Origin of the sequence: Aeromonas sp. QDB62 (assembly GCF_027705695.1) — a bacterium.
Classification (GTDB): domain Bacteria; phylum Pseudomonadota; class Gammaproteobacteria; order Enterobacterales; family Aeromonadaceae; genus Aeromonas; species Aeromonas allosaccharophila.
Genome location: NZ_JAPDCD010000032.1, coordinates 1 through 56,942, shown reverse-complemented (window position 1 = coordinate 56,942; position 56,942 = coordinate 1). Strand labels below are relative to the sequence as shown.

General features: G+C 54.2%; 59 protein-coding genes, 2 tRNA genes and 2 pseudogenes (1 of these 63 running past the window's edge). 40 read left to right on the top strand and 23 right to left on the bottom strand.

Annotated elements, in window-relative coordinates; genetic code table 11:
• On the top strand, positions 1–582 hold the final stretch of the coding sequence (locus tag OKC27_RS16000) for a tyrosine-type recombinase/integrase (RefSeq protein WP_103859016.1). 627 nt of this gene lie to the left of the window's left edge; the window shows 582 of its 1,209 coding nt (coding positions 628–1,209); its start codon lies beyond the left edge, outside the window; it ends in the stop codon at positions 580–582.
• A 45-nt stretch (positions 583–627) separates the two neighbouring features.
• Here OKC27_RS16000 and OKC27_RS15995 read toward each other — a convergent pair.
• The 5 genes and pseudogenes from OKC27_RS15995 to OKC27_RS15975 all read right to left on the bottom strand — a co-directional run.
• Positions 628–1,131: pseudogene (locus OKC27_RS15995) on the bottom strand (tetratricopeptide repeat protein); the annotation flags it as partial.
• 756 nt (positions 1,132–1,887) lie between these two features.
• A complete protein-coding gene (locus tag OKC27_RS15990) occupies positions 1,888–2,289 on the bottom strand; it encodes an H-NS family histone-like protein (RefSeq protein ID WP_180911148.1) in 402 nt (133 codons plus the stop codon).
• Positions 2,290–2,360: 71 nt separating this feature from the next.
• Positions 2,361–3,032 (bottom strand): inovirus Gp2 family protein, encoded by a 672-nt coding sequence (locus OKC27_RS15985; protein ID WP_270806453.1) that lies wholly within the window; start codon positions 3,030–3,032, stop codon positions 2,361–2,363.
• Positions 3,033–3,485: 453 nt separating this feature from the next.
• Entirely contained in the window at positions 3,486–5,066 is a 1,581-nt protein-coding gene (locus OKC27_RS15980) for a YfjI family protein (RefSeq protein ID WP_270806452.1), read from the bottom strand.
• Positions 5,044–5,280, bottom strand: a complete 237-nt coding sequence (locus tag OKC27_RS15975; protein ID WP_265177311.1) for a helix-turn-helix transcriptional regulator — start codon at positions 5,278–5,280, stop codon at positions 5,044–5,046. Before OKC27_RS15975 ends, OKC27_RS15980 begins: the two co-directional genes overlap by 23 nt.
• 112 nt (positions 5,281–5,392) lie before the next feature.
• Here OKC27_RS15975 and OKC27_RS15970 point away from each other — a divergent pair, with 112 nt between their 5' ends.
• Positions 5,393–7,459 (top strand): hypothetical protein, encoded by a 2,067-nt coding sequence (locus tag OKC27_RS15970; protein WP_201972955.1) that lies wholly within the window; start codon positions 5,393–5,395, stop codon positions 7,457–7,459.
• 1,152 nt (positions 7,460–8,611) lie between these two features.
• Here the strand turns inward: OKC27_RS15970 and OKC27_RS15965 are convergent.
• Positions 8,612–8,956 (bottom strand): helix-turn-helix domain-containing protein, encoded by a 345-nt coding sequence (locus tag OKC27_RS15965; RefSeq protein WP_201972956.1) that lies wholly within the window; start codon positions 8,954–8,956, stop codon positions 8,612–8,614.
• Between the two features lie 276 nt (positions 8,957–9,232).
• On the opposite strand from OKC27_RS15965, the gene OKC27_RS15960 reads away from it, so the two are divergent.
• The 28 genes from OKC27_RS15960 to OKC27_RS15825 all read left to right on the top strand — a co-directional run bounded on the left by OKC27_RS15960 (position 9,233) and on the right by OKC27_RS15825 (position 32,499).
• Complete coding sequence (locus tag OKC27_RS15960; RefSeq protein WP_125596590.1) at positions 9,233–9,598, top strand: hypothetical protein; 366 nt, start codon at positions 9,233–9,235, stop codon at positions 9,596–9,598.
• Positions 9,599–9,615: 17 nt separating this feature from the next.
• Entirely contained in the window at positions 9,616–10,302 is a 687-nt protein-coding gene (locus OKC27_RS15955; protein ID WP_234923612.1) for a hypothetical protein, read from the top strand.
• A gap of 84 nt (positions 10,303–10,386) precedes the next feature.
• The gene (locus tag OKC27_RS15950) at positions 10,387–10,950 is read left to right on the top strand and encodes a lecithin retinol acyltransferase family protein (RefSeq protein WP_201972957.1); all 564 of its coding nucleotides are present in this window, start codon (positions 10,387–10,389) and stop codon (positions 10,948–10,950) included.
• Between the two features lie 33 nt (positions 10,951–10,983).
• Entirely contained in the window at positions 10,984–11,412 is a 429-nt protein-coding gene (locus tag OKC27_RS15945) for a DUF2787 family protein (RefSeq protein WP_201972958.1), read from the top strand.
• Between the two features lie 10 nt (positions 11,413–11,422).
• Positions 11,423–11,851, top strand: coding sequence for a hypothetical protein (locus OKC27_RS15940; RefSeq protein WP_270806450.1), 429 nt, complete (start codon positions 11,423–11,425; stop codon positions 11,849–11,851).
• Positions 11,826–12,134, top strand: coding sequence for a hypothetical protein (locus OKC27_RS15935; RefSeq protein ID WP_021137990.1), 309 nt, complete (start codon positions 11,826–11,828; stop codon positions 12,132–12,134). Before OKC27_RS15940 ends, OKC27_RS15935 begins: the two co-directional genes overlap by 26 nt.
• A 90-nt stretch (positions 12,135–12,224) precedes the next feature.
• Positions 12,225–12,722 (top strand): RadC family protein, encoded by a 498-nt coding sequence (radC, locus tag OKC27_RS15930; protein WP_021137991.1) that lies wholly within the window; start codon positions 12,225–12,227, stop codon positions 12,720–12,722.
• Complete coding sequence (locus OKC27_RS15925; protein ID WP_199416589.1) at positions 12,719–12,910, top strand: hypothetical protein; 192 nt, start codon at positions 12,719–12,721, stop codon at positions 12,908–12,910. The genes radC and OKC27_RS15925 overlap by 4 nt, the downstream gene beginning before the upstream one ends.
• Before the next feature lie 24 nt (positions 12,911–12,934).
• Positions 12,935–13,273, top strand: a complete 339-nt coding sequence (locus OKC27_RS15920) for a hypothetical protein (protein WP_234915472.1) — start codon at positions 12,935–12,937, stop codon at positions 13,271–13,273.
• Between the two features lie 167 nt (positions 13,274–13,440).
• Positions 13,441–13,950 carry a hypothetical protein gene (locus tag OKC27_RS15915; protein ID WP_021137994.1) on the top strand — a complete coding sequence of 170 codons (510 nt, stop codon included), beginning with the start codon at positions 13,441–13,443 and terminating at the stop codon, positions 13,948–13,950.
• The gene (locus tag OKC27_RS15910; protein ID WP_021137995.1) at positions 13,947–14,162 is read left to right on the top strand and encodes a hypothetical protein; all 216 of its coding nucleotides are present in this window, start codon (positions 13,947–13,949) and stop codon (positions 14,160–14,162) included. Before OKC27_RS15915 ends, OKC27_RS15910 begins: the two co-directional genes overlap by 4 nt.
• Complete coding sequence (locus tag OKC27_RS15905; protein WP_021137996.1) at positions 14,159–14,521, top strand: hypothetical protein; 363 nt, start codon at positions 14,159–14,161, stop codon at positions 14,519–14,521. The genes OKC27_RS15910 and OKC27_RS15905 overlap by 4 nt, the downstream gene beginning before the upstream one ends.
• Before the next feature lie 78 nt (positions 14,522–14,599).
• Positions 14,600–15,142 (top strand): hypothetical protein, encoded by a 543-nt coding sequence (locus OKC27_RS15900; protein ID WP_270806449.1) that lies wholly within the window; start codon positions 14,600–14,602, stop codon positions 15,140–15,142.
• Position 15,143: 1 nt separating this feature from the next.
• On the top strand, positions 15,144–15,500 hold the full coding sequence (locus tag OKC27_RS15895) for a hypothetical protein (protein WP_043850493.1): 357 nt from the start codon (positions 15,144–15,146) through the stop codon (positions 15,498–15,500).
• Between the two features lie 83 nt (positions 15,501–15,583).
• Positions 15,584–15,898 (top strand): hypothetical protein, encoded by a 315-nt coding sequence (locus OKC27_RS15890; RefSeq protein ID WP_043850492.1) that lies wholly within the window; start codon positions 15,584–15,586, stop codon positions 15,896–15,898.
• Between the two features lie 2 nt (positions 15,899–15,900).
• Positions 15,901–16,305, top strand: a complete 405-nt coding sequence (locus OKC27_RS15885) for a type IV toxin-antitoxin system YeeU family antitoxin (protein WP_082044083.1) — start codon at positions 15,901–15,903, stop codon at positions 16,303–16,305.
• Positions 16,306–16,740: 435 nt separating this feature from the next.
• The gene (locus OKC27_RS15880) at positions 16,741–18,591 is read left to right on the top strand and encodes a class I SAM-dependent DNA methyltransferase (RefSeq protein WP_270806448.1); all 1,851 of its coding nucleotides are present in this window, start codon (positions 16,741–16,743) and stop codon (positions 18,589–18,591) included.
• Entirely contained in the window at positions 18,581–19,903 is a 1,323-nt protein-coding gene (locus OKC27_RS15875; protein ID WP_199416592.1) for a restriction endonuclease subunit S, read from the top strand. Before OKC27_RS15880 ends, OKC27_RS15875 begins: the two co-directional genes overlap by 11 nt.
• A 1-nt stretch (position 19,904) precedes the next feature.
• Positions 19,905–20,948, top strand: a complete 1,044-nt coding sequence (locus OKC27_RS15870) for a DUF4917 family protein (RefSeq protein WP_166541702.1) — start codon at positions 19,905–19,907, stop codon at positions 20,946–20,948.
• Between the two features lie 15 nt (positions 20,949–20,963).
• On the top strand, positions 20,964–22,040 hold the full coding sequence (locus OKC27_RS15865; protein WP_077097230.1) for a Fic family protein: 1,077 nt from the start codon (positions 20,964–20,966) through the stop codon (positions 22,038–22,040).
• A gap of 206 nt (positions 22,041–22,246) precedes the next feature.
• On the top strand, positions 22,247–25,345 hold the full coding sequence (locus tag OKC27_RS15860; protein WP_149153466.1) for a type I restriction endonuclease subunit R: 3,099 nt from the start codon (positions 22,247–22,249) through the stop codon (positions 25,343–25,345).
• A 140-nt stretch (positions 25,346–25,485) separates the two neighbouring features.
• Positions 25,486–27,207: a sulfite exporter TauE/SafE family protein gene (locus tag OKC27_RS15855; RefSeq protein ID WP_099994247.1), complete on the top strand. Its 1,722-nt coding sequence runs from the start codon at positions 25,486–25,488 to the stop codon at positions 27,205–27,207.
• A gap of 3 nt (positions 27,208–27,210) precedes the next feature.
• Complete coding sequence (locus tag OKC27_RS15850; protein ID WP_099994246.1) at positions 27,211–27,918, top strand: OmpA family protein; 708 nt, start codon at positions 27,211–27,213, stop codon at positions 27,916–27,918.
• Positions 27,915–29,027: an HNH endonuclease signature motif containing protein gene (locus OKC27_RS15845; RefSeq protein ID WP_199416594.1), complete on the top strand. Its 1,113-nt coding sequence runs from the start codon at positions 27,915–27,917 to the stop codon at positions 29,025–29,027. The genes OKC27_RS15850 and OKC27_RS15845 overlap by 4 nt, the downstream gene beginning before the upstream one ends.
• Positions 29,028–29,568: 541 nt before the next feature.
• Entirely contained in the window at positions 29,569–30,927 is a 1,359-nt protein-coding gene (locus OKC27_RS15840) for a type I restriction enzyme subunit R domain-containing protein (protein ID WP_270806446.1), read from the top strand.
• A 24-nt stretch (positions 30,928–30,951) separates the two neighbouring features.
• Positions 30,952–31,488: a Mu transposase domain-containing protein gene (locus tag OKC27_RS15835; protein ID WP_407705665.1), complete on the top strand. Its 537-nt coding sequence runs from the start codon at positions 30,952–30,954 to the stop codon at positions 31,486–31,488.
• On the top strand, positions 31,475–32,215 hold the full coding sequence (istB, locus tag OKC27_RS15830; RefSeq protein WP_134696677.1) for an IS21-like element helper ATPase IstB: 741 nt from the start codon (positions 31,475–31,477) through the stop codon (positions 32,213–32,215). Before OKC27_RS15835 ends, istB begins: the two co-directional genes overlap by 14 nt.
• 47 nt (positions 32,216–32,262) lie before the next feature.
• Entirely contained in the window at positions 32,263–32,499 is a 237-nt protein-coding gene (locus OKC27_RS15825) for a DndE family protein (protein ID WP_265177115.1), read from the top strand.
• A 122-nt stretch (positions 32,500–32,621) separates the two neighbouring features.
• Here the strand turns inward: OKC27_RS15825 and OKC27_RS15820 are convergent, their stop codons facing one another.
• Genes OKC27_RS15820 through OKC27_RS15770 form a run of 11 tightly spaced genes read right to left on the bottom strand, consistent with a single transcriptional unit; the run spans position 32,622 to position 44,330 of the window.
• Positions 32,622–32,897 carry a hypothetical protein gene (locus OKC27_RS15820; protein ID WP_199415342.1) on the bottom strand — a complete coding sequence of 92 codons (276 nt, stop codon included), beginning with the start codon at positions 32,895–32,897 and terminating at the stop codon, positions 32,622–32,624.
• Positions 32,898–32,915: 18 nt separating this feature from the next.
• Positions 32,916–33,545 carry an RDD family protein gene (locus tag OKC27_RS15815; protein ID WP_134696673.1) on the bottom strand — a complete coding sequence of 210 codons (630 nt, stop codon included), beginning with the start codon at positions 33,543–33,545 and terminating at the stop codon, positions 32,916–32,918.
• 24 nt (positions 33,546–33,569) lie between these two features.
• Positions 33,570–34,223 (bottom strand): hypothetical protein, encoded by a 654-nt coding sequence (locus tag OKC27_RS15810; RefSeq protein WP_042047766.1) that lies wholly within the window; start codon positions 34,221–34,223, stop codon positions 33,570–33,572.
• On the bottom strand, positions 34,223–35,272 hold the full coding sequence (locus tag OKC27_RS15805; RefSeq protein WP_134696671.1) for a hypothetical protein: 1,050 nt from the start codon (positions 35,270–35,272) through the stop codon (positions 34,223–34,225). The genes OKC27_RS15810 and OKC27_RS15805 overlap by 1 nt, the downstream gene beginning before the upstream one ends.
• A gap of 17 nt (positions 35,273–35,289) precedes the next feature.
• The gene (locus OKC27_RS15800; protein ID WP_134696670.1) at positions 35,290–35,778 is read right to left on the bottom strand and encodes a hypothetical protein; all 489 of its coding nucleotides are present in this window, start codon (positions 35,776–35,778) and stop codon (positions 35,290–35,292) included.
• Positions 35,779–35,787: 9 nt separating this feature from the next.
• A complete protein-coding gene (locus OKC27_RS15795) occupies positions 35,788–36,432 on the bottom strand; it encodes a hypothetical protein (RefSeq protein WP_134696668.1) in 645 nt (214 codons plus the stop codon).
• Between the two features lie 31 nt (positions 36,433–36,463).
• On the bottom strand, positions 36,464–38,488 hold the full coding sequence (locus OKC27_RS15790; RefSeq protein WP_199415344.1) for a hypothetical protein: 2,025 nt from the start codon (positions 38,486–38,488) through the stop codon (positions 36,464–36,466).
• 15 nt (positions 38,489–38,503) lie between these two features.
• Positions 38,504–40,018 (bottom strand): peptidoglycan-binding domain-containing protein, encoded by a 1,515-nt coding sequence (locus tag OKC27_RS15785; RefSeq protein WP_199415345.1) that lies wholly within the window; start codon positions 40,016–40,018, stop codon positions 38,504–38,506.
• Positions 40,019–40,029: 11 nt separating this feature from the next.
• On the bottom strand, positions 40,030–41,466 hold the full coding sequence (locus OKC27_RS15780) for an ATP-binding protein (protein ID WP_134696666.1): 1,437 nt from the start codon (positions 41,464–41,466) through the stop codon (positions 40,030–40,032).
• A gap of 3 nt (positions 41,467–41,469) precedes the next feature.
• Positions 41,470–43,962, bottom strand: coding sequence for an Hsp70 family protein (locus tag OKC27_RS15775; RefSeq protein ID WP_134696664.1), 2,493 nt, complete (start codon positions 43,960–43,962; stop codon positions 41,470–41,472).
• Positions 43,959–44,330 (bottom strand): hypothetical protein, encoded by a 372-nt coding sequence (locus OKC27_RS15770; protein ID WP_042047760.1) that lies wholly within the window; start codon positions 44,328–44,330, stop codon positions 43,959–43,961. The genes OKC27_RS15775 and OKC27_RS15770 overlap by 4 nt, the downstream gene beginning before the upstream one ends.
• A gap of 566 nt (positions 44,331–44,896) precedes the next feature.
• Here OKC27_RS15770 and OKC27_RS15765 point away from each other — a divergent pair.
• The 4 genes and pseudogenes from OKC27_RS15765 to OKC27_RS15750 all read left to right on the top strand — a co-directional run.
• Positions 44,897–45,176, top strand: a pseudogene (locus OKC27_RS15765) (ATP-binding protein); the annotation flags it as partial.
• A 125-nt stretch (positions 45,177–45,301) separates the two neighbouring features.
• Positions 45,302–45,559: a hypothetical protein gene (locus OKC27_RS15760; protein ID WP_234915405.1), complete on the top strand. Its 258-nt coding sequence runs from the start codon at positions 45,302–45,304 to the stop codon at positions 45,557–45,559.
• 90 nt (positions 45,560–45,649) lie between these two features.
• Entirely contained in the window at positions 45,650–46,084 is a 435-nt protein-coding gene (locus OKC27_RS15755) for a hypothetical protein (RefSeq protein WP_234915406.1), read from the top strand.
• Positions 46,084–46,752, top strand: a complete 669-nt coding sequence (locus tag OKC27_RS15750; RefSeq protein ID WP_021140873.1) for a UPF0149 family protein — start codon at positions 46,084–46,086, stop codon at positions 46,750–46,752. The genes OKC27_RS15755 and OKC27_RS15750 overlap by 1 nt, the downstream gene beginning before the upstream one ends.
• Positions 46,753–46,949: 197 nt before the next feature.
• Here OKC27_RS15750 and OKC27_RS15745 read toward each other — a convergent pair.
• Positions 46,950–47,037: transfer RNA gene (locus tag OKC27_RS15745), tRNA-Ser, on the bottom strand.
• 197 nt (positions 47,038–47,234) lie between these two features.
• Here OKC27_RS15745 and OKC27_RS15740 point away from each other — a divergent pair.
• Together OKC27_RS15740 and OKC27_RS15735 are read left to right on the top strand one after the other, a co-directional pair.
• A complete protein-coding gene (locus OKC27_RS15740) occupies positions 47,235–47,984 on the top strand; it encodes a DsbA family protein (protein ID WP_270806445.1) in 750 nt (249 codons plus the stop codon).
• 295 nt (positions 47,985–48,279) lie between these two features.
• Positions 48,280–49,182 (top strand): sulfite exporter TauE/SafE family protein, encoded by a 903-nt coding sequence (locus tag OKC27_RS15735; protein ID WP_182938708.1) that lies wholly within the window; start codon positions 48,280–48,282, stop codon positions 49,180–49,182.
• Here the strand turns inward: OKC27_RS15735 and OKC27_RS15730 are convergent.
• Both OKC27_RS15730 and hemL read right to left on the bottom strand, forming a co-directional pair.
• A complete protein-coding gene (locus OKC27_RS15730) occupies positions 49,097–49,912 on the bottom strand; it encodes a hypothetical protein (protein ID WP_182938709.1) in 816 nt (271 codons plus the stop codon). The genes OKC27_RS15735 and OKC27_RS15730 overlap by 86 nt on opposite strands.
• Before the next feature lie 216 nt (positions 49,913–50,128).
• Entirely contained in the window at positions 50,129–51,415 is a 1,287-nt protein-coding gene (hemL, locus tag OKC27_RS15725; protein ID WP_182933411.1) for a glutamate-1-semialdehyde 2,1-aminomutase, read from the bottom strand.
• A 244-nt stretch (positions 51,416–51,659) separates the two neighbouring features.
• On the opposite strand from hemL, the gene clcA reads away from it, so the two are divergent.
• The 3 genes from clcA to erpA all read left to right on the top strand — a co-directional run bounded on the left by clcA (position 51,660) and on the right by erpA (position 54,273).
• Positions 51,660–53,048 (top strand): H(+)/Cl(-) exchange transporter ClcA, encoded by a 1,389-nt coding sequence (clcA, locus tag OKC27_RS15720; RefSeq protein ID WP_182938710.1) that lies wholly within the window; start codon positions 51,660–51,662, stop codon positions 53,046–53,048.
• Positions 53,049–53,139: 91 nt separating this feature from the next.
• Complete coding sequence (locus OKC27_RS15715; protein WP_005340216.1) at positions 53,140–53,835, top strand: DUF6776 family protein; 696 nt, start codon at positions 53,140–53,142, stop codon at positions 53,833–53,835.
• An 87-nt stretch (positions 53,836–53,922) separates the two neighbouring features.
• Positions 53,923–54,273 (top strand): iron-sulfur cluster insertion protein ErpA, encoded by a 351-nt coding sequence (gene erpA, locus OKC27_RS15710; protein WP_005340225.1) that lies wholly within the window; start codon positions 53,923–53,925, stop codon positions 54,271–54,273.
• Between the two features lie 139 nt (positions 54,274–54,412).
• Here erpA and nhaC read toward each other — a convergent pair whose 3' ends face one another.
• Entirely contained in the window at positions 54,413–55,822 is a 1,410-nt protein-coding gene (nhaC, locus tag OKC27_RS15705) for a Na+/H+ antiporter NhaC (RefSeq protein ID WP_042060692.1), read from the bottom strand.
• Positions 55,823–56,123: 301 nt separating this feature from the next.
• On the opposite strand from nhaC, the gene OKC27_RS15700 reads away from it, so the two are divergent.
• A complete protein-coding gene (locus tag OKC27_RS15700) occupies positions 56,124–56,333 on the top strand; it encodes a hypothetical protein (protein WP_139707380.1) in 210 nt (69 codons plus the stop codon).
• Here the strand turns inward: OKC27_RS15700 and OKC27_RS15695 are convergent.
• Together OKC27_RS15695 and OKC27_RS15690 are read right to left on the bottom strand one after the other, a co-directional pair.
• Positions 56,328–56,600 (bottom strand): late competence development ComFB family protein, encoded by a 273-nt coding sequence (locus OKC27_RS15695; RefSeq protein ID WP_075113841.1) that lies wholly within the window; start codon positions 56,598–56,600, stop codon positions 56,328–56,330. The genes OKC27_RS15700 and OKC27_RS15695 overlap by 6 nt on opposite strands.
• Positions 56,601–56,709: 109 nt before the next feature.
• A tRNA-Leu gene (locus OKC27_RS15690) sits at positions 56,710–56,795 on the bottom strand.
• Positions 56,796–56,942: the final 147 nt, after the last annotated feature.

Sequence of the window (56,942 nt, the reverse complement as noted above, 5' to 3'; positions counted from 1 at the left end):
CAGCCTGCAATGCCTTGGCGTGATATCCCTGCATTTGTGCAAAAACATCTGAGAACAACGCAACAGTACGATGTAACCCGCTCCATGCTGGAGTTCTTGATCCTGGCTGCTTGCCGTTCAGGTGAAGTCAGAGCCATGAAGTGGTCAGAAGTCGATTTGGAGGCAAGGGTCTGGACTTTGCCTGCCGAGCGTATGAAAGCCAAACAACAACATCGTGTTCCGTTATCTCTTCGTGCCGTCGAAATCCTGAAAGGGTTAAGGGGATTACATGACGAGTTGGTATTCCCATCCCCCAGAGACCAAGTACCGCTCTCAGACACAGTGTTGACGATGTTTCTGAGAAGAGCCAAAGCAGGGAGTTGCACACCTGGCCGAATGGCCACTGCTCATGGCTTTCGTTCTAGCTTTCGAGACTGGTGCAGCGAGCAGGGCTATGCGCGGGATCTCGCTGAACGAGCATTAGCTCACACAGTGCAGAACAAGGTAGAAGCCGCCTACCACCGCACGGACTTGCTGGATCAGCGGCGTCCAATGATGGATGCGTGGGCTGAGTTTGTATCCGGTAATTCACCAACTGAATAAGAAGGAAGCGGCCCACCAAGGCCGCTTCCTTCTATGTTCTTTTTTTTAGCTTTTCTTAGCCGTTGATGACATCTTGCCAAACCAGTGCTCAGAGAGTTTCTGCGCTTGTTTGACTTCCGGCTTGGTCATCGCGGCCTCGAGTTCATCACGGGCCCGTACAGCCTCAGGCATTCCTTCTGTCGCCGCCAGTGACAGCCAAGCATAAGCATGCACCCGGTTACGAGGAGCCCCCAAGCCTTCCTCACGCAATGTCCCCATTCGGTATTGGGCTTGGCGGTCGCCCTGCTGGGCCGCTAGGCGATACTGCTTGAGAGCAAGCGCGTAATCCTCTTTTCCCCCTTGTCCCAGACGCAGCATTTCACCGTAGGTGTACTGGGCGAGAATGTGTCCTTGTTGGGCGGCCTTGGCATAACTGGCTCTGGCCTGCGCCAGTTCACCTTATTTATGCTGTAAATCCACCAGCTCGAACAACGCCTTGGGTACGCCACCGTCAGCAGCCTTCCCTAACCAATAGATCTGCTGTTTCCGGTCTACCTGCAGCACCCGCAGTAGATACTGCTGCCCACCCTTGCTGGGTACTCGTTGCTCATCGAACACAACGATCCCGGACAACGCTCGAACCCTGGCAAAATCTCGCTCTATGGACCAAGGCGAGACGCCAAACACGTCTGCGGCTTCACGGGCGCTGATTGCTCGCGGCTGTTCGTGCAGCCAATGTGCTTACTTGCAAGTAACGCGGCAAAGGTGGATTCGGATTGATAGACATGTAATTCCGTCATTACGCTGGGTGATGGGTAGGCACATTGGACTACCCATGGAGCAATTTGTTCAGGTAATCACAATAAACTTCCTGGCTAACTACTTGTCAGCAAGGCTTGGGCTTCGTCGCGTATCGCACAATATCGCTGTGTGAGGAGTGATCGTTTTTCAACTCGCCAACCGCCATATTTAGCTAGCCAGCGCCTGGGGCAACGTGGATCCCAACTATCAATGGCTTCGCGTAATCGCGCATCCAAATCGGTACGCTCTGCGTCTAAGTCTTTTATGGCTGGCATCAGGATCGGCTATGAGGAACTCGGTGGTTATCGTAGTGCTGACGAGAGGAATTGAACTGGTGACCTACTGAGCTAAGCCAGCATCATGCGCATGCTAAAGGATGTTTTGAATAATGTCATTAGAGCTGGCCTCTGTCATGCGACAGATCATTACCGAATATTCCTGGTTCGTCACAACGAGAGCTGGCACTAATTAGCCACGAAGCACGTAAAAAGAAAGGCCACACCGTGAGGGCATGGCCTTGTCTATTTAGATGAGGAAGTCATCCAGCTGACGACCTTGCTCGAGTTGCTCAGCCAAGAACTTGGGTGTACGGCCCTGACCGGTCCAGGTTTTCTCTACGCCATTTTCAACATAACGGTATTTCGGGGGCCGAGGTGCTCGTTTCGCTTTAGCCGCAGTCGCTGCTGCTGGGGCACTGCCTACCAACTCAGTCGGGTCAATACCAGCCTGAGCCAACATCGCTTGGAACTCAGCCAGCTTTTGCTGACGTTCTGCATTGGCGGCTTGCTCTTTCTCTGCGTGCTCCAGACGCTCCAGATAAATCGATTCAATCTTCTCGTGGGCTTCTTGGAGTTGTTCCAGAGACAACTCACGCATTGCTGCACGTAGACTGCGGATGTTCAGCAGCACTTTCAGAAATTCACTCATAGATATCCTTTAATTAAATATGCAGGGATTGTTCTATAGCATACTAATGAGCACTGATGTGCTCAAGCATATTATCGTACTTGACTGCAACCGAAGTTGCGTTGTCCATCAACAACCTTCGTTCTTTGTTTACTCAGGTAAGCCATACGAAATAGAAATGCGCTGAAATTGTCATCTAATTTTCGCGCTGAGTTACGGTCAAACCTGTATTGTGGATTTACAGGGAAGTTAACCAGCGTTGCATTATCAGGGTATGGGAGGTCCAGCGCACTGCACCACGCCTTCTGGATCCGAGTCCCCATGTTGTTGGCATCATAATCCCGATAATCTCCCAGGAAGGCATACACGTCTTTGTTAAATAGCAGCATCAGGTGGTAATGGGGGGATGCCGATGACTCCTGCTCCCGACACCAGATAACGGTTGGTAATGACGGAGACCCACGCCGTTTCTGACGATAATGGTCTGCACGTAATTGGCTTTTTAGTGACTCCATAAAGCGAGTGATCACTGATGAATCTGAACGCTGTAAACAAGTCAGCGTATCCGTATCATCTTCAGGCGACTCACTAGCAAAACGCAGATCCACACGCAGAGCATAAACACGAGGATACCTAGCCAAGGTACCTGACACAACATCTAAGCTACGCCTTAAATAATTACTATTCATAGGGCCGTAACTATCTGTGTATAATCTAGTAAGTGCTTTCATCTTCAATACTGAATTTTTTAAGTGATTCAACATAGGAGTCCCTACCTTGGTGAATAGACACGGAGGTATAGTTATTGAATTAAATAAATAGATGTGCTTTTTGCTTAAGTAAATACACCATGCTCTGGATGCTATCCATAGTGGTACATGCTTAGAGGCATGTAGTCTTCACGCTACCCCATCGTTAGATTGCATAGCGTATGCTGCTGAACGTTAGTAGTGTGCATGGCTATGGATGTATATAATGGAGTATGTATTACTATATGTATTGCTATATATAATACATATACCGCATCATGGCTTATTTAAATAAACCCATACACTCCTCAATCAAATGGACATATATACTAAAATATAAACATAGGGTTCCTAATTCAGATGCAATAATGATACATCCATATATAACAACACTCTTAAGTTACTTAAGGCGAGGTATCGAAATCGTTAATGCTGCATCTTACTGCATGAGTATGGGGCATACTCTTATCATCGCAATTGACTCCTCATGTCCATCAACGGTCTTTCAAAAAGTTCAACTGATGGTATCCCTAAATGGCGTCTTCCACGATACTCTACAAGTTCGTTAACATAAATCCTATCGTGAGTACGTACTGAAGAGCGCCTAACAAGCCTAGGGTATTTCTTCCAAGATAAAGAAATATAGATTGACTGTTTCTTTTTAAAGCAAATGATATCTCCTCGAGCAATAAGAACTTCTATTGCATCTTCTAGCTTATTCGAATTACGAACACAATGTGGGCCACTTCGTCTAATGTCACCTTTCAAAAACAGCTCATTATTCCAGTTATGAATAATCCACTCCAGTAGCTTATTAACATGTGTCTCGTCCACGAACTCCCTAGCCTCGGGCGATCTAAATATTATCAATGCTTGATGCAAATATATTTCAGCCAGTGCAATGGCTGTCTGCATAGTTTCATGAGTCACAAGCGTGTTTCTGTAGTTTATGTTTGTAAATACATGAAGTGCCGCCGCAATTCTTGACGCCTGCTCCATAAACTTTGAACCAAAATCTTTATAGTGTTCCAAATATTCCCCGCCCCTCATTGCGTATTCAATGTCATTAAACTTGTCATTCCAAATTTTCTTAGCACTCTCTGTTAAATTCAGGCAATGACGTTCCTTGCCTTGTGCTCTCATCTCGAGCCCTTCTTGCAGTAATGCATCAATCCTTGAGCTAAATCTACCTAATTTAATTTTATCATCTAGTGATGCGCTATCATCCCTATCTTCTTGACGATAGCCAATCTCTGACTCAGGCTCACACAGTAGAATTCGAGCGTCTAATCCAGAGCTTCTCATCGCATCACCATTACTATCTCTGAATGTTCTATATATATCAGGCTGGATTTGCATGCTCAAAGTCAAACGAGCACCTTCAATATGAACTTCAGGGGCATTGGCTCTGTCAACACGTATAGTTTGACCTGACCATAGTGAGTTAAACAATGCATTATCTTTCATCAAGTCACTCGACAGTAGTGTCCCAGCTTCATCGGACACCAGAGCTAATGACGTATTCTTCTCAGCTAACATCGACTTCAGTTTTGCGACTGTTATATCCTCAGCTAAAATCCTCTTAACTACCGGAGCTATAGGCATATTTGAATGATGAGTGTGCCATGCCTCTATTATAATGGGCTGCTCATCACCTTTTTTATGCATCTCATCTAATTCCTTCCTTAACACTTTTTTCTTTATATTCCACAATTCCAGTTCGATCTGATATTTCTGCTGTGCAGCATCTACCTGCTCAGCTAAGCATTTTTCAAATTCACGAACTGGTTTCATCAGTAGCTTATCGACCGTGCTTTTTCTCTCGCCAGAAGCAGCTAGAATTAGAGTGTAAAGTGATGCCGGTATTTTCATCTCACTTTTGGGGCTAATATCTACCAACTGCTGCGATGCGATAGCTATAACAGACAACATTTGAGTCAAGATCATAAATCTCGGGGCCTTTGTTCTATAGGCGACGACATCCAGTGGATCCCAAAGGCACTGATCTAACCGCTCAATGACAGTTTCAATGGCTCTGTGTTGATTCATTTTTGACCTCCATTGTTTGACTACTTTGTGACCTGGTTGCGATCCATTGATTGACCTCGCTCTGACGCCAGCCGATCGCTGACTTGCCAAGTTTTATCGCCCTGGGAAAGCTGGGGTCATGCCGAGCAGACTTGGCGTTTAGCTTGTCATAAATTGTTGATCTAGCGAGGCTAATCATCTTTGTAAGCTCCGGCATCCTAATGATGCGGTCCATTGCGTCTTGCATTATGTGATGTCCTTCTAACGTCTGATTGGATGAGGTCGCATTATGGTGGACCTGGAGGTAACGTGTTAGGGGGACAAATTACGAACCCAAGAGGTAAATCATGATGACGCACTTTTTCACAGCATTTCTCTACTTTGTAGAAAAGACCCTTGGGCTTAGCAAGCCAGTCCGCTCATCCGAGAAGCCCAGTAGAGATGGCGAAAATTCATACAGAAATGCACTATCAGACGATGACAAGTACAACTACCAGTTAACACTAGATAAAATATGCCAGCGGCTACATATTGGCAGCAGTTTGTCACAAAATATCCTTTCCAATCATATTGATATATTAGAAGGTATATGCAATGCATTGGTTCGAAAAGACATAATAACCAGGGAGCCATTAGAGGATGTGTTAAATGTCTACACTAAAAACTCAATAATTCCATTAATCTGCACAGACATATATATATTTAAAGAACAATCTAGTGAAGAGTCTATTTATTATCATCTCGACGAAATACTAAGACAGGAAAACTTAATATTAATAAAGGAGGGGCAAGAGAGGTTCCGAAAACTAACAGCACAAAAATACATACGAGAGTTAATTAAAAATAATTATATATTGAAGGTTTGCGAATCAAGAAAATATAACAATCCTGAACTATTCATTCAAGAGCTATTGGACTATTTAAATGAATTACACAAAAAAGGAAATCAAACCTGTAAAACATTAAATGAAAAAATAAGTCTCTGTCAAAAAAGACTCTCTGATTGTAACCTTAATAGTTATAATCTTAATTCAATTTCCGCAGCTTACACTGCTGTTATAATCCTGCAAGATATAGACAATAATACGGGCATGTTTGGTCATTTTTACAAGACTTACAACCAAGTTGTGATTGGATCAAATCCATTGCTAAATAATTTGAAAAAGACATTAATGTTCGTCCTTGACGATAATTACAATGAATTTAGTGAAGAGGACAAGGCACTTTGTAAATTACTCGGTCTGCCCCCGTTACTGCCAGTTAAAGAAAGACGCATAGAACGAATAAATAATGTTGTTGATTGTGTTTTACGACTATTTGACACACCTTTAATGCCTCCTTTCAAAGAGAAATTTGGTTTTGCCAAACTGAAAGAGAATTTGGATTTATTGTCACACATGGTATATCCACCACCTGCACCTTATTTTTATAGTCTAGACATTGATAATGGGCATATAAATTTTGAACACAACCCAAGTGAAAATCCTACTCACGCCAATTATATTGTGTTTAATAGGGATTACTTCTCTACTATAGCTGAACTCGCAGATGACCCAACTAACCAATATCAACATTATTTTTCCCAATATATTCCTCTACTGGAAATACTTGATTCCCTTCAAAGGGCATTACCCGAAAAAGCCCTGGATGTGATCGATAACATAAACGAATTCAGTTTATCAACTTTTGGATTCAATAAGTATGCATTGGCTGTACTGACCATTGGATTATTGTATAATAAAAGAGCAAGCGAAATAAAAAACATCTCATTATTACCACAAGTGAACGATACGCTTAATCATGAAGGGAATATATCTATCATTTTATATAGATCTCGCTTTTTAGATTCATGGCTTTCAGAGGATTCTTACAATAAACATTCGGTGATTTTTGGCCTAAACCAATATAGACATTACAACTTGTACCTTGCAAAAGCTATTTATTGTTATAATTTTACTATTGCACGACATAATACACCAGCTAGTGGCATTTATTATAATGCATTTGAACAGCCTCTTTTGACTGTAGATATACATAATTTGAGCTATGACTCAAAACTGATTTGTCATAATTTACTTGAACGTTTAAATATTGTATGCGGTAAGATATTATCTGGTTTAGATAAAGTTAACACAGGTGTAGATCTGAAAGATCCTAACGCCCTTGTAAATTTTGTATATGACTTAAGTAGAGCCAAGATTATTTCAAGAAATGAGTTCATGAGTAATCAAATCCACTGTATTACCGACTCCTCACTCGGAGCATGCCTCCTAGACTACTTAACTCTCATAATGCTATTTTCTGTTCCTGGCGATAACGTTAAGAACATTATAAAGCTTGGTGAGAAAAGCGATGTTGTGCAGTTATTATTTCTAGCATACGAGGAACTATCATCTAGAATGTCAAAAAAGTAGCTTGCTAGTGAATGACTTTCAATTTATATATAACTTGTTGAAAAGTAAATCTTTATAGCTTTGGTTGATGTAAAACCACTCACAGAGGCATCGAGTCTGAGTCAGTACACGCTCCTGTTCGTACTAAGTTACTGCAGCCAATGAATTACGCTCATCCCAAGTCCTCTCCAGATACTTTCAGATACAAATATCAAAAGTATCTGGGATCTCCCCTAATAGTGCCTCTTTGAATTGGAAGCATGCTTCTCACATGAAGCTCTGCGACATCAATCTATGTGAATAGATTGTGTGGCAATCTGACATTCTTGCTATTGTTGTTAAAACCAGCCTATAATATAGGTTTGATCTACACAGCGCCCCCCCCCTTAACCCTAATAAGAATCCCATCCGCACAACTATTTTTGATGCATTTATTTAATGCTGAATGCATCACCAAAAATCATTTAATATATTATGCTTCTCAATATACTAACCTATACGGTGAGAGTAACTTGTTCCTATCGCCCTCTACCTAACGAATCAGCTTCTAACATGATGCAGTACCATGAGGCTCTACACCTTTATAAATACTCAGCGAAATGAATTTAATCTGAAAATGGAGGCCTGCTCAGATGTGGTTGAAACCTTTGAGCTCAGACTTGTATTGATAAATGCTTAAACTCGAAGCGAGGATGTTGTTAAATATCATTTTCGTTGCCCCTCAAACTGTAAATTTCTTGGTTGATATGTGAGCAGTCCTTAACTGGTGGCTCTTTAATGTGTTCGCATCAATAATAATACTGCACCTCAATCACCGAGCAACCGCTAAATTAAACGCCAATAAAATGTAGTTCGCTTTGCGACTAGATGGCATGCTTTTTATGCGAATAGCACCCACTCAGACACGCGAACAGGAATAACTCACATATAGCTGAAGAGACCAAACAACATGGTCACTAGACATTTCCCATTGAAATAGATAAATGGGTGAGGCTTCCTAGTTTCGTCTTGGTCGCTCAGGGTTGTCGCTTTTCCGGTCCGATTGAAAAGTAACTCAGATAGATATTATCAAGGGAGAGTAAACACATATCGCTGTGAAGCTGCTTGGGAGCGCCATTGCGGCCTCCCAAGTCATTGACCCTGGCATCAGTCACAGATGTGCACAGCGGGCTGTTAAGGCGCCAGTCGTGCCACCAGCTTATCAACCACCTCCAGCACCATTTCTCTGTCGGCAGCATTGAGCTTGGCCAACTGCTGGCTGAGTACAATGCTTTGCTCTGTAGGGCGGTTGCTGGTCTCACGCAGGAGGTCTGCAAGCTCACAGCCAAACAGCTGGGCCAACTGTGCCAGGCGCACTACGGTCGGCACCACTTTTCCCCGCTCCATCCGGGAAACAGCTTCCATCCCGATATCCAGGTGCTCTGCGACTTGCTCCTGGGTCAGCCCCACTTGTTGGCGTTGGCGTCCAATCGCTTTACCTACTCTCTTGGCCAGTTCTTCAAAGTTGACGTCTGTCATAAGTCCTCCAGTCAGCACGTATGCTTGACCATGGACTCGTTGACATTAAGGACGATTATGGTTGATGCTCAACCAATTGGGTTGATGTTGTTTGAATATATAGATTGATATTTGAAAGGAGTGCTTTCTACACGACGTAAATTCCAGCCCACTTTCTTCAGTTGCGCTTGGCTAACTGCCAGCACGCTCGCTGACGTTACCTGTATTACCCCGCTTATCCGAGAGGCTTGCCTTGTCGGTCAGGCATCCTTTTGCCATTTTTATTAAGGAGAGATCATGAATCGCACACTGCTTTATCCCTTACTGCTGGCCTGTGGCCTATCACTGAGTGCCTGCAATGCAGAGTCTGCCGATGGCCCAGAATTCGATCTAGACGTGGAGTACACCGCTATTGGGCGACCTCAGATCGTCGTCACCTCGCTCAACGATCAAGTCACCATTCAAAAAGTGCTGATCAATGGCGGCAAGAGTAAATGCCGGGTGATGCTGCGCAGTGACTTGATGGGTTCGGTGGGAGGAACCTATTTCCCACTCAAGCTCAATTACACCGAAAGCTGGCGGCTGGTCATGACCGAGCCGTGCCGATTGAGGGAGGTCACCCTCTTCACCAATCTGGGCAATGCCTCTTACACCATTGAATAAGTCGTCTGGAGAGTGACATGACAGAAAGAATCAAGCTGGCACTGTGGTGCACATGGTTATCGCTGCTTGCCTTACCGACCTGGGCTGCGCCTCAATTCACTGTGCCAACGGTCACTAAACGGGTACCGGCCAACGTTGAGGGCACCCTCAATTTCGCCAGCATGCAGTTTTGGATAGAGACCTCGAAAGGGGAACGCATCATGCTGATGCCGCTGGATGAAGATGAGCCAAGGCTCATCCCCAGTGTCAGCCAGCCGGTTTCACTGAACGGCATGATGCTGACCTACTCGGATGGTAGCCGTTACTTCGAACCCTCCTTTGCACCCTCGTCAGCCGCATCAAGTACCGCGTCATTTACCATCGTGAAAAATGACGATTACAACATCGAGATCCGGTATGGGGATGAACTGCTGCTGCGCTCCGATGAATATGATGCCATCAAGCTCACGCACCGATTGCCGCTGGCCAATGGGCAGGCGGCCTTGTTTGAGCTACACAGTGGCGGTGTGGCATGCCCGGTGCTCTATCAGTTGGCTGTCGCTCAGACTGGTGTGCTGACCATGCTTTCACAACCCTTTGGCTCCTGTAGCGATGAAGGCAAGCTGACCCCTGCCCCCAACGGTTTCACCCTCGACCTGCCCGGCAACCCCCGTCAGCGCTGGGTATGGGATGCCAACAGCTTGACGCTGCGCAAGCAGTCCTGACCACCAGCCGCCACACATTCACCACCATCAGGGCACCTTCGGGTGCCCTCTGTTTTATGCCGCATTTTATTTAAGGAACTGTTCATGCCATTACCACAACCGGGAGACCACCTCGTTTCCCCCCGCACCGGTTACCAGCACCACGGTCTCTATCTGGGGGACCATCTGGTCATCCATTACCAAGGGGTCAGTGCCGGAACACAGTCCGGTCAGATAGCTATCACCACGCTTGCCGAGTTTAGCCAAGGGAGGGGCTATCGCATCCAGCACCATAGCGCACGAGCCTACAACCGGGAGGAGAGTATCGACCGTGCATACTCCCGCCTTGGAGAGGCGCACTACAGCACGCTCTTTAACAACTGTGAGCACTTCGTGCTCTGGTGCATCGAGGGCTTTCACTACAGCAAGCAGATTAACCAGCTCATTGTCACGGGGTGTATCGCACATCAGGCACTTCGCACCGTGGCCCAGCAGCCCACCCAGGCGGCCCTGTCTGGCATGGCCACCAGCACGGTACTGAACCCGTCAGCGACAACCGCTGCGACCGCAGTAGTCAGTGCGTTGCTGGGGAGCTCGGCCACCTCGCTGGCGGCGCCCTTGGCAGCCACCTACGGCCTCTACCGCGCCTGGCGCTGGTTCAGGGATTGATGCGCCTCACACTCGATACCAAAAGGACACACCATGATAACCATGCCATTTCACTTGGCAGGGATAGCCCTGCCGATTTCACCTGAGCTACCTGACTTGCTGCGCCGCGTCGCGCGGGAACAACAGCTCGACCTCACCAACCTTTCGACCCTAACCCTCAACTTTCGCAGCCCCGGCTACAGTCCCGAAACGGGTGGCGTCCATCCGGTTGAGCTGCGGCTTATTCGGGGATTGCACGGTTGGGTCTTCGATTACATCACCGACTTCAGCTATCAGGGCCTGGGCCAGGATACCGAGCTCTGCAAGGAGCTCGACTTCAACCTCTCTTGCGACGAGCACTATCTGCAGGGCTGGGGACCACTGCCCTGCGTGGAAGCGCGGGAACTGTTCGCGATGTGGCAGAGCAATTTCATTAGCTACGCCCAGTTGGGGTATTTCAACGTCACTGTCAGCGGGGATTAGGAGGTGTGTGATGACTAACGAACTGCCGCTCTCCCACACCTCACGCCAGTGGCTGGGTCTGGTCGCCGCCAAGGCCAAACTGCTGCCAACTCGCCAGGGCGAGCGCTGGTTGCTGCACCTGACCCCCAATAGCCCTCATGCCCGCACTGTCACGTTGCATCTGCGTTGGTCTGGCGTGCAGTGGCAACTGCTCTCCCTCACCAATGCCGAGGACTGGCGCACCATGAGCCAGCCCGTGGATGAAATCTGTGTGGACCCCACGCGTCGGTGTTTCTGGCGCTGTCAGGCTGGCCCCGTTCCACTCTCTGAGCAGCCCCGTGTACTGGGGCGCTTTCTGAGTGACCTCCAGCGTACCTGCATTCATCACGGCTATCGTGTGGAGAGTGACCCCTTACCCCAAGAGGAGGCACAAGATGCCAAAACAACCGGTAGCCGTTGAACTTGAAGCCATCAATCGTAATGGCGAGACGCAAGTGGTTCGGGGCAGCGCCCTGCCCGTGCACGGCTACGGCGTTTACTTGCGAGCGGTAGAAGCCAGTGGATTGGCGCTGGCTACCTGGATAGCTGACTACGACACTATCGGCCAAGCCTATGAGCTGGCGGAACGGCTGAGCGTTGCGCTCGCTATCCCGCTCACCCTGCAGGTCCCCGGATTGCTGATGCCGGTGAAGCGTGCCCCTACAGCCGGAGCAGGAGCAGAAGCCGCCACCAAGACCAACTGAACTACCCTCAAAGTGAACCAACAACCGCTCTACCTTTAACCCCGACATGCTTCATGCGTGCCGGGGTTTTGTTTATTTGGAGAACCCTACATGCGTTACCACAAACTGAAAGCTGGGGAATGCCCCGGCACCTATGTCGTCACCGAACCAGTGACCGAGCAAGACCTGCTGCGCATCGCCAACCAGATTGCCCGCAAACGCCTGGCCAAAGGCACAGCTATCACCAGTACCACTGAGGCCGCCGAACGGTTACAAACCTTGCTGCAGGACCGGGAGCACGAAGTGTTTGGTGCACTGTTCCTCGACTCCCAACATCGTGTACTGGCCTTTGAGGAGCTATTTCGCGGCACTCTCGACAGTGCCAGCATCTACCCACGGGAAGTGGTCAAGCGGGCCTTGCTACTCAACTGCGGGGCCATCATCGCCGTCCACAATCACCCCAGCGGTGACCCGGAACCCAGTCAATCTGACCGGGTCTTTACCCAAGCCCTCAAAGAGGCCTTGGCGCTGGTGGATGTGCGACTGCTCGACCATCTGGTAGTTGGCGCTGAGGGCATGGTATCCCTGGCCGAAAGAGGTCAGCTATGAGCCTTACTCCAGACAAAACCCACCTCACCGCCCTCGATATCATCCTCGAATTGCGTTACTGGCTTGCTGACAACGTCGAGATGCAGGCCGAGCCCGCCATCGTGGCTCACCTGCCGAGCGGCTACCAACTCACCCAGAGCGATTGTGTCGAGGCCATCGATGCGCTGCTGCATCATCTGCGCCGTTAGCCAATCCAAGAAGGGACACGCACCATGCGATTACCCAATCCCTATGCCCTTGAGGAAACCCTGGGCAAGCTACGCCATGGCCTGACAACCGCCTGCAACGAGGATGCGCTGACGTTGCTGGAAAAGGCCGTCACCAAGGCCCGTGACGACGAGGGTTATGCTAAGCAGTTTGAAGAGACCTTGCTGCGGGGATCCACCATCGAGATCCGCCAGTGCCTCAGTTGTTTTGGCGACTACTTCGAATGCTCCAGGGACACACCGCCCTATTACCCGCACCACGACGCCGTCAACGGCATTGATTGTGCGCTCTACGCCATCCTGTTCGATGCGGCTTACCAAGACGCAGCGCGGGTACAGCAATAACATGCATGACGATCGCCGAATAACATGCATACCGATCACATTTCCACCAGATAACCTGGATCATCAAACCAGGATCATCAGGTCCAACACCATGATCCGGATATCCCGACACAACCCCCAAGGCCACCTCACCAAGGTGGCCTTGTTCATTTCAAGGATTCATCCACATGTCTGCTTTTATGATCGACCGCAAGGATTACCTGGCCTTTGCCGTGCAGTTGCACCGCTTTTGCAACGCACCCATGCCACCTCATTACACCCTTGAGTTGCTGCGCACCCTCTGGTGGAACCCGCCAGTAGATACGACCAGTACCTGGACGTGGCGAATAGACAGGCTGGTACGGTTGATGATGCTCGCCAACCACCGTGCAGTCTGGCGTCGCTATCAGCTGGGGCGTCAGCAGGAGCGTAAGGAGTCACGCCAACATGCCTCTACCAAGCTAAGTCCATTTAAACCTGCCCACCATTACCACCAGACACCACTCACCGATACCGAGCTGGTGGCTCTGTACAAATTCACCTGCTGCGCCCTGTACCAATCGAGCGAATGGACCGGGAGCCCAGAGCAGGCACCTCGGTTGGTAAAGGTAATACAGCAGTTGCAGCAGGCCATGGCGCAAGACGTGCTGACCCGCCTGTCACTGTGGGAGCAAGCCCCCTGGGGGGAGATGCGATGAATCTCTCCACCACCCTGACCATGACGAGTTCACAGCCGGACAGCACAGCCGTGCTAGCCCAACGTATCGCCGAGGACATGGCACACCTGCATCACCGTCTGCGTGATGGGGCCAGTGATGAACTGGGCATCAGCATCAGTTACCTGGTCGAAAAATTTGCAGTGTTGGCAGCGGCTTACCGTGCACCTGCAGAAATGGAGAAACATCCATGATTGAGTTCAATGACAGCTTTAGCCAGGCCGCCGTGGCAGAGGCCATGTGTGCCCATCCGGGACTCGCCAAGCTCATCAGTCAGCAGTTGATGCTGCCTAGCTTTGCCTATGCCCACGATGTGGAGGGACGGCGTATTGGCGGCCCGCTGGTTGCACCCAACCCGGTACTGCACAAGACCACGCTCTTTGTCAGCCCACGAGATATGCGTGAACACCTGCCACGAGAGATTCACTTCGCCCGCTTTCGCTGCGCCTGTAATGCAGCGGGTCAACCGGTCGGCGAGTGGCAACGGGTGATTGTTGGAGCCTACGTCAACCACGGCAGTAACGACACGCCGGATTGGAGTAGTCATACCTGAGTCACGGCCACCAGTACAAACAAGACCTCATGCAGCCCCTCACACCGAGGGGCTGTTTGCATTTTAAGGACCCCACCCATGCACGACCTGAGTGATTACAAAACCCTGACCGCTCGGCAGATAACCACAGCCATCGGTCAGCTCAACCACAACACTGCGCCGAAGATAATGACCCACCTGGCATTACGGGCCCGACAGCCGCAACCGCTCGGTAATGGCCGTAGTAGAGCCAAAGCCCTCAAGCTGCTGCGCAGAGTCAAGAAGGCCCACAAGGCGGGGCGTATCCCGTTTGAACTTACAGTGACCGGCTGCCGCATCGACCGGGGTAGCCATCAGGCTGACCGCTACTATTACGACCGAACACTGCTGGCTCAGGGCTGGCAGCAGTACGACACCGAAGAAGATGCGTGGTGCTTCGGCATCTGGATTAACACAGAAAGGCTGGAGACCTTTACCTACGCAGAGGGCGACACCCACCATGTGATTGCGCCAAACGTTGAGGCGTTTCGTACCGAGCTGGCGCGGCTCTACCAGTACCACCCGCAAGCCCCGGCGTTTATCAGCATCGACCCGGAAGCGGGCACGGTGACCCACCATTTTGAAGCCAAACCGGAGGTGTGAAATGGCTAAGAACATCACCATCAAGGTGCCCGGCAAACATCCGCGAACCGGCGAGATCACCACCTTTGAGCTTAAGGGCCAACGCATCGATATCGGCATCGGCGGCCAGGCCGTGCCTTTCCTCATTCACGGTAGGGGGATAGGAACGTCCCTCACTCACATCCCGAGCGGATACCGCATCGCCCTGCTCGGTGGCTGGCTCACCGCTCGTTACGCAATACCTGAAAATAAGCCCAGCAGAACGGCATGCGCCCAGATGGCCATAGACCGGCTGGTGGCTCAATACGGCTCGCTGCACCTGCTGGACCGGCTGAATGGCAAACTGGTTATCAATGAGATGGCTGACTGCGCTCGTTGACGCCAACCGTCTCGCTCATCCACACACAGCATAAAGGGCCAGCCTTCACAGGCTGGCCCTTTGCAACACTGGAATCATCGAACATGACCCGTCTAATCATCGGGCTCGAAGTGCATCGCTATGCCCCCGAGCTCAATAAACTGCATCTGCGTAACCGGCAGACGTTATCCGCTCCCGGCATCACCACCATCAAAGAGGCCAAAGCCCGTCTATTTGGCCGCTGGCAGCCTGGGCATCAGGTAACCATCACCGTGAGCCATCCCGATTACGTCAATCTCTCCCGGCTCTACCGGGGGCGACTGGCCAGTCTGACAGAACTCCCGGAGCATCTGAACAGACTACGCCAGCGCCACAATGTGCCCGGCACAATCATCCACACCCAATTGAGGTATCGCTAATCATGACCACGACAACCATCCACACCCAGGACCAACAACCCGCAGCGCCAGACCACCCCACCCGGATTTTTGCGCAGTGGGGCTTGCCCCATACCGTGACGCCGCGCTTTGGCGCTCGTCTCATTCAAGAGCATCATCGTCTGCACTTTCTGTCAGATCGGGCATCACTGGTAGGTGAATGGGCAAAGGAGGCAATAGACCAGCTGGAAATTGCCTTTCCTCGCCTCATCAAAGAACTGGAGGGCAAATTGCTGACAGGCGAACTGGATGCCCGACGTCAGCAGCGTATCACTATCCAGCATGGAGGCTTTACCTGCGAAGCCGATACCCTTGGCAGCCACGGCTATGTCTACTTAGTCATTTACCCAGCGACGAACATGGACGCCAATCCTAAGCGCAAGACGTGACCACCAATCCGCTTGTGGTTACATTTTGGCACCTACTCATCCGTGATTAATGGGATAGGTCGTGGGGAAGGCCAATTCATGGCCTTTCCTTTGTTTTTTTGCCCGCTAACGTGAGACGTTGACCATTTCATCTCTGCAATAACAACGATGCGCAGTGATCACCTTTCGCGTGACATTACGCATAGTGCTGCAGGGTTCATTTGTATAAACTGCCCGCCAGATAATTGATAGACGACTGACGGGCCGGACTTTTTCTCGCCGATGCATCACCTTGGCTGCATCGCCTTCTGTTGACCCACCACCCTGGATAGGTCCCTGCTGTGCCCGCAAGGCTCGGCATGCGCCGTTCCATCAGTCTGACAACTTGGCCCGCATCCTCACCTTGGCTTTCGCGCAGGTGAGCTGTGACGGCAACATGCATAACCGGAGAACCCCATGACTGACCGCAACGAGCTCAGCCAGGCGCTGCTGGCTGCCGTTCCTGAAGATGGCAGCTGTATCGGCAACCAAGCCTTGATGGAAACCTTGAAAGCCCAATTCAGCGACCTGACCGATGAGGCATTTACCGCCGCACGCGAGGGCCTGCTGGAGCAGGGCGTACTGCGCAAGGGGCGTGGGCGGGGCGGTGCTGTGCTCCGGGTGTTGGAAGGCGACGCCGCCGTGGCTGCACCCCGCAAAGCGAAGGCCAGCGGCAAGGGCAAGCCAGCCAAGGATGAGCCGCAATTTACCGGTATCGATGGGCTGAAGAAGACCCTGTGGGCTGCCGCAGACAAGCTGCGAGCCGACATGGACGCCGCCGAGTACAAGCACATCGTGCTGGGCCTTATCTTCCTCAAGTACATCTCCGACTCCTTCGCCGCCCGTCGCGCCGAGCTGACCCGCCGCTTTGCCGATGAGAGCGACGAGTACTTCCTCCACGACTGTGACGATGAGCTGCTGGCCGAGGAGCTGGAAGATCGCGACTACTACCGTGAGGTGAACGCCTTCTGGGTACCGGAAGGGGCCCGTTGGGAGGGGCTGCGTGCCCATGCCAAGCAGGCCGATATCGGCAAGCGAATTGACGATGCGCTGACCCTGATCGAGCAGGAGAACCCACGGCTCAAGGGCATCCTCGACAAGCGCTACGCCCGTGCCCAGTTGCCCGATGGCAAGCTCGGCGAGCTGGTGGATCTGGTTTCCAAGATTGGCTTTGGCAGTGATGTCGGTGAAGCTCGCGACATCCTGGGGCAGGTCTACGAGTACTTCCTTGGCGAGTTTGCCAGTGCCGAGGGCAAGAAGGGGGGCCAGTTCTACACGCCTGCCAGTATCGTCAAGACACTGGTGGCGGTACTTGCTCCCCATCATGGTCAGGTCTACGACCCCTGCTGCGGTTCAGGCGGCATGTTCGTGCAGTCGGAGAAGTTTATCGAAGCCCATGGCGGCAAGCTGGGTGATGTATCCATCTACGGTCAGGAGTCGAACCCGACCACATGGCGTCTGGCGGCCATGAACCTCGCCATCCAGGGGATGGACTACAACCTCGGGCGCGAAAACGGTGATACCTTCACCCGCAATCAGCACCCTGACTTGCGTGCCGACTTCGTGCTGGCCAACCCGCCGTTCAATATCAGCGACTGGTGGCACGGTAGCCTCGAGGGAGATCCGCGCTGGGTCTACGGCACGCCGCCTGCGGGCAACGCCAACTATGCGTGGCTGCAGCATATGCTCTACCACCTCAAGCCAACTGGTCGTGCCGGTATCGTGCTGGCCAACGGCTCCATGAGCTCCAGCCAGAACAGCGAAGGCGATATTCGTCGTGCCATGGTGGAGGCGGACGTGGTGGAGTGCATGGTGGCACTGCCGGGTCAGCTCTTCTTCAACACTCAGATCCCGGCCTGCCTCTGGTTCCTCGCCAAGAACAAGACCCGCCGCCAAGGTGAGGTGCTGTTTATCGATGCCCGCAAGCTGGGCACCATGATCAGCCGGGTGCAGTGTGAACTGGACGAGGCCGCCATCGCCAAGATTGCCGATACATTTCACGCGTGGAAAGGGGACGGGGAGTGCGATCAGCCTTACGAGGATGTAGCGGGCTTCTGCCGCAGCGTAACCTTGGCCGAGATTGCCGAGCACGGCCATGTATTGACCCCCGGCCGCTATGTAGGGGCCGAAGAGGTGGAGGAGGACGATGAGGCCTTTGCCGACAAGATGGCGCGCTTGACCAAGCAACTGGGTGGCCAGATGAGCAAGGGAGCCGAGTTGGACCAGTTGATCAAACAGAAGCTGGGGGGGTTGGGATATGTGTTCTGAATGGCCGCTGATACCACTACGTGACTTTGTTGACTTGCTCGCAGGTTTTGCATTCAAGAGTACTGGTTATTCTGATGGCCAAGACGATGTTCGTTTGCTTCGTGGAGATAACATTGCGCCAGGTAGAGTGCGGTGGGATGGGGTAAAGCGATGGTCTCGTGAAAATGCTGTTGGCCTTGAACGGTATGCGCTTGAGCCTGGAGATGTTGTTCTGGCGATGGATCGCCCGTGGATTCCGGCTGGCCTGAAAGTTGCTCAAGTGCAAGCTGCAGATACGCCCAGTTACCTAGTACAACGGGTTGCTCGGATCCGGCCTGCCTCAAGAGAAGATTGCAGCTTCTTGTTCGCATTATTGTCGACTCCTGAATTTGAATCGTACATTCAGAATGTGACGACCGGAACTGCAGTTCCGCATATCAGCGCAAAGCAAATACTCGATTTCGAGTTCAGGCTCCCCCCTGCGTACGTGAGAGCCAAAGTTGGGGAAATCGTTGCTGCGCTTAACGAACGTATCACTTTGTTGCGAGAGACCAACACCACGCTAGAGGCGATCGCTCAGGCGCTGTTCAAGTCGTGGTTTGTTGACTTCGACCCGGTCCATGCCCGTGCTCGTGGCGAGCAACCGGCAGGTCTGGCCCCCGAGGTCGCAGCCCTGTTCCCCGACAGCTTCGAAGAGTCAGCCCTTGGCATGGTGCCGAAGGGGTGGAGAGTTTTGTCCTTCACTGAAACGATTGATGTTATTGGGGGGGGCACGCCAAAAACCTCTATCAGCGAGTATTGGAATGGGGACATTCCTTGGTTTTCTGTAGTTGATGCTCCAGCAACCACAGACGTGTTTGTAATCGAGACTGAAAAGCACATCACTTGCGAAGGCTTGAACAAGTCATCAACCAAATTATTGCCTGTGGGAACTACTATCATTTCGGCGCGAGGCACTGTAGGTCGACTTGCTCTGGTGGGGCAAGCAATGGCGATGAACCAGTCCTGCTATGGCTTATCTGGTAAGGCCGGTGATGTGTATTTCACTTACTTCAGCACGCATCGCCTTGTTGAAACCTTAAAACAACGGACCCATGGTTCCGTGTTCGACACAATCACTCGAGATACCTTAGCTGGAGTTTCGGTGGTCTATCCACAGACCATCGTAATTACCGCTTTCGAGGAGACTATTGCTCCGGTGATGGAGCGCATCAAGGAAAACCTAATACAAGCTCGAACCCTCGCGACCCTACGCGACACCCTGCTACCCCGTCTGATCTCTGGCCAACTGCGCTTGCCGGAGGCTGAGGCTATGGTCGAAGGGGCAAGCTGACGTGGCAGATATAAAGACATGGCGTGAGATACAGGCCGATTACAGCGACACCCTGATTGTGGGCAATGGCGGCAGTGTCGCTGTCGATCCCTGTTTTCGTTACACCAACCTGTATCAGCAGGGCTGTGAGCACGGATTTATCCGCCCTGCCGCACAGGAGGTGTTTGATCAATTCGCCAAGAATGACCGTGATTTCGAACGAGTGTTATATCGCCTATGGCAGGCTGACTATATCAATCAAAAGTTTGAGCTGGCCAAAATCGAGCGTGACAAAGTTCGCAACGCCTATACAGATGTGCGGCGGGCGCTGATCGATACCGTAAAAGACATTCATCCAGACAAGGCTATCAGTGACCAGCAAGGGCTTGCCCATATTGGCCGCTTTATGGCAGGTTTTTCGACGGTATTCAGCCTCAACTACGACTTGATAGTCTATTGGGCATCACTTAATGCTCGCCAAGCCAATGGTTGGCGTTTTGAGGACGGGTTCACCATTGATAAGACGCGCGCGACAGACCCCAAATTGATCAAGCAATGCTTCAACGCGTCATTCCCTGCTGAACTTGAGCCCGGAGTGACCAGAGTCTTTTATCCTCATGGCAATCTTGCGCTCTACCGAACTCAAGGTGGCGAGGAAAGTAAGCTGATGGCCGACAATAGCGACCCATTAAGCCTTATCACCCAGTACTGGCGTGATAATGACGGTCAACCTCTGTTTGTGTGCGAGGGCTCGTCAGAGAGCAAGATCGCCGCGATAAATAGCTCCCGATATCTTTCCCATGTGTATCAACATGAATTACCTCGCCCCAAAGACAGCATGACTATTTATGGCTGGAGCATTGGCAAACAGGATCGTCATATTCTTGAGCAGCTGGCGTTATCACCATGCCGTCGCGCCGCGGTGTCTGTGTTTGCTGGTAACAAGACACCAAAAAAAATTGAATCCGAAAGGGTGCATATGGAAAAAATGCTAAATGATGCGGGCATCAAGGAGGTTGTATTTTTTGATGCCACCAGTGCGGGGTGTTGGAACCATGCTGACTAAAAGAGGTGACTGCTGATGTCATTTGATCGTAACCAGCCCTATAACGACCTGCCATTGCTGCCCCCCATCATCGAGCTGGAGACCAAGGCGGTGTTGAAACAAGCCATCGCGGCCAACCGGGTATTGGCCAATCTGCGCGGGCTGGCGGCCAAGATCCCCAATCAGGGGCTGCTGATTAACAGCATCATCTTGCAAGAAGCGCGGCTCTCATCGGAAATCGAGAATATCGTCACCACCAATGACGAGCTGTATCGCGCCGCCGCCAACCGCGATGGCAAGACAGATCCTCACACCAAAGAGGTGCTGCGCTACCGTGAGGCGCTCTATCATGGCTTCCATTCGCTCAAGGATCGCCCGCTCAATACCAACCTGTTTATTGAACTGGTTCGGCTGATTAAACAGGTGGATATCGGCATTCGCGCCATCCCCGGTACGGCCCTGAAGAGTGACCGAGGTGAGGTCATTTATACCCCACCCGTTGGAGAGCAGGTGATCCGCGACAAGCTGGCCAATCTTGAGCAATTTATCCATGCCGAGGATGAGCTGGACCCGCTGGTCAAGATGGCGGTGATGCATTATCAGTTCGAGGCGATTCACCCCTTCCCCGATGGTAATGGCCGTACCGGTCGCATCCTGAACCTGTTGTATCTTGTTGAGCAGCAACTGTTGGATATCCCGGTGCTCTTTTTGTCGCGCTACATCATCGCCAATCGGCAGGAATATTATGCCGGCCTACGGGGCATCACCGAAGCGCAGCAATGGGAACCCTGGGTGCTGTTTATGCTCAGGGCTGTGGAGAGCACGGCACAACAAACCTTTGAGCAGGTCAATCGCATCCTGAGTTTGATGGAAGAGGTGCGCGAGCGGGTGCAGCGGGAGGCGGAGGCCATCTATAGCAAGGATCTGGTCGAACTGATTTTTATGCAGCCCTACACCAAGATCGGGTTTCTGGTCGATGCCGGTATTGCCAAACGCCAGACGGCCTCTCGCTATCTGCAAACACTGGCGACGATGGGCATCTTGCGGGAAGAGCAGGTTGGCCGTGAAAAGTACTACATCAACGATGCGTTGTTCGCCGAGTTGACCCGCTAACCGATCAGGGTGACGGGATCGACATATCACCATGACGTGTCGATTTTTCGGCTTTTTTTAAACATATTTTCGCAACCTGTCGATCCCATCGACAGATGGGGGTGACGAGTCGATATGTCACCCGTTGTGACGCTGAGCAGGTTGGGCATACCCGAATGGCAGAGGCCATGGGGGTGCCAGGGATCGTCTTGAGGGATTGAGCAACAATGACCGAAGATCAGTTGGAACAAGAGGTGCTGGGGTGGCTGAGCGAGGTGGGCTATCGCGTGGTGTGTGGCTACGATGTGGCCCCCGATTCTGATAACCCGTGGCGTGAGCAGTTCCAGCAGGTGCTGCTGAGCGAGCGCTTGCGGGAGGCGATTGCCCGGCTCAACCCCTCCGTGCCGCTGGTGGCGCGTGAAGATGCGCTGGCGCAGGTGGTCAATCTCGATACCCCGGCGCTGCTGTCGGCCAACCGGGCATTTCACCGCTTGCTGGTGAATGGGGTGCCGGTGCAGTACCAGCGCGATGGCGAGACGGTGGGGGACTTTGTCCGCCTCGTTGACTTCGAGCAGCCCACCGCCAACGAGTGGCTGGCCATCAACCAGTTCTCTATCAAGGGGCCCAAACACACCCGCCGCCCCGACATCATCCTCTTCATCAACGGGCTGCCGCTGGTGGTGCTTGAGCTCAAGAACCCGGCCGATGTGAATGCCGACATCTGGAAGGCGTTTGATCAGCTGCAGACCTACAAGGAGCAGATCCCCGACCTGTTTCAGTACAACGAGATCCTGATTGCCTCCGATGGTAGCGAGGCGCGGATGGGGTCGCTGTCGGCCAATGCCGAGCGCTTTATGCAGTGGCGCACGGTGGATGGGGTCAACCTCGACCCCTATGGCGAGTTTGGCGAGCTGGAGACCATGGTGCGCGGCATTCTGACCCCGGCCATGCTGCTCGATTACCTGCGCTTTTTCGTGTTGTTTGAAGACGATGGCCGCTTGGTCAAGAAGATCGCCGGTTATCACCAGTTTCATGCCGTACGCGCGGCGATCACCCAGGTGGTGGCGGCGTCGCGCCCCGGTGGTAGCCATAAGGGCGGGGTGGTGTGGCACACCCAGGGCAGCGGCAAGAGCATCACCATGACCTGCTTTGCGGCGCGGGTGATGCGCGAGGCGGCGATGGAGAACCCGACCATCGTGGTGATCACCGACCGTAATGACCTTGATGGCCAGCTGTTCGGGGTGTTTTCCCTGTCGCAAGATTTGATCCGCGAGCAGCCGGTGCAGGTGGAGACCCGCGGCGATCTGCGCAGCAAGCTGGCCAACCGCCCCTCCGGCGGCATTGTGTTTGCCACCATCCAGAAGTTTATGCCCGGCGCGGATGAAGACACCTTCCCGGTGCTGAGCGAGCGCGCCAACATCGTGGTGATTGCCGATGAGGCGCACCGCACCCAGTACGGTTTCAGCGCCTCACTCAAATTGCCCAACCAGATTGCCGAGGGCGCGGCGCGCTATCAGGTCGGCTATGCCCAACACTTGCGCGACGCATTGCCCAACGCGACGTTTGTGGCCTTTACCGGCACCCCAGTATCGAGCGAAGACCGGGATACCCGCGCGGTGTTTGGTGACTACATCCACGTCTATGACATGCAGCAGGCCAAGGAAGATGGCGCGACGGTGGCGATCTATTACGAGTCGCGCCTCGCCAAGTTGTCGCTCAAGGCCGACGAACTGACCCACCTCGATGACGAGGTAGATGAGCTGGCCGAGGATGAGGAAGAGGGTGAGCAGGCCAAGCTGAAGTCACGCTGGGCCGCCTTGGAGAAGGTGGTAGGCAGCAAGCCCAGGATCGAGCGGGTGGCCGCCGATCTGGTGGCCCACTTTGAAGAGCGCAATCAGGCACAGCATGGCAAGGCGATGATGGTGGCCATGAGCCGCGAGATCTGCGTGCACTTGTATGATGCCGTGGTAGCCTTGCGCCCCGACTGGCATGACCCGGACCCCGACAAGGGGGCCATCAAGATCGTGATGACCGGCAGCGCCTCTGACAAGGCGTTGCTGCGCCCCCATATTCATCCAGCCTTGGTCAAGAAACGGCTGGAGAAGCGGTTCAAAGACCCGAGTGACCCGCTCAAGCTGGTCATCGTGCGTGATATGTGGCTGACCGGCTTCGATGCGCCCTGCGTGCATACCCTCTATGTGGACAAGCCGATGAAGGGCCACAACCTGATGCAGGCGATTGCACGGGTGAACCGGGTGTTCAAGGACAAGCAAGGCGGGCTGGTGGTCGATTACATCGGGATCGCCAACGAGCTCAAGAGCGCCATCAAGGAGTACACCGCCAGCAAAGGACGGGGCAAGCCGACCGTCGATGCCCATGAGGCCTACGCGGTGTTGGAGGAGAAACTCGATATCCTGCGCGCCCTGCTGCATGGCTTTGATTACAGCGACTACCTCACCGGGGGCCACAAGCTGCTCGCCGGGGCCGCCAACTTTATTCTTGGCCTTGAGGATGGCAAGAAGCGCTTTGCCGATAACGCGCTGGCGATGAGCAAGGCATTCACCCTCTGCTGCACCCTCGACGAGGCCAAGGCAGTGCGGGAAGAAGTGGCCTTCTTGCAGACGGTCAAGGTGCTGCTGACCAAGAAAGAGGTCACCCGGAAGAAGAAGACTGACGAAGAGCGCGACCTGGCTATTCGCCAGATCATCGGCAATGCCGTGGTATCGGGTGATGTGGTCGATGTGTTTGAAGCGGTCGGTCTCGACAAGCCCAACATCGGCCTACTCGATGATGAGTTTCTAGCCGAGGTACGCAACCTGCCGGAGCGCAATCTCGCCGTGGAGCTGCTCGAGCGACTGCTGGAGGGGGAGATCAAGTCGAAGTTCGCGACCAACCTCTCCCAGGAGAAGAAGTTCTCGGAGATGCTGACCAAGGTGATCGCACGCTATCAGAACCGTTCCATCGAAACCGCGCAGGTGATCGAGGAGCTGATCGACATGGCCAAGAAGTTCGCCGCCGTAAGCAAGCGGGGGCAGGCCTTGGGCCTCAACGATGACGAGCTTGCCTTCTATGATGCCCTTGCCAACAATGAGGCGTCTGTGCGTGAGCTGGGTGACGAGATACTGGCCAAGATAGCCCATGAGCTCACCGCCAACCTGCGCCGTAGCGTCACAGTGGATTGGAGCAGCCGCGAAAGTGTGCGCGCCAAACTGCGGCTGATGGTCAAGCGCATCCTGCGCAAGTACAAGTACCCGCCAGACCAGCAGGAAGAAGCTGCCCAGTTGGTGCTGGCACAGGCTGAGAGTTTGTGTGAGGTGTGGTGTTGAGGATAAATGGGTGTTCGTTTTTCAGAAATGAACATTTTTAAAAAGTGTTACGCCCTCTCTAGACATGGAGCTTACGAGTCTTACGTTGTTTGCGGTCGTTAAGAGGGGGGATTGGTAAATTAAGAGGGATAACAAATCTTATGCTGTCATCATTTATTGAAAATGCCTTGCTTTATTTAGGCTCGCAAGCACTGACCGACATATTTCTTGTGGTTATGTTTATTGTGTTAATACTTTCTTTGAGGCTAAAAAAAACAAACCGTGGGCATCAGTTCACCCAGTACACGCCAACTTTATTAACAACTCTTGGTATATTGGGGACCTTCGCGGGTATTGTAAGTGGCTTGCTCGGATTTGATGTGAGCAATATAGATGGAAGTATCGGTAACTTGCTCTCTGGCTTAAAAACAGCATTTATAACTAGCTTGGTCGGTATGTTCCTATCCATTTTCTATAAACTCCTGTTAGCTAGTGGCCGCTTTACATCTCAGCACAATGGTGAGATAGATGAAGATGAGATTGGTATCGCTGAACTTTACGGTGTAATGAATAATCAGGCTGAAGGAATTCAAAAATTGCAACTTGCAATTGGAGGTGATGGGGATTCCAGCCTGGTTAGTCAACTTAAGTTAATTCGCTCTGATATTGGTGATCACCATAAAGCTACATTTAATATCCTTGAGTCAACTGTTAATGGTTTGACACAGCTAAAGGAGTTAGCGCAGCTGCAGAAAGACGCATTTTCACAATTTCAAGATCGTCTATGGCACAATCTACAGGACTTTGCTGACATGCTGTCTAAGTCAGCTACGGAACAGGTTATTAATGCGTTGAAGGAAGTGATATCTGACTTCAATGATAATCTGCTTGAACAATTTGGCGATAATTTTAAACAACTTAATGTCGCAGTGCTGGAATTGGTGAAATGGCAGGAAAACTACCGCCAACAGCTGGAACAGATGATGGTTCAGTACCAATTAGGAGTCCAGGCTATCACTCAGACCGAGATGGCAGTTAGCCATATTAGTGAGGAGTCCAGAGTGATTCCTGCCAGTATGCAAGAGTTGAAGGTGGTTATGGAGGTAAGTCAGCATCAATTGCAGGAGCTACAGCGTCATCTCGAAGCATTTAAAGATATTCGTGACAGAGCCGTAGACGCTGTACCCGAAATTCGTATGCAAATTGACGAGACTGTTAACGGTATGAAAGCAGCCGCCCAGACCATGAATGAAGGGCTAAAACAGGCAACAGATACTGTAACTGTAGGGATTCAGGAGAGCGCATCCAGCCTCCAGAAATCCATTGTACATAGTGGCGAAGAGCTTGTTGCTAACAGTGAAAGAGTAAATGCTTCGCTACAAGGCAGCTCTGATGTGATCGCCAAAAATAGTGAAGAAACTCGCCAAATGTTCGAGGATGGCTTACGTGAAACAAATGCAATTTTGCGTGTGTTAGTCGCAGATTTGCAAGAAGATAGCAGCAAGTTGACGCAGTCATACAAGACGGCCAGCCAATCTTTGGTAACTGAAACAGATGCTATGCGTAGCCGAGTTGAGCAAGGTCTCGACACTATGCGTAAGCAGTTCGGTGAACAGTTGCATCAAATGGTTGAAACCCAAATGCAGGAGAATGCTAGGGTACTTAAGGGTATGAGCCAACATGCTGATCGAGCGCTTCAGGATACCGGTGAGGCTGTACAGAAGCAGGTTAAAATGCTTGATGATGCCTTAGCCCGTGAATTGAATCAGGTACTCAGTGAATTGGGTAGGGCTCTAGCAACCATTTCAGGAAAATTCACTACAGATTATCAACAACTAGTGAACGAAATGAACCAGGTAGTGCAGTTCCGGGGGAGAGCGTAGAGCATGAGTCATTTGTTAGATTCTAAAGCCAGCGAACAAGAGGAAACTCACTGGTTGTCAGTATCAGATTTGATGGCCGGATTGATGATGGTGTTTTTGTTTATTGCGATCGCATTAATGCGTAACGCTTTCATGGAGAGAGATAAGATCAGGGAAGTAGCCATCGCTTTTCAGGAAAATCAGGTCGCTATTTATGAGGAGCTAACAAAAGAGTTTGCTGAAGACCTACCCCGTTGGAATGCGGTTATCGATTCTGATTCTCTCACTTTCACCTTTCAGTCTCCTGACGTGTTGTTTGCTCAGGGAAAGATAGATCTAAGTCGACAATATCAGGACTTACTAGCAGAATTTTTCCCTCGTTACATGAAAGTTCTTGGTCGTTTTACTGACTCCATCAATGAGGTCCGTATAGAAGGGCATACAAGTAGTGTGTGGAATAGCCAAACCAGTGGTAAAGATGCTTATTTTCTAAACATGGAACTATCTCAAGGTAGGACCCGAAGTGTACTTGCCTTTGTTTACAGTTTGCCTAATGTAGCTGAATATCAAAACTGGATTAAACGTCATTTTGCTGCAGTGGGACTATCGTCATCACGTCCCGTTCTCGATAACAAAATGCAAGAAAATGGAGATCGTTCTCGTCGTGTAACATTTAGAGTAATAACCAACGCTGAGATCCAGATGAAAAAAATCTTGGAGCAGAATACATGAAATTAACGGTGAGCTTTGCTGAGCTGTGGGCCTGCGTTAAAAAAATGGGGGACCATAACGTTTCTTTCAGTTTTGACACAGGTAATGACGAAGCATTTGTTACCGATCGGAGTTTGTCTAGTACTGCAGGCCTTGATATCACTCTGGAGGACTTGGATCTCGATCACGGTGTCCTTAGTTACAAGGGGCGTCAGGTATTGTTGTTTATTCCTGATCAAGGAAGCTCGATTGATCAAGTGTTATCCGGTCAGCAGGAAGGGAGAAAGTTTCATGTGGCTGACTGCTCTACTTTAGGTGAGATGAGAAAAAAACAACGTTTTAGCCGTTACAAAGCCACTTATAATCTAAGCGGAAAGTTTGAGGTTTATGGTGATAGCCATTATGGAGGCGCAAGTAAAGGGGAAGCTGAACTCAAAGTGTGTAGAAACTGTCTTTCCTATCTCAATTATAAGGGGTATCGCTCCGGTTCAAATAAGGACTCAGTTTATAATTCATTTGATATCGCAGAGTTTTTATCTGATTACAGTACACTTTTCAGCTCTATGCCTGAGCGTGCTGATTTTGTGGAGCAAGGAGGATATTCTGAGAACTGGGGTGAAGTATCTAGTCGTTACCGTCAGGATGTGAATTTTTGCTGTGAATCCTGTCGTGTAAATCTTGTTGAATATCGTCGTTTACTCCACACGCACCATGTCAATGGTAACAAGCGAGATGACAGGTTTGCCAATCTAAAAGCTTTATGCATTGATTGTCATCGAAAGCAACCGATGCATGAATATATGCGAGTCAAGCATGAAGATATGGTGTTAATTAATAAGTTGCGTAAACAGCAGGGTCTGCTGACTGTTAGTAGTTGGGCTGAAGTGAGAGATGTGGCTGATCAGTCGCTTGATGGTTTGTTACGGTTTTACGAAAAAAAGAACATGCATTTGCCACACGTAAGTCATGAGTTATCCATCACTGGCAAAGACGTCGTAGCTGAATTGGAAATAGCTTGGCCTCATAAAAAAAGAGGGATCGCAATTGCTCAGCAAGACCTTGAGCAGGCTAGGGCTGTTGGTTGGAAGGTATTAACTGTAGGCGAAGCTCTTAAAGAAATGAACAAATGAATTGTAGATACAGAGGGCTATGATGGTTTTCGTTTGAAAGGGATTAAGAGGAGGAGCGATGACTTACTGTCGCCTTATCGGAGCGATCAACCACAAAGCCTTGCTAGGTAAGCGTGGGTTCAAATGTGGGTTCAAAACTAAAAAGGCACTTTCATTAAAATGAAAGTACCTTTTTTTTCAATAGCTTAGCTTTTATGGCTTAGTTCATGCCGTAGAGAACAACATGATTTATTATCCTTGATGACTTAGCCACCAAAGGTTGTCATTGGGGACGAATGAGTCATCTTGGTGTTGTAACACTTTCCTTCATGAACACAGCTTTACCCGACTAAGGGAATACATTGAGATAATGTGGCACTCTCCGTTAGGAAGGCCCTTAGGGAGTAAGGTTAGTTCCTACCTCGTGCCAAATGTGGTACCCCACGTGGTACCCAAGACAAAAACTTACAATTTGCCAGCCATGTGAAAAACATAAGTAATTGTTTTATATGGTGCCGATAAGGGGAATCGAACTCCTGACCTTCGCATTACGAATGCAGCGATGGGCAAGCTGCAGGAAGAGGAGATGGAGGACACCCAGGATCTGATCCTGCAGGCCATGCGCTCACGCAAGATGCGTGGCAACGCCTCCTATTTCGCTTTTACCGCCACGCCGAAGAACACCACGTTGGAGAAGTTTGGCCAGTTGCAGCCGGATGGCACCTTCCAGCCGTTTCACCTCTATTCGATGAAGCAGGCCATCGAGGAGGGCTTTATCCTCGATGTGGTGGCTAACTACACCACCTATCGCAGCTACTACGAGATCAGTAAGTCCATTGAAGAGAACCCGCTGTTTGACAGTAAAAAGGCGCAGAAGAAGCTGCGGGCTTATGTGGAAGGCAGCCAGGAGACGATCGACGTCAAGGCCGAGATCATGCTTGAGCACTTCATCCCCCATGTGGTGAATGCCAAGAAGCTCAAGGGCAAAGGCAAGGGGATGGTGGTGACGCAGAGCATCGTCTCTGCTATCCGCTATTACAAGGCCATCACCCGCCAGCTGGAGGCGATGGGGAACCCGTTCAAAGTGCTGATTGCTTTCTCCGGCAGCAAGGAGGTGGATGGCGTCGAGTACACCGAGGCTGATCTCAATGGCTTTGCTGAGGGCGATACCCGCGACAAGTTTGATACCGACGAATATCGCCTGCTGATCGTGGCCAACAAATACCTGACCGGTTTCGATCAGCCCAAGCTGTGTGCCATGTATGTCGACAAAAAACTGAACGGTGTTCTGTGCGTGCAGGCGCTATCCCGCCTTAACCGCGCTGCGCCCAAATGGGGCAAGAAGACCGAAGACCTCTTTATTCTCGATTTCTTCAACCCAGTTGAAGAGATCAAGGCATCGTTCGATCCCTTTGCACCCAAGGCAGCCCATTTTCGCCTCACCCACAGCCGCCAGCCCTTCGTTATGGTGTTTCCCCACGAAACCCAAGAGATGCTGTTTGCCGCCCACGATGCGGCCTTTCACTACTGGGGCGGCGTGCCCCGCCAGGGCATCTACGACAACCTCAAGACCTGCGTCGACCAGGTGCTCGAGGGCAAAGAGCGCCGTTTCAATCCCCGCTTCCTGGCGCTGATGAGCCATTACGTGATCGAGCCGGTGGCCTGCACCCCGGCCTCAGGCTGGGAGAAGGGGCAGGGCGAGAAACAGGTCCAGGATGTGCGCCGGCGCTGCTTTACCCCCCCGGCGCAAGGTCGACAGCCTGGCCGAGCTCAACCGTCGACTGATCGCCGAGTTGGAGCAGGCAGCACAGACACGCCCCCACCCGGACGACCCGTCCCAAACGGTGTGGCAGCGCTTCGAGCAGGAGCGGACCACCCTGCGCCCCCTGGCTGCGCGCTTCAATGGCTATGTGGAGCGTGAGCTGCGCGTTGACGCACCTGCCTCATTCACTTCGACCGTAACAGCTACAGAGTCGACAGCCGTTACGCCCATCGGCACGTTACCGCCAGGGTCTTCGCGGATCGGCTCCAGGTGTATGCCCAGAGCGAGCTTATTGCCGAGCATCCCCGCCAGTTTGGCCGGGACAAGACCCAGTTCGCCCCCTGGCATTACCTCGACCTGCTCGAGCATAAGCCAGGTGCCTTGCGCCACGGTGCGCCCTTCAAGGAGTGGGTGTTGCCGCCGGCGTTGAGCCGCTTGCAGCAGCAACTTCTGAGTCGCAAGGGCGGTGACCGGGACATGGTCAAGTTACTGCTGGCCGCCCGGCAGGACGGGCTCGACCTGTTGGAGCAAGCCTGCCAGCAGGTACTGCAACTGGGTGGCAGCTCGGCTGAGCTGGTGCTCAACCACCTGCAGCGACTGCGCCGCCCCCTCGACGTGCCACAGGTCCATGCTCAGGTGGTGCCGCTTGCACAGCCCCCACAGGCCAACTGCCAACGCTATGACAGCCTGTTACCGGGAGGTCAGCATGTCAGCCGATGACATTTACCAACGTCTGCAGGGGTTGAAACTGTTTGGCATGGCGGCGCTGTGCGACGAGTTGCTGGCGCATCGTGAGCGCCCTCTGCCATCGCCGGAGCAGCGGCTCAAAAGGATGATCGAAGCTGAAGAATCCGAACGTCAGTGCCGCTCGATCCGCTATCAGATGGGCATCGCCAAGTTCCCGTTGGCCAGAGACCTGGACAACTTCGAGACCGCAGACACCCCGGTCAGCCCCGTGCAACTGTCAGCGCTGGATAGAGATGACTTCCTGGAACAAAAGCGCAATCTGCTGCTGATCGGCGGAACCGGGACAGGTAAAACCCACCTTGTCATCGCTCTGGGGCGCAACGCCGTACGCCGGGGCAAGCGAGTGCGCTTCTACGGTGTGGTGGATCTGGTCAACCAACTGGAGCAGGAGAAGGCGGCAGGCAAAGCCGGACAGCTTGCCAACCGGCTGGTCAATGTCGATGCGGTGGTCCTGGACGAACTGGGCTACCTGCCGTTTGCCGAAAGCGGTGGCGCCCTGCTGTTTCACCTGATCAGCAAGTTGTACGAGCGCACCAGCCTGATCCTGACCACCAACCTGGCTTTCAGCGAATGGGGCAAGGTATTTACGGATGAGAAGATGACGACGGCAATGCTGGATAGGATCACCCATCACTGCGAGATCATCGAGACCGGAAACGACTCCTACCGCTTCAAACAGAGGATGAAATCAGCCAGCTAACCCTGGTCAATTTTGGACGCTGATCCCTGGTCATTTTTCGATGCTGATTGACAAAACGGCTAAAAAGCATGACTGGGGTAACACCCAACGTCGCCGCGCGCATTGCCTTTTTCCGCTCCATCGAGTCAGGATTTCGCTACCAGGGTGACCCACGAAAACTCGATGGCTCTCTGGTACTGGATAAGATCACTTGGTTAGGTGATACTACCCAGATCACAGAATTATTGTTGGCACTGACAGTGCAATTCGATTTCAACCGAAACAGCCCTCTAACCGCCGATTAACCAACGAGAATGGGCCATAGCTGCGACGATTGGTTCATTGTGGTGGCAAGGTCATGCTGTGGCTCGTAGCCCGTCGCGAGGCGGAAGTGATGCTCCTCCTCTCATAGTCGAGCCAGTAGTTATCAGCGGATCATCGCCAAGAGGCCAATTGCGACAACAACGCCAATGACACCGGAAGCGGCGACAGCCCCCCATGTTCCGAGCTTTGGTTTCAGCCAGTAATAGCTGCCAAAGGCAACCAGCCCGCCGACAAGGCCAAACAGCTTGACGATGATAACGGCCAGAATGGACGGCCAAAGCCAGTCCCATGAACCAGGCTTCTTCTCGGGCGTGGCTGCTGCTGGCGTCGTTGTGGGCGCCGGCGCAGATGACGGTGCGTTCGGATCTTCGTAAGCCATTGGCTTCTCCTAGTGTGGTTATCGATTTCCTGCGGCGTTCAATGCGCTAATCAAAATCAGCACGCCAAAGACTGCGGCGGTACACACAAGCGCACGAACCACTCCCCATTTTTTGTGGAGCACCACTGCACCGGCGGATGTATCCCACAACGTCGTGCCGGTTTTCGTGAGACGCCGATACGCGAACAGTTGCGTGAATAATGCGACGAATGGAATGCCAAGCCCTACACCCTGGAGAAAGACGAGAAAAGATCGGTTTAGCGCCTCTGGAAAGGACAGCAGGGCCCCGCTCGGATGGGCCACCCTGATACCGAACAGCCATTTCGCTGGCGTCGTTCCGAACAACGAGAGAAACACTGATTCCACAGGCACCCACACCAGATACAGCACGACACCGGCAATGATGGGATTCTCTATTGCCTTGGCGAAGCCCGCCGCCTGTCCTGGCATCGTTGCGCTCAACGCGAATATCAACAGAAGCAACAACAGAAACCCTGCAGTGCAAATGTCCACCGTCCGTGCGAACAATCGTCTCCATGGGTGATGTTGCCCCCCAAGAAAACTTTTGCTCTGATCAACGGATGATTTTGGCTCCTGGGTGAACCCGTCGAAGCTTGGCGACGGTGCATTGGGATCTTCGTAGGCCATTGGCTGTTCCTGTTCCTGTTCTTCTTATCGAATCACGATGCTGTTCTTCAATCGATTGTGGGCAGAGATTGCCTGCTGATCCCCTTCAATGTACGAAAGCGTGATCAATGCTTTCTCGGCGCCCAGAGGCACGTGGTACTGAGCTACCCTCATCGTCTCTGCCGAGTTGGCCGATGATGTGCGTCCGTAGCGAATGATCAGGGCGGTCTGGCCTCCAATTGGTTCAACGGCAAAGCTGGGGCGTCCGACCTCCTTCATTCCGTACTTCGCCATCCCCGCCCACATCGTTGGGGACTCCTCGCGCCAGACATCCGCCAAATCTTTCAATACCTGTTGCTTATTGGCCTGAACTTCCTGCCTAACGTCCGCTTGAGTAAGTGGCGGCTCCATTGGAATGAACGACACCCGGACAAACACCCGTGAGGGTGCTGGATAGGACTGCACCGAAAGCGACGCCACGTGATCAATGGCAACTCCGGTGACTTTCTCCGCAAACTCCTTTACACGCCTGCGCTGTTCCGCATCACTGATCGTCCAGTCGCTTGGCACTTCAATCTGAACTCGTCCCTTGACGTTGAGCTTGGTATAGCCCGGAGTCTGTGCGGCGACCGGCAAGGCGACCGCAGCCAACAAGCAGAAACACAGGGCGGAGAATATTGTTCTTGCTTTGTTCATCATCAGTTCTCGGTTAGGAGGCTGTTCAGCAACTCCTGCTGGATAGCTTGCAGTTGGCCCCGGCTCTGTGGCGAACCGGTTCCTTCATAAACATTGATCGAGAGCGGCAGGGAGTTCAGGAGCGTGATTGCGCTGATTCCCGAAATTGGGCGGCTGCTTTCCCCGACGCTCATGTTCATCCGCATGGAAAAATAGACCGCGTTCCCGTCCCGCCCAATCGGTTCAAACTTCATGTCTGTTAGCGCGACGTCGCTATTCTCGAACGACGCTTTCAGCCGTCGATTGAGCTCGGCAGAATTCACCCGAGGAGTCGACTTGGAAAGGCCGGAAAGGAATGCCTCTCGCGGCATCTCGATTCGCTGGAAATTCCCCTTCGGGCCGATAAGTTGGATTTGCAGCCAGTGATCCAGCATTTCCCTTCGCCCCATCCTGTAGTCCTCCAGCTCGGAACAAAGGACTGCTGCATGCACGAGGCGCGAACCTTCTGCGAGGGAACGCTTTGCCAAGTCCATGAGCTCGACTTCGCGCGCCGACTCACCCGGCGTGCAATAGCCACTTGGATTCGAAAACAGGACCTGCTGACCAAGCACGTTCACCGACACTGTAGCCGCTCGTTGCTGGATAACTGTCTCTTGGGCAGCCTGCCGACTCTGCGTGACTGGCGCAACCGTTGGCAGTGAATATGTCGGGACCGCAGTGACGGGGGCTTGAGCAACTGGTGCCGTCGCCGAGCGGGTGGGCTCGTTCTTGGTCGAGTTGACGAAGGCAATGAGCAGAAGCCCGATGCCCAAGCCGATACCGACCATCCATTTGCCGGTCGCCACGTCTGATGAGCCGTCGTTCTTTGATTTGGGCGGCTGTAGAACAGTCGAGGCAGCCTGGGCTTCCTCGACCTGTCTGGGCGGCGATTCGGGAACCGGAGCGGAGCTGGGCGGCGGAGTTACTTGCGACGTAGGCTGGCGGGCTGGACTGCCTTCGTCGACATCCGAAACAAGTGTCGAAAGGCCTGAGAAGCCCTTGGCGTTTCCATTCTGTTTGTCGTCAGCAGCCACGGCTCTTCATGTCCTCTTCAAAGCCGCAGCTTCGTATAGACGCCTTCGACCATACAGTCGTCTCCGTCTTCGAAGCGAAGTTGTCCGAAACCGGACGCCGACATTGTCAGATAGGCTTCTTCGCCAAGCGCAAGGGAGAGACAGGTCGATGTCTTGATGTACGAATCTGTTCCGAGGACCTCGTACCAATCATCATCTTCACGACTGACCGTCACCACGTACTTACCAGGCTTCTGCTTCGACAGGCCAAAAACCGCCTTCACATCGCACTTGTCCTTACTGTCGAAGAAGATCAGCTCTCCGCCGTAGCCGGACGCTTTGAAAATGGCCTCTTCAGAGTAGGCATAGACGTAGCAGTAGCGCGTCTGGATGATGATGTCTTTGCCGTCGATCTTGTAAACGTTGCTGCCCTTGCGGGTCAGACTCACCTCATAGTTTTCAGCCAGAACTGGCCCGGCCTGAAGGGTGATCAATGCGGCAAGCGTGGCCAGCAGGGTCTTCTTCATCACCACCGCCTATTGGGTCTGGAAGCTCGACAAGCGGCTTTTCACGAGGTCGAGCTTGGCCTTGTGGGCCAATGGCCTGTTGAAAACACGATTCTGGATTTGGTCAGACACCTTGCTGATGGCGATGTACGCCATGCTCAAGCCAGACTCCCGCTCAGACGCCTTCTTCTCGACGAAATCGTATGGGAAATTCTCGCAGAACTTGTGGAAGCCGGAGAACTGCGCGACATCCTTCGTGAATCGGAAGCCGTCTGGGGTAAGGCGCGAGCGCCGTGGATGGTAGAGGTCAACGAAAAAGATGAACCATCCGCTTCCGTCGAATGTCACGGCCTCGAACACGTCCACTTTATCGATGGCCCCGAGGCGATGAAAAAGGATGCGCTGCCCCGACTGCGTTTCGAGTCTGGACAGATATGCCAGTTGACCGATAGGCCCGTTAACCGGGATCGGGTTCGTCTCAGTAAAGCCAAATGGCCCAGACCCGTTTGGGCCCTTGTCGTAGGCAGGCGCAGATTCCAGCATCGCCTTCATCATTGGATGAACGAGCTCCAACTGGAACTTTTCGTCATCCAGGATGCGATGGATGTGCGCAAGCGCCTCTCGTAACGCCTTGTCTTCTTTGTTGCCCCCGAAGAGGTTTGATAAAAATCCCATATAAGCTGCCCCCAAAGTCGAATGGATTACGTCATTGCAGCAGTTCGCTCAGTCGGCGCAGTCCGGGCTTCTTGAAAGCCATGCGAATGAGCTGCTCCATGATGTGCGTGTTTGCGACGTGAATGTAGGAAATGCCGACATTGGTTTTCTTGTCGTCCTTGGACCCGATGCAGAACGATCCATCAGCATTCCATATCTGCACCTGCCCCCACGTGCACCGCACCCTTTCATTGGCACCCAGGAATTTGTGCTTCACCAAGGTGATGCCATCGTCGTGAAGGAGTGCGTCGCCGAAGTACAGGTCCCGCCCATCCTTCAGCGCTTCCAGCATCTCACCCAGCAGGCGGACGCACACGGCTCGCCAGAGCTTGTCAATGAACTTGCTGTAGATGTCCTCTTTCTTTAGCTCGACAACCGCCTCGGAGCGTTTGTCTCCGAAGGCAATGGTGTAGGTCGTCCCTGTCGGCACGCCGTTGACGGAGTGGCGCACGCCACCCCAGCGAACTCGGGTGATCGAGTCCAGAGAAAAACTCTGTCCTTTCCACGAGATGCCATCGGGCGAAATGCTCAGGGTGTCCTTGAACATCACACCAATTTCAGCGCGGTAGGTGATCTCACGCGCCCATTCGTCTCTGCGTGCTACCGCTTGCTTCCGCTCATGGAAGATCTCGGCAAGCGCATCCGCATCTTGCTCAACGCGCTCAGACACTTCAGGTAGCTCGGCAAACAACTCTTGAAGCAGGCCAATCAGCCGTTGGGACTGCGTCAACATGTCATGCGTGTTGAACAGGTCGATGGCGAGGCTACGTATTTCGTAGGCCAGGTCACGGCTTGCTTCATGATCGATGCCGCGCGCTTTGGCACTCAGCTGGATAGGCTGGGCGACCTTGTCCCAATTGCGCGCAACGGCATCAAGCTTGTCCACATACGGCTTGACGGCAGCTTCACCCGAGTTCGCCGATTCACGGGCGGCTTTGATCAGCTTGTGGACGTTCTCAGCTTCCTTCAGCAGGAAGCCTTGGGTTTCCACTTCGTAGCTGTCGACGAGGTCATCGATCAGTTCGGGCGCGTGATCCTCGCCGCCCAACGCAACCCCCTCCACCGTGTCCGTCATGACCTGCACAAGCGTCGTCGATGGCAGCCTGTCGAGGGCGTCCTTGATGGCGCTGCGGTAGTACCGTTTACGTTCCGCCAGTTCGGCTTCAATTTGATCGAGTGCCCGGACCTCCGGGAAGCCGGAGACAGCGCGGTCTTCATTAATGTCGCGCAGGACATCTTCGGGATCGATCTCATCCACGAGGTAAGCAACCTCCTGAATGAAACTGGCCAGGTCTTCCGCATCGTGCTCGCTATCCACCGCCTCGAAGGCGGCGGCGAGCAAATTCAAGTGTGCAAGCGTGGGCAGGCCAGATTCCTCCCTGACCGCCATAGCATCATGGAGCAGACCTTCAACGAGTTGGGATGCCTTTCGTGGAGAAACGCCGGGGAGCCATGCAATCTCCGCGCTTAACCTGGTGCGTGGATTCGTTAGATCAGACCGTGCCTTCTGGCAGACATCGTGGTCCAGCTCCAAAGACTTCTCTTCAGCCAATTCAACGATTCGCCTGCGGTCGTCGCGAGTGGTCACGCCGAGAATCGCGAAGGGCGTCTGATGGAGCGCGGTCGTCTTCAGTGTGCGTTGAGCTCGTGCTCGCGGAGATGGGGTATTCCTGGCCGATTGCACAGGAGGCACAGCGGTTGGGCGGGAGGACGCCGCTGTTGGCACTGGCGCCGCCGAGGCGCTTGATGCTGGTTGAGCGCCGAGCATCGTCATGAGCTGCGGGTCCTTCAAGGCTTCTTGCGCCTGAGCCAATGCATCAGATGGCACGGAAAGCTTTAAATGATTGCGAAGCTCGTGGCTGTAATGTGCCAGCTGCGTTTTCGACGAAAGGTGATCAGTAAGCACGAGTGACAAAGCCAGCTCGCTGTTTAATCGAGGAGTGGTTCCGCATGCACCGCAGGCGAGCAATGCGCCTGACTTCTCTGAACCACATTTAAAACAAATTGCCATGCCCATGACTGTGCCCGTCCGCTAATTACGTAGTCTTGCCAACTGCTGAGACAGACAGCGGTTGTACGCGGCCGGACCATTGACATACTTATCTGTTGAGCAGGCGGCCTCGATTGAATTTCTCTCCGTAGTTGAAAGTCTTGACAAATCTGGTCGCCCACCCTGTCGTTCCAACGCCACGAGTTGATTGTTGAGGCATCTGTTGTAAGCCGCTGGTCCGTTGACGTACTTATCCGTTGAGCACGCAGCTTCAATCGATTGCCTCTCAGAGGATGAGAGTCGGGACAAATCAGGACGTCTAGCTCCCTGACCGGACATTGCTGCAAGTTGATTCGCTAGGCACTCGTTATAAGCAGCAGGTCCGTTGACGTACTTGTCTGTAGAGCATGCCGCCTCAATAGATTGCTGCTCGGCGGAGGACAGGGCGCTTAAATTCGGTCGTCTTACACCTGCGGCCAAAGCTGCCTTCTGCCTTTCAACACATGCACGATAAGCAGCCGGCCCATTCACATATTTGTCAGTCGAGCATGCCGCTTCTAGCGATGCAGATTCTGCAGCTGACAACTGCACAGATGTGGTGGCTGGACGGCTATCTGGCTGTGGGCGTGACGAGCGGCTAGGAGCTTGCTGAAGCTGGAGAAGCAACGCTTGATCTGCGGCACCCGTGGCGGCCAAACCTCTGTCTTGCTGAAAAGCGATGATGGCGGCACGAGTGCCCCTTCCCATCAGCCCATCGGCGAGGCCGGCGCTGTAGCCAAGCTCATTGAGCTTCTGCTGAACGGCACGTACCGTCTCATCCGCAGCAGGACGCGCTTGTGCTGGTGCCGACAGGGAACCCGTGGATGGGCGGCGAGTGAATCGGCGCCTGCCTTCTGCCTGAAGTTGGCTCCGGTACGGCTCAATGTCTCGTTGGGCACTATTCAAATCATTGCGCCCTCGATTGTTAGTCTGATACTTAAATGAGCTGCAACGGCTGTTGTAGTCAGCCACCATGGCGTTGAACCGATCGACATCGGAGTCGCTGTAGTTGTTGAGGGCGGCCTTCGCGCCCTCTATGCGGATATCTTCGGCTAGGCAATACCGAATCTGAGCCATTGAAAATACCAAGTCCTGGCCAACTGGCGGCTTTGACTCTTGTGGCACGGAGGGGGCTTGCGGTTGAGCAGGCGGCGAATAGCTCGGCGCTGCACTCTGCGCGGGCGGTGAGTAGGCTGTAGCCGGTGAACTTGTAGGCTTGTTGGACTGGCCGATGAGCCAAAGCAGGCCAACGACGGCAGCTATGCCCAGCAACCACTTGCCGCCAGACGAGCCAGACGACGGTTGCGGAGGCTCTTGATACGTCTGACGCTGAGTCGGCTGCTGCGGTTGCGGTTGAGCAGTCTGCGCGGCTGGGCGTCCGGTGGACGTCGTAGAGCCGGCTGATTCCGTCTTAGGCGCAGGGGGCGGCGGTGTCGTGTCTACGTCGGACACGAGCGAGGAAAGGCCAGCGAAGCCTTTGCCTTCATTTTTCTTGTTGTTTTCTTCCTCCGCTGCCACCAGTATCTCCCTTAGATAAATCCTATGCTCCGCTTTTCGCTGCCTTCACGTTCCCGTGCAGGTGTCGTGCGCAAGGCAGCCAGCAGGCTGGCCTGGTCCAGCCTGTCCTTGCCCGAGCGTACTGCGAGCCTTGCACCTTCCCGCACAACGAAAGCGACGTCAGACAACGGTCTTCCAGCGAGATCTTGCGCCAGCGGCTTGGAGTCCACATCCGACTCCTTTGGCAAAGCAGACAACAGCTTGTCCAGGAGCGACTGCACCTCGATCTCGCTTGCAAAGTCCACCTTGATGACGTGATCGAAGCGTCCCCGGCGCTGGATGGCGGGGTCGATCATGTCGATCCGGTTCGTCATCGCGATGATCAGTACCTCGTTCTTCACGGCCTCCGGGATACGCCGCAGGAACTCGGCCACCTCTTCGACGCGGTGATGGCCCGATCCCATTTCGCGGTCAGCAAGAAACGCCTCCATCTCGTCGATCACGAGAACTGATGGCGCGTTTTCCATCGCCTTGTCGAACACCTGTGCGACCTTCTTGCTGGTCTCGTGGATGTAAGGGCTGGCCACGCTGGATGCGTCGATCTGGAAGCTCGGCCAGCCGAGGAAATCAACCAGTCGCTCGACCGCGAAGGTCTTGCCGGTACCTGGAGGGCCGTACAGGATCACGGCTGATGGGAATTCAATACCGAGCGCTTTGTAGCGGTCGCGGTGCAGAATGATGTCGACGATGTGCTCGTTGAAGAAGGTCGCCAGTTCGGGACGCCCGGCGAGTTCGAAGACCTTGTTGGGCTCCGGCTCGGCGCGTTCGACTTCCTCCACTTTCTCGGCAGGAGCAGCCTCCGTTTTTTTGGCAGGAGCCGCTGGCTTGCGCTCCAACGGGATGATTTCCGCGACGTCGAAGCCCGCCGCCTGCACGACATCCTTAAGGTGGCTCGCGCCCAGCCAGCTCATGGTCTGGCGGAGACGGCGGAAGGACGTGGCCGGAATGCTGGTGCCGCCCGTCAGCCAGTAGCCGAGCACGACATCATCGCCAGTTCTGGAGCTGATGCTGTAGGTTGGCAGCAGCCGCGTGATCTTCTCAACGTAGAGCGCATCCTGGAGCGCCGAATCCGCATCGATATCGCGTGTTGCCTTCAATGCAAGAGCAAAGGCGAGCGCCTCAGCCTTGGTATCGGGTGATCTCGCCTCGCTGACCGGGCACAGCGTCTGGCTCGGACCACACGAGATGGACCGAAGCTGCTGATCGCCGAACTGGAAGACGTTGAAGGTCTCATCATCGATCAGCCCGGCATCTACCCAATGCTGAGCCAGCGCCTCGCGTACAACGAGCGCCCGCCCACCACCCTGGGTCTCAAGAATCTGCCAGTCCGCCCCTTCAAACAGGGCGACGCGCGCCTTCGCACCGTCGGGCAACTTGAAACCGATGGGAAGCCACGCATCGAGTGCCATGGGTCAACTCCGCACGATGTTCGCGCCAGCAAGCATGTCGTCCTCACCCGCAGAACCGATGCGGATGGAGTCGAGATGGGCTACTACAGCACGAAGCTTGTCGATGTCATTGGCCTTCAACGCCTCCGCTCCCGCAGCCACCAGCTGGGCATGCTCGCGGGCATCTGGGAAGAGGTAGGTATCCTCGGCCAGCCACTTGAAGCGCTCGATGACGAACCAGTCCTGACGCCACAGGATCATGAAGTTGCGACCGCGCAGATCATCCAGGTGCGACTCGAAGTCGCCACTGTTGTTGTCAATCGCGCGCTGCGCCGTCTTGACCAAGTTGTCGAAAGACGAGGCTTCGGTGGGTCTGGCATGCTGGCGCACGACCTTGTCGAAGAAATCGACTGCCTTGTCCAGTTCCAGCTGGCGAATGTCCTTCAGATGCTCCTTGCGGGTCAGCGCCAGCAGCCGCTTGGCCTCCTGGACGTGATCCATCGCCTGCTTGGCCGTCTCGGGGTCGGCCTCGTCAGCTTTGATGGTGCTCGCTTGCTCAAGCTTCTCGCGGGCCTGCTCAAGACGTGGGTCATCGACCTTGGACGCCATCTCGTCGAGCCGCTGCAAGGTGTGGTCCGACTGTTCCTGGATGTTCTTCGCTTGGTTGGTGTAGTCGACCTTGCCTTCCTGGCTCGAGTAGAAGTTACGCCCGCTCTGGAACGAACCGCTGATTGAAGGGACTGAAACCTCCAGAACGATGTTGCCGGAGTCGAGCACTTCGTACTCGCAAATCAGCTCGGCACCGGCGGCAATGACGCCGTCGTCGAAATCCGTTCCCTTGATCTCGAACATGCCGATGAAGCGGTTGTCGTTGATGGGGTCGGAGATATCGCCCTCCCACAACTTGAACTTGATCGACCCGGCACTTCCAGCCTTGAGAGACTCGCCTGCCTTGAAGGTCTTCTTGCCTTTCTTGGGCAGCTGATCGCCCTCACGAACGAGATAATCCAAGCTCAAGCGACCGCCCACCTTGTCGCGCGCTTCCACGCCGACGGAATGCGATGCCGGGATTGCATCGATGCTAGCGGCGGTGCGTGCAATGACAATCTTGTCTTCGCGCAGTGACACGGGCCCACCGTTGGAATCGAACACGAACACCTTGAAGGTGTTATCGCCAGGCTTGGTCAGGTTGAGTTCGATACCTGCGCCATCCTTCAGTGCGATGCGTCCGGAGGACCACCCGGTGTCCAGACTGTCGATCTGAAACTCGACTCCGGCCGGAGCAGAACTTCCCAGTTTGGCGACGATCTTTGCCTTCGAGTCCGGCGTGCGCGCGATGTAGTTGAACGACAGATCAAGCGCGCCACCGGCGCTGATGGCTCCTCGGGCGCTCTTACGTCCACGGCTTTGCGACGCCCAATCGATGGACTCGGCGAAGACCGCTGCGCCTTCCGCAACGGCGGTCATTGGATTCACATCGGTGGACGGCGCGATACCGAGCTCGAAGGCCACCTTGTCACGCAAAGGCTTGTAGTGGGTTGGGCCTCCCACAAAGACAACACGCTCGACGTCGTGTGGGCTCAATCCAGCCTTTTCGAGGGTTTCGCGGGCGGACACGATGGACTCTTCCACCTTCGGCCCGATCAGACCGTCGTATCGTTTGCGATCAATGGTGATATCGATATAGATCTCCTCACCAGACTGATCGCGGACACCGAGTTCGGTCTCGGGCAGACTGACAACGGCTTCTTCCTTCTGCGACAACTCGATCTTTGCCTTCTCTGTCGCCCATGTGGCCATACGCAGGAGAGACTTGAACTGTGGGTTGGTCGTCAAGTCTTCCGGAAGATCAAAGTTTTCCAGCAGCCACGGCTTCACGATGTTGTCGAACAGAATCCGATCGAAGTCGCGGCCGCCGCACATGGCGATACCACCGTGCGCGAGAAGTGTGACGCGACCGGAAATACTCTCTGCAATTGCGATGTCGAGCGTTCCACCGCCGAGGTCATAAACGACAAACACGCCGTCATTCTTTCGCTGCCGCATGACGCTCATCACGGCGGCCACAGGTTCTTGCATCAAGGCCACTCGCCCGAGCCCAGCCGCATCAGCGGCAGCCATCGTCGAGTCCTTCTGCATCTGGTTGAACGCGGCTGGAACCGTAATGACAGTGCCGGTGTCGCCATCGCCCCGGATCTCTTCCGGCAGGTAGCCGTACAGCGCACGCAGCACCTCGGCAGAACATTCCTCTGGTGTCATGGTGAGGTTCACCGCCGGCAGCTTGACCGGCGTGCTCGTACCCATGAGCCGCTTGAACAGCACCGCCGCATTGTCTGGATTGCGGGCGGCATTGTTGTAGGCGCGCGAACCGACGTACTTGTTGCCGCGCCGGTCGATGAAGATGGCCGACGGCGTGACGTCGTGCTGTTCTGGACTCTTGTAGAGCCGGATCGACTCGCCGTCGAAGGAGCAGATGGCACTGTTGGTCGTGCCTAGGTCGATACCGACGTACTTCATGCTTCCACCTTCCTGAGCATTACCGTGCCTTGTTTGCGCAGGCCGTTCGGCCCCATGATGATTGGCTCCACCATCTGATCGACGAGCAACACGTCGTCAGGGCCGAAGTCCCCGAGGTTCAATGCCGATGCCGCCATGCCAGCGTCGTAGGGCTGCCCCTCGACGTTGACCAGCTTGAGGCCACTCGAGTCGAGGCTCTCCTCGACCTTCTTCTGGAAGTAGCGGAGCTGATTGACGTAACGACCCGACTCACCCGCATCGAGTTTGCTGACGACCTTTCCGAACAGACGCGAGAAACGCCAACTCTCGACAGCGATGTCGATCAGGGATTGCTCCATCTGCTCACTGCTTTCGGCCTGCTGGGTCATCAAATCCTCCTGTGGTTGCTGCTGTGAGGAGATGTTGAAGCGCCTGTCCCACTTGAGAACTTTCAGATTCAAATTGCGTGTTTGCCTAGTACTGATCCGCAGCTGCACCTTTGACCGGTTGCGGTTCTAACCTTTGGCAGTACCAAACAGTTTGGTTTCGGATTCGAGCCGTGTTTCGATAAAGGCAGATACTTGCAGTTCTGCAACAAGATTCTGGATCACTTACCTTCTTGAGCATCTTGTCTCACTACCACACCGTAGACGGTCTGAATCACAACTATATCCGATGCTATTGCGGTGAATATTGATTCATGTTCTAAACCTGCCAGTTTAATCAAAATCATGCAAGGACTATGTCGCATTAGCAGTAAGCGGTTATCAAAAGCAGCGTCGCTGATTTTTTAGGCAGTTAACTGAAAACGAAGCAGCCTGCGGCTGCTTCGTTCATGGCGCTGTTCCCGAAGCGTATTGGTGGCATCTCTATACTTATTTCAAGTATTCAGAAATGGAGCGTTACCATGGACAGCTGCCCTTTCTTTGCACTGCTTCGCTCCTTTGTGTTTGATGTAGAGCTGCTGATCCTCGATGACTGGGGACTGGAAGCAGTGAATGCCGAGCAGCGCAACACCCTGCTGGAGATCATGGATGATCGGTACGGGAAATACTCGACGGTAGTGGTCAGTCAGTCAGCTGCCAACGGAAGAGTGGTACGCGAGCCTGGGGGACAACACCCTGGCAGATGCGATCCTGGACCGGCTGATGCACAACGCTCACCGGCTGTCACTGAAGGGAGAATCGATGAGAAAGAGGAGAAGTGAGTTGACCCAATCTGAACACTTGAGTTAGAAACGGGATGACGTGAGCGCGTTAAGGATCAGGGTGTTCACGTTGGCCGGAATGGCTGTTCAACTTCGCCGGAATACGCACCCTTCTACACCGCGACTTCACTCTCTGGTGCCACTGACATCAATGTGCTGCATGAGCTCAAAGATGCGCTGGACGATACCGGTGTTTATGAATGGTTCGAGGTTGAGGAGTTTGTTGCCCGCTACTTCAATAACGAAGATGCTCAACTGCTCAGCGCCATCATCGATGTGGCCGCAGACCGCTTCAACCATGAGCTGGAACTGAGTAACGAAGAGAAGGCCGATATCAAGATCAAGGCCAAGCAGTTCGTGAAGATCTACGGTCAGATGGCCGCCATCATGCCTTACGACATGCTGACCTAGGAGAAGCTGTTCTGGTTCCTCAAGTTCCTGATCTCCAAACTCAAAGTACAGGACCCGGATGCCGACCTGCTTGATGAGTTGCTCGAGTCAGTGGATCTCTCCTCCTACGGCCTGCAGCGCGTGAAGCTCAACCATGCGATCACCCTGGACGACGAAGAATCTGAGCTGGAGCCACAAAACCCCAATCCACGCGGTGCCCACGGCACGGAGAAAGAGACCGACCCGCTGGATGAGATCATCAAGAGCTTTAACGAGAAGTGGTTCCAGGGCTGGAGCTCGACACCGGAAGAGCAGCGAGTGAAGTTCGTGAATATCCTCGATAGCGTGAAGAAGCACCCGGACTTTGAATCAAAATATCAAAATAATACTGATCCAATTAACCGCGAGCTGGCCTTCGAGAAGATCATGAGAGAAGTCATGCTGGCACGAAGAAAAGATGAGCTGGAGCTTTATAAGCTGTTCGCTAATGATCCGGCATTCAAGGCATCCTGGATGCAAAGCGCACAGAGAATGGTGGGGATGTAATGCAACCTTTTGAAATCTTGAGTGATGAAGAGTTTGATGAGCTGGAGGCGCTGCTTGAGCGCTACGGCAGTGATAACAGCATTGCCTCGATGTCGATGCTCGATGGCTTTTTGACGGCGGTGGTCTCTGGCCCCCATCTCATTATGCCGAGCACCTGGCTCCACGCGATCTGGGGTGGTGAGCAGGATCAACCCGAGTGGCAAAGCGAAGCCGAACTGGAACGTTTTATCGACCTGGTGATGCGCCACAGCAACGACATTGCGACCACTCTGACCTATGCGGCAGAAGACTATTTCCCGGTGGCACCGGAGTTTGAACGACACGGAGAGTGGGTCCCTCTGATCCATGACTGGTGTGGGGGTTACCTAGGGGCGATTGAATTGGCACCATGGCCCGCTCTGCCCGCACCTGAAGCTGCTGCACTGGCGATGATCAGTGAACCGCTGGAGAAGATGCCTACATCGCTCGAAGCGCTCAGCAATGAACACCTGCAAGAACAAGCCACTAAAGCCCGCTTTGCCGCTCGTATCCTGCATGCCCACTTTCTGGCGCAACGAAGTGAACGCCCGGCACGTTCTCAACCAGTGGTGGCACCCATCAAGATTGGCCGCAACGAGCCGTGCCCCTGTGGCAGCGGCAAGAAGTACAAGCAGTGCTGTTTGCACTGACCAACACAATAGATAGCAAGAGAGGGCCATTGGCCCTCTCTTGCTTTGGTTAAACTGAAAGGAGTAACGACGATGACCTGTCCAAAGAAATGCTATCGAGGAGCAGGACAGCCAACACCTAATGGCATACTCACTGGCATACCAAAAATCTCAGATACAAAAAAGCCCAACCGAATCAATCAGTTGGGCTATATATATGGCGGAGGAGGTGGGATTTGAACCCACGGATGGTCGCCCATCGCCGGTTTTCAAGACCGGTGCATTCAGCCGCTCTGCCACCCCTCCGCAGCAGTGCGGCGAATATTACCATGCTGATCCGGCTTGTAAATCCCTGCTCGGTTCGATTGCTGGTTAATTGCGCGAAATGATATGAAAAAGTGGCAATCAGGGCGCATCAAGCGCTTTTTTGGCCAGATAACTTGACTTGAAAACAGACTCAACCACTATAGTGCCCTCTATCATATCCTCTGCAAGATAACGTTATGACTATTAAAAATGCCCTGTTTTGCGCGCTGGCTGGCGTGACCCTGTTGGCGACACCGATACATGCAAGCGAGCTGACCAAAAGCGATGTCGAGCAAATCGTTCGCGACTATCTGGTCAAGAATCCCGAGATCCTGGTCGAGATGTCCAATGCCCTGCGTGCCAAGCAGGAGAGCCAGCAGGCCGAGAGTGACAAGTCGCTGATCAAGGCTCACTCCAAGCAGCTTTATGCCAATCAGGACCCAGAGATGGGAAATCCGAAGGCATCGCTGACCATTGTGGAGTTTTTCGATTACAACTGCGGTTACTGCAAGCGTGCCCATCCGCTGGTCAAGCAGCTGATGGCGGAAGATAAAGACATCCGTTACATCTACAAGCAGTTCCCCATTCTGAGCGAGTCCTCCTACTTCGCAGCTCGTGCTGCGTTGGCGGTCCAGCTGGGTCAGCCTGACAAGTACCAGGCGTTCCACGAGAAGCTCTATACCCATCAGGGCCCGCTCTCTGATGAAGCGCAGGTCAAGCAGCTGGCGCTGGCGGCCGGTGTTGACTGGAGCAAGGTGGAAGCCAGGATCAAGGATGGCAGCATTGACCAGAACCTCGGCACCAACCGTGCGCTGGCTGAAGCGCTCGGTATCTCAGGTACCCCCGCCTTCATCATCGGTGATCAGATCCTGCGCGGTGCGCCCCGCGATCTGGCCAGCCTGAAGGGGTTTATCAAGGACGTGCGCGCCGGCAAGAGCATTCAATAAGCGGTTGTCATGGTCGGGGGCTTGCGCCTCAGCCAGATACAGAAAGAGGGTCGGTATCACTACCGGCCCTCTTTTTCATTATGTCCCTTGGCACAGGTGGTCGTCGCGAAAGGACCATAACAACGTGCTCAGGACCCGGCCTGTTGGCCTCAGTAACAAGTATTAGCAGAGTCGTTCGACTTCCATCTGGAAAAGTTTCAACTCCTCTTGGCTGGCTGCGAAGCTTGCTTAATTACAGCCAAGACTTTTTCTGCGCCCTGCCTTAGAATCGCCGCCCGGTGCAGGAGAAACCCATATGTTAGTTGATATTTTGCGGATTATTTTTATAGCCGGTGGCTTGGCATTTGTCTTTATGCTGGTGCAGGCCTGCTGGCAGAAGAGATGCAACGGTACGCTCGAATCCACTCCCTTCTGGCCGGTGGCGTTGATCGGTGGGGTTGCCAACTTCCTCGATACCCTGGGAGTGGGCAGCTTTGCGGTAAAGACCGCCTGCTACAAGCAGTTCAAGTTGATCGATGACCGGGTACTGCCGGGCACCCTCAATGGTCAGTGCGTGCTGCCGACCGTGACCCAGTCGCTGATCTTCATCGGGGCGGTGGCGGTCGAGCCACTGACGCTGATCAGCATGATGATTGCCGCCGCAGCTGGAGCAGCCTGGGGCGCTCGCCATGTGGCCTCGTTTGATCGGCAGACCATCCGGTTGGTGATGGCAATCTCCCTGCTGGTCGTCGCCGGGTTGATCTTTGCCGGTCTGCTGGGTCTTTTCCCCGTTGGCGGGGATGCGATGGGGCTCAGTGGCTACAAGCTGGCGATCGCCCTGCTTGGCAACTTCATCTTCGGGGTGCTGATGAATGTCGGCATCGGCCTGTTTGCCCCCTGCATGACGCTGGTCTATCTGCTGGGGATGAATCCGCTGGCGGCGTTTCCCATCATGATGGGCTCCACCGCCGTGCTCAGCGTCTTCTCGGCGGGCACCTTTATCCGCAAAGGGGCGTTTGATGCCAAAGCCGTGCTGGCGGTGGCCATCTTCGGCCCCATCGGCGTGGTGCTGGCCGCCATGCTGGTCAAATCCATGGATATGGAGATGCTGAAGTGGCTGGTTGCCTTTATCGTCATCTATACCTCCTGGACCATGTACGCCTCCTGGCGGGCGGCGCGTCGCGCCCCTGTGCAACTGGCGGTGGAGAGCGCAGGCTAGCCTGCACCAGTGCCGCTTCGGCCTTGGCCCCGAGAAAGACATAGAGTCCGAGCGCCAGCAGCAATCCCACCGCGCACCCCATCACCCCAATCGCAGGCCAGAGCAGCTCGCTCTGGCCGAGCGACCCTTTGAATAGCAGCAACAGTCCCTCGATGGAGACCGCGATCAGGATGGCGGCGATAAAGCGGGTGATGGTGCGACGAATGGCGCTGTGGCGGAAGATATCCTTATGCAGCAGCACCTCCTCCTCCAGAATGGTTTTGCCCAGATCGAATACCGCCAGTGCCAGCGTCAGGAAGATGATGGCGCTAAAGGCGCCGAGCCGGTTCTGCTGCTCGCCGCACAACAGCTGGTAGAGCTGCTCCAGCCCGTGCCAGATGAGCGTCGCGACGATGAGAAACAGCGCCATGCTGAGGACCACATAGACGGCCTTGAACCAGGGCATGGCGCGGCGGCGATCCCTGTCCCCCATCAACCAGCCAATCAGCTGATTCAGACAGACGGTGATCTCCCGTCCTTGCCCCTGCACGATAAGATGCAGCCGGTTATGGGCCGCCGGTGTCGCAGGCTGGATGCACACAGGCCCCTGATAGTGGTCAATGCTGACAACAAAGGGATACCGCTTGAGCGAGGCAAGGGGGGCGCTGAGCAGCCCCTGCAGTAGCGGGGTCAGCTCTTCCTGATACTCCTGATAGCGCCGCAGCACATCGATGGGACTCATCTCTGCCATATGGACCTCGGTGACGTGGGCTCTGTTGCGGATGTGCAAATAGTGGGCCTGCTTTATGACAGGGATGGCGGGGCAAGTTGCACCAGAGGATGACAAAGCGACGGATGACGAGGGGGGAATGCACCAGAACTGGGCGTATTGCCGCCCTGCGTGATGATGGAGGCACTTCGATAGAAAAGGGCCCATGACGGGCCCTTTGCGACAACCGGCGGCGATTTAGCCTGCCAGCTTGGCGAAGCTGCGCTCGGCAGCAGCCAGGGTGTGTTCAATCTCCTTGTCACCGTGAGCCAGCGACAGGAAGCCCGCCTCGTAGGCGCTCGGTGCCAGATAGACACCCTCTTCCAGCATCAGGTGGTAGAAGCGCTTGAAGCGTTCCATGTCGCAGCGAGTGACCTGCTCGTAGCGGGTAATTTCTGGTTCGTCGGTGAAGAAGAAGCCGAACATGCCGCCCACATAGTTGATGGCGAGCGGAATGCCATGCTTGGCCGCGGCCGCTTTCAGCCCTTCTGCAACCCGTGCAGTCTTGGCGCTCAGTTGCTCATAGAGGCCCGGCTCCAGCAGCAAGTCCAGCATGGTCAGACCGGCCGCCATGGCCACCGGGTTGCCGGAGAGGGTACCTGCCTGATAGACGGGGCCGGTCGGGGCAATGTATTGCATCACCTTCTTCTTGCCGCCGAAGGCGCCGACCGGCATGCCGGCACCGATGATCTTGCCAAGGGTGGTGAGATCCGGGTCGATGTTGTAGTAGCCCTGAGCACCGCGCAGGGAGACACGAAAACCGGTCATCACCTCGTCCAGGATCAGCAGGGCGCCGAACTCGTCACAGATGGCGCGCAGACCTTCCAGGAAGCCGGGCACCGGCGGGATGCAGTTCATGTTGCCTGCGACCGGTTCAACGATGATACAAGCGATCTCGCTGCCGTACTGGGCGAAGGCTTCGCGCACAGAGTCCAAGTCGTTGAAGACGCAGGTCAGGGTGTGCTTGGCGAAATCGGCCGGTACGCCCGGGCTGTTGGGTTGACCCAGAGTCAGGGCGCCGGAACCGGCCTTGACCAGCAGGGAGTCGGCGTGGCCGTGGTAGCAGCCCTCGAATTTGACGATCTTGTCGCGGCCGGTGTAGCCGCGGGCCAGACGAATAGCGCTCATGGTGGCTTCGGTGCCGGAGTTGACCATCCGCACCTGCTCCATGGAGGGGACGATTTGGCGGACTTTCTCGGCCATCAGCACTTCGATCTCGGTCGGCGCGCCGTAGCTCAGTCCCTTCTCAACGGCCTTGATGACGGCGGCCTTGATGGCAGGGTGGTTGTGACCGAGCAGCATGGGGCCCCAGGAGCCGATGTAATCCACGTAGGCCTGACCATCCACATCATAGAGATAGGCGCCATCGGCATGATCGATGAAGCGGGGCGTGCCGCCGACCCCATTGAAGGCGCGGACCGGTGAGTTGACGCCACCGGGAATGGTCTGGCGGGCCTGTTCAAACAGCTGATCTGATTTTGACATGGATCATCCTTAATGGGATTTTGGGCGTCACACAAGGGATTGCAGCCGATTGAGACTCGGCAGGCCGGGGCATGAGGAGTATGCTTTGCGCTCTCGCCACCCGGACTCTCGGTCTGCTCCCGTGACAAAAATTTAACGGGCCGACTATAGCAGAAAGCCCCAGCCCTGGGCAGCCGAGCAACGTGCCGGGTGATCCTGATCTCAGCTAGCTGACGATATGGTTTTTCCAGGTTGGTGTAACAAGATGGCGCAACAAGCTCTCTCCTCTGAACCCGATACCGCTTTGCGGGGGCCGCTTTCCCGCATTATCCGGCAAGACAAGATGCCCTTGTTGGTGCTGCTGCTGGCAGCGCTGGTCGGCACCCTAGCCGGGCTGGTGTGCGGCCTGTTCGAATCGGGTGTCCACTGGCTGGCAGAACAACGCATCGCCTTGCTGGCCGACCGTCCCTGGTGGCAGCTCGGTCTGCTCGGCTTTGGCTTCAGCGCCTTGTTGGGATTTGTCGGTTACTTCCTCACCCATACCTTTGCCCCGGAAGCGGGGGGCTCCGGCATTCCCGAAATCGAGGGGGCGATGGACGATCTGCGCCCGGTACGGTGGTGGCGGGTATTGCCGGTCAAATTCTTCGGCGGCATCTGTACCCTGAGCTCCGGCATGGTGCTGGGGCGGGAGGGGCCCTCGGTGCAGATCGGCGGCAACCTCGGCAAGATGGTGGCGGATATCTTCCGGCTGCCCAAGGAGCATGGCCACGCTCTGCTGGCGGCCGGTGCGGCAGGCGGTCTGGCGGCTGCCTTCAATGCGCCGCTGGCGGGCATTCTGTTTGTGATGGAGGAGATGCGGCCGCAGTTTCGCTACTCCTTTCTGGCCATCAAGGCGGTGGGGATCTCCGCCATCATGGCGACCCTGATGTTGCAGAACATGAAAGGGCAGGGGGCGGTGATCACCTTGCCCCACTACGATGCGCCAGCCCTCAAGGCACTCTGGCTGTTCCTCTTTATGGGGGCCACCTTCGGGGTGCTCGGCTTTGTTTTCAACAAGCTGGTACTGGCCTGTCAGGATGGTTATCTGGCACTGCATCAGAACAGGCGCCACCGTTTCGTGGCCATCGGTATGCTGGTCGCCGGGACCTTTGGTGTGTTGTCGCTGTTCGCCCCCTCGGTGACGGGCGGCGGCACCGAGCTGATCCCTCATCTGATGGGGGATGAGTATGCGATGGCGACCCTGTTCATCATCTTCTCGGTGCGGCTGGTCGCGACCCTCATCTGCTTCTGCTCCGGCGCTCCGGGCGGGGTGTTTGCGCCGACTTTGGCGCTCGGCACCCTGTTTGGCGTGGTGTTCGGCCATCTGTTTCATGCGGCATTTCCGGAGCTTGGCATCGAGCCTGGCGCCTTTGCCATCGCAGGGATGGGAGCGCTGTTTGCTGCCACCGTGCGAGCCCCCATCACCGGTATCGTGCTGGTCACCGAGATGACCGACAACTATCAGCTGATCCTGCCGATGATGATCACCACGGTCGGGGCGACCCTGGTTGCCCAGTGGCTGGGTGGCCGACCCATCTATTCCCAGATCCTGGAGCGAACTTTACGGCTCGCCGCGCGTCAAAAGCGGGGTGATGGCAGCGCCACGGCCAGTTAATTTTTCCCTTTATCGCGTTTGACCCCGGTCCGGGCGGTATAGTGAAGGGAGAGGCGCTGCCGTAAATGGCGTGATAACGGGATGAGGGGCTATGTCCAATCTATTGAAGTTATTGGTCGTGTTAGCCGTTGGCGGGCTCATCGGTTACTTTGTCGGTAACCGTCAGGAGCTGGCCCAGAGCAGTCTGTTGGTGGTGCAACAGGAGACGCTGGATCGTCAGGGCAAGGCCATCGGCCAGCTCAAGACCGAGCTGGGGGTGAAGGATACCCGGTTAGCGACTCAGAAAGCGGCCTTCGAGCAGTTGCAGACCACCCTGAAGAGTCAGGAGGCGCAGGTGCAGGAGCTCAAGCGCCAGCTGGCCTTTTTCGAGCGGATCATGCGACCCACCGGCGAACAGGTGGGGGTGGTTATCGACAACCTGACCCTGCAGGAGACCAGCATTCCTGGTCGTTACCACTACCGTCTCGCCCTGACCCAGCCCGCCAAGAAGCGGGAGCTGTTTCGTGGTCAGGTGCAGATCCGGGTCGAGGGGAGTCTGGCTGACAAGCCGAAGACGCTAACCGGTCGAGATCTCGGGATGAAGGTGAGCGAGTGGCGCTATGCCCTGCGTTATTTCCAACTGCTGGAAGGGAACTGGCAGTTGCCGGAAGGCTTTGTGCCGGATCGGATCCGTGTCACCATCAACAAGGACGGCAGGCAACCGGCACAAGAGCTGCTGGTTGAGTGGGGCGAGGTGATCAAGCCGCTGGTCGCCGCGCCGCCTGCTCCGGTTCCCGCTGCCGGTTAAACGTGGTGAATACTTGAACTGAATGGTCGGGTATTGGATAATTTCGCGGTTTCCATGTTTGTGGATCTAATGGTTGTGAGGTCAGTAATGAGTGCAGTAGCAGAAGCCCCGCTGCCCATCCAGATGACGGATGCGGCGGCCAACAAGGTGAAGAACCTGATCACCGAGGAAGAGAATCCCGAGCTGAAGCTGCGGGTGTACATCACGGGTGGGGGCTGCTCCGGTTTCCAGTATGGCTTTACCTTTGATGAGAAGATCAACGACGGGGATACCGTGGTCGAGAAGAACGGCGTCACCATGGTGATCGATCCCATGAGCCTGCAATATCTGGTAGGCGGCAGTGTGGATTACACCGAGGGTCTGGAAGGTTCACGCTTCACCGTGACCAACCCCAACGCCACCACGACCTGTGGTTGTGGCTCCAGCTTCTCCATCTGATCGGCGTTATCGGTCTGATGAAACGGCTCTCGGCGACGAGGGCTGTTTTTGTTTGTGGTGATCAGTGAACGCCATCAAACAGCATTTCTCTAAAACAACAAAGGCGCCTTGATGGCGCCTTTGTTGTTTGCAGGATGGCTTAGCGGGAGCTTGCCGCCGCGACCAGCGGGATCCGGTTCACTGCCTTGCCCATGTAGGCGAGGGTGATGGTCACAATGATGCAGGTGAAGCTCAGCCACATGTAGGGTAGGTAGTCGAGGGTCGCGACCCCCAGTACCCCGGCCATGAAGATGCCGTTGTCGCTCCAGGGCACCATGCCGCAGGTGAGGGTGCCGCCAAACTCGGCGTTGCGAGAGAGGTTCTTGCGTGCCAGTCCCAGCCGATCGTAGTTCTTGGCCATGATCTTGGGGGTCAGGATCAGCGACACATACATGGCCGAGCCAAACACGTTGGCCAGAAACGCGGTGGCTATGGTGTGGCTGGTCAGGCTGCCGACGCTGTTGATGCGCTTCTCGAAGGCGCTGGCGATCACTTCCAGAATACCGACCTTCTCCAGCAGGCCGCCAAACCCGAGGCCGAAGATGATGACCGCGACCGAGCCCAGCATAGACTCCATGCCGCCGCGACCGAGAATGTTGTCGATAAAGTCGATGCCGGAGGTGATGGCAAACGGACTATAAGCCGAGTGCATTGCCTTGACCGGATCCATGCCCTGGAAGGCGATGGCCCAGATCAGGCCCAGCAGGGCGCCGAAGCTGATCACCGGGAAGGCGGGCTTGCGATTGGCCAACAGGCCCAACACCAGTACCACCGGCACGATGGCCAGCGGGGTGATGTTGAACTGGTTGTCGAGGGCCTCCATCACCAGATTGACCTGCTCCAGGCTGACGTTGCCCGAATACTGCATGCCGACCACGGTGAACAGCACGGCGGTGATGACATAGGAGAGCAGGCTGATGGGCAGCATCCCCTTGATATGCTCCACCACGTCGACGTTGGACATGGTCGAGGCCAGCACCACAGAGTCGGAGAGCGGGGAGAGCTTGTCACCGAAGTAGACGCCGGAGAGCACGGCACCGGCTACCAGCGGCGCAGGCACGCCGAGACTGTGGCCGATCCCCATCATGGCGATACCGGCGGTGGCGGCAGAGCCCCAGGAGGTGCCGGTAGCCAGCGAGGTCAGGGAGCAGATGATCAGGGTTGCCAGCAGGAAGATGGACGGATGGATCACCTTGAGGCCGAAGTAGATGATGCTGGGGACGATGCCGCCGGCAATCCAGGTGCCGACCAGGGCACCGACGGAGACCAGGATCAGGATGGCCCCCATTCCCTTGGCGACGCCGTCAACGGCCGCCTGCTCCAGGGATTTGTAATCGTGGCCGAGCTTGATGCCGAGCCCCATGATGACGAACCAGGCGATGAACAGCGCCAGCTGGATCGGCAGATCGAGCACGCTGGTGAACGAGAATGCCAGGGCCAGGAAAATGGCCAGACAGATGAACACCTGCGCCATGCCCGGTAGTCGGATGTGGTTTTGTTGGTTTTGCATAGATACTTCCTAAACTCTTGCTCGCCAAAGTCAGTCCCTCTCGTCCTGTGGATACACGTATCCCGAGGGGCCAACCCAAAAAGAGGCCGCAATCTACCACAAACCTGATGGGTTAAAGCCCCATCAAATTGGTAAAAATGCACATTTGATTGAAAAAATCACAAATTAGTTGATCTCATAACCCGTTTTTGAGCGCCCTGTTGACATGATAGGTCACATACGAAGCCTGCTTGTGACGCGACTTGCATCCTTGATAGATGAAGATGATAATTATTATCAATTGTTTGTTGGGGAGAAAACAATGCGCTGGATATTGCGGGGGATGATGTTGCTGGTGGCGATGGCCGTACTCGCATGGGGTCAGGATAAAGAGTACGGCACCTGGAGTGCCGGTTTTCTGCTGGCTGCCTGGGTGATGCTGGAGCCCGGATTGCGGCCTGCCTTGATCTTGCTGCCAGTCGCTGGCTTGACCGGTATCGCCACCTTGCTCTGGCAGCAGCCCTGGTTATGAGGTTTTGACGGGAGCCTGCTTGATCTTCTGCTGTGCCAGCTTGAGCGACTCGACCACCAGCTTCTCCATCTCGGTGCGCTTGGCATCGGTCAGGAAGTAGATCATGTCGACATCGTGGCGAATATAGTGGGAAGGGAGCTGGTTGAGGGTCAGGCAGCAGAGATCGGCCATCTGGTCGCCGGTGAGCTTCTGTTGCAGATCCTGCTTCTCAATCTCCTTGAGCACCAGATGTTCGTAAAAGTTGTGAATGTCGGTATCCAGTATCATATGCGTTCCTTGGCATGACGATGAGCGGGGAGTCGTCAAAAGCATAGCCATAACAAGGGGTAAAAACAAAAGGCCCGTCACTTTCGTGATGGGCCTTTTGCGTAATGAATGGTGCGAAGAGAGGGACTCGAACCCTCACATCCGTGGGACACTAACACCTGAAGCTAGCGCGTCTACCAATTCCGCCACCTTCGCACACTGATTTTCTCCAGCTGGTTTTTAAATGCGGTTGGAGCGCATTGCTCTGTTTTTACATGTCAGAATCATGGTGCGAAGAGAGGGACTCGAACCCTCACACCCGGGGGGCACTAACACCTGAAGCTAGCGCGTCTACCAATTCCG

Bases quoted from the DNA above. Each gene is read 5' to 3' on its own strand.
- OKC27_RS15790 (WP_199415344.1), bottom strand. From the start codon at position 38,488: ATGGGCATGGCAATTTGTTTTAAATGTGGTTCAGAGAAGTCAGGCGCA.
- OKC27_RS15925 (WP_199416589.1), top strand. From the start codon at position 12,719: ATGAGCCTTACTCCAGACAAAACCCACCTCACCGCCCTCGATATCATC.
- OKC27_RS15815 (WP_134696673.1), bottom strand. From the start codon at position 33,545: ATGGCCTACGAAGATCCCAATGCACCGTCGCCAAGCTTCGACGGGTTC.
- OKC27_RS15770 (WP_042047760.1), bottom strand. From the start codon at position 44,330: ATGACCCAGCAGGCCGAAAGCAGTGAGCAGATGGAGCAATCCCTGATC.
- OKC27_RS15900 (WP_270806449.1), top strand. From the start codon at position 14,600: ATGCACGACCTGAGTGATTACAAAACCCTGACCGCTCGGCAGATAACC.
- radC (WP_021137991.1), top strand. From the start codon at position 12,225: ATGCGTTACCACAAACTGAAAGCTGGGGAATGCCCCGGCACCTATGTC.
- OKC27_RS15950 (WP_201972957.1), top strand. From the start codon at position 10,387: ATGCCATTACCACAACCGGGAGACCACCTCGTTTCCCCCCGCACCGGT.
- OKC27_RS15890 (WP_043850492.1), top strand. From the start codon at position 15,584: ATGACCCGTCTAATCATCGGGCTCGAAGTGCATCGCTATGCCCCCGAG.
- OKC27_RS15920 (WP_234915472.1), top strand. From the start codon at position 12,935: ATGCGATTACCCAATCCCTATGCCCTTGAGGAAACCCTGGGCAAGCTA.
- OKC27_RS15715 (WP_005340216.1), top strand. From the start codon at position 53,140: ATGTCCAATCTATTGAAGTTATTGGTCGTGTTAGCCGTTGGCGGGCTC.
- hemL (WP_182933411.1), bottom strand. From the start codon at position 51,415: ATGTCAAAATCAGATCAGCTGTTTGAACAGGCCCGCCAGACCATTCCC.
- OKC27_RS15975 (WP_265177311.1), bottom strand. From the start codon at position 5,280: ATGGACCGCATCATTAGGATGCCGGAGCTTACAAAGATGATTAGCCTC.
- OKC27_RS15910 (WP_021137995.1), top strand. From the start codon at position 13,947: ATGAATCTCTCCACCACCCTGACCATGACGAGTTCACAGCCGGACAGC.
- clcA (WP_182938710.1), top strand. From the start codon at position 51,660: ATGGCGCAACAAGCTCTCTCCTCTGAACCCGATACCGCTTTGCGGGGG.
- OKC27_RS15915 (WP_021137994.1), top strand. From the start codon at position 13,441: ATGTCTGCTTTTATGATCGACCGCAAGGATTACCTGGCCTTTGCCGTG.
- erpA (WP_005340225.1), top strand. From the start codon at position 53,923: ATGAGTGCAGTAGCAGAAGCCCCGCTGCCCATCCAGATGACGGATGCG.
- OKC27_RS15730 (WP_182938709.1), bottom strand. From the start codon at position 49,912: ATGGCAGAGATGAGTCCCATCGATGTGCTGCGGCGCTATCAGGAGTAT.
- OKC27_RS15965 (WP_201972956.1), bottom strand. From the start codon at position 8,956: ATGACAGACGTCAACTTTGAAGAACTGGCCAAGAGAGTAGGTAAAGCG.
- OKC27_RS15695 (WP_075113841.1), bottom strand. From the start codon at position 56,600: ATGATACTGGATACCGACATTCACAACTTTTACGAACATCTGGTGCTC.
- OKC27_RS15855 (WP_099994247.1), top strand. From the start codon at position 25,486: ATGCTGTCATCATTTATTGAAAATGCCTTGCTTTATTTAGGCTCGCAA.
- OKC27_RS15700 (WP_139707380.1), top strand. From the start codon at position 56,124: ATGCGCTGGATATTGCGGGGGATGATGTTGCTGGTGGCGATGGCCGTA.
- OKC27_RS15935 (WP_021137990.1), top strand. From the start codon at position 11,826: ATGCCAAAACAACCGGTAGCCGTTGAACTTGAAGCCATCAATCGTAAT.
- OKC27_RS15985 (WP_270806453.1), bottom strand. From the start codon at position 3,032: ATGTTGAATCACTTAAAAAATTCAGTATTGAAGATGAAAGCACTTACT.
- OKC27_RS15940 (WP_270806450.1), top strand. From the start codon at position 11,423: ATGACTAACGAACTGCCGCTCTCCCACACCTCACGCCAGTGGCTGGGT.
- OKC27_RS15980 (WP_270806452.1), bottom strand. From the start codon at position 5,066: ATGAATCAACACAGAGCCATTGAAACTGTCATTGAGCGGTTAGATCAG.
- OKC27_RS15865 (WP_077097230.1), top strand. From the start codon at position 20,964: ATGTCATTTGATCGTAACCAGCCCTATAACGACCTGCCATTGCTGCCC.
- OKC27_RS15795 (WP_134696668.1), bottom strand. From the start codon at position 36,432: ATGGGATTTTTATCAAACCTCTTCGGGGGCAACAAAGAAGACAAGGCG.
- OKC27_RS15955 (WP_234923612.1), top strand. From the start codon at position 9,616: ATGACAGAAAGAATCAAGCTGGCACTGTGGTGCACATGGTTATCGCTG.
- OKC27_RS15880 (WP_270806448.1), top strand. From the start codon at position 16,741: ATGACTGACCGCAACGAGCTCAGCCAGGCGCTGCTGGCTGCCGTTCCT.
- OKC27_RS15750 (WP_021140873.1), top strand. From the start codon at position 46,084: ATGCAACCTTTTGAAATCTTGAGTGATGAAGAGTTTGATGAGCTGGAG.
- OKC27_RS15970 (WP_201972955.1), top strand. From the start codon at position 5,393: ATGATGACGCACTTTTTCACAGCATTTCTCTACTTTGTAGAAAAGACC.
- OKC27_RS15860 (WP_149153466.1), top strand. From the start codon at position 22,247: ATGACCGAAGATCAGTTGGAACAAGAGGTGCTGGGGTGGCTGAGCGAG.
- OKC27_RS15735 (WP_182938708.1), top strand. From the start codon at position 48,280: ATGTTAGTTGATATTTTGCGGATTATTTTTATAGCCGGTGGCTTGGCA.
- istB (WP_134696677.1), top strand. From the start codon at position 31,475: ATGTCAGCCGATGACATTTACCAACGTCTGCAGGGGTTGAAACTGTTT.
- OKC27_RS15775 (WP_134696664.1), bottom strand. From the start codon at position 43,962: ATGAAGTACGTCGGTATCGACCTAGGCACGACCAACAGTGCCATCTGC.
- OKC27_RS15990 (WP_180911148.1), bottom strand. From the start codon at position 2,289: ATGAGTGAATTTCTGAAAGTGCTGCTGAACATCCGCAGTCTACGTGCA.
- OKC27_RS15875 (WP_199416592.1), top strand. From the start codon at position 18,581: ATGTGTTCTGAATGGCCGCTGATACCACTACGTGACTTTGTTGACTTG.
- OKC27_RS15840 (WP_270806446.1), top strand. From the start codon at position 29,569: ATGGGCAAGCTGCAGGAAGAGGAGATGGAGGACACCCAGGATCTGATC.
- OKC27_RS15810 (WP_042047766.1), bottom strand. From the start codon at position 34,223: ATGATGAACAAAGCAAGAACAATATTCTCCGCCCTGTGTTTCTGCTTG.
- nhaC (WP_042060692.1), bottom strand. From the start codon at position 55,822: ATGCAAAACCAACAAAACCACATCCGACTACCGGGCATGGCGCAGGTG.
- OKC27_RS15800 (WP_134696670.1), bottom strand. From the start codon at position 35,778: ATGAAGAAGACCCTGCTGGCCACGCTTGCCGCATTGATCACCCTTCAG.
- OKC27_RS15885 (WP_082044083.1), top strand. From the start codon at position 15,901: ATGACCACGACAACCATCCACACCCAGGACCAACAACCCGCAGCGCCA.
- OKC27_RS15905 (WP_021137996.1), top strand. From the start codon at position 14,159: ATGATTGAGTTCAATGACAGCTTTAGCCAGGCCGCCGTGGCAGAGGCC.
- OKC27_RS15845 (WP_199416594.1), top strand. From the start codon at position 27,915: ATGAAATTAACGGTGAGCTTTGCTGAGCTGTGGGCCTGCGTTAAAAAA.
- OKC27_RS15895 (WP_043850493.1), top strand. From the start codon at position 15,144: ATGGCTAAGAACATCACCATCAAGGTGCCCGGCAAACATCCGCGAACC.
- OKC27_RS15740 (WP_270806445.1), top strand. From the start codon at position 47,235: ATGACTATTAAAAATGCCCTGTTTTGCGCGCTGGCTGGCGTGACCCTG.
- OKC27_RS15945 (WP_201972958.1), top strand. From the start codon at position 10,984: ATGATAACCATGCCATTTCACTTGGCAGGGATAGCCCTGCCGATTTCA.
- OKC27_RS15780 (WP_134696666.1), bottom strand. From the start codon at position 41,466: ATGGCACTCGATGCGTGGCTTCCCATCGGTTTCAAGTTGCCCGACGGT.
- OKC27_RS15820 (WP_199415342.1), bottom strand. From the start codon at position 32,897: ATGGCTTACGAAGATCCGAACGCACCGTCATCTGCGCCGGCGCCCACA.
- OKC27_RS15850 (WP_099994246.1), top strand. From the start codon at position 27,211: ATGAGTCATTTGTTAGATTCTAAAGCCAGCGAACAAGAGGAAACTCAC.
- OKC27_RS15960 (WP_125596590.1), top strand. From the start codon at position 9,233: ATGAATCGCACACTGCTTTATCCCTTACTGCTGGCCTGTGGCCTATCA.